We start from the raw sequence: 55,989 nt of genomic DNA, 5'->3' as shown, positions 1-55,989 counted from the left end.
ATTCTTCAGGCTTGTGTCTTGGTAATTGAGCATAAGGAGTCATGGCTATCCGTGTTTTCAGAGGTAGATCACTATTTTAACCTTATAAAGGCCAAATTCTATGTCGATTATTTAGGAAAGATGTCTATTGAGTCAATTACTCCAAATAGTACCGACTTGCATCACAGGCCAAACCGAAACCCACGCTGGATAAACGATTGCCATCAGAAATTTCGGCAACTGGAAATAATCGACGGGTGATTTGTTGAATGATCGGAATGGCAGTACCGCCGCCGGTAAGGATAACGAGAGCAACGTCATCTGTTTTCACACCCGCCATCACAACACATTCAATAATGGTTTCCTGAAGATTCTCGATACTCGCATAGAGACTATCCTCAAATTGTGACCGATTACTATGCACTTGCAAACCTGCCTCAATAAAATCAAGATCAGCAGTTGCTTGCTCGTTTAAGCTAAGTTGAATTTTGGTTTCTTCAATAAGAGACATCAATGCGTGTCCCTGTTCTCCCTCAACAATTGATAACAGCCTGTTGGTAAGGGCTTTGTCGGTTGACTGGCTGATTAACGCGCTTAGATCCCTTTTATATTTTCGCGTATACATGTACTGAATTTTACTCAACTCTGACAAATCAAAAAAAGGTGTTATCGGAAAAGTCAGGCCTTTTGAACCCCACAAAGAACCCATCCCCAATAGTGGCATAAAAGATTTCAGACTCAAGGCCCGATCAAAATCATTACCACCAATCCTGACTCCCGCATTAGCCAAAATATCCTCTTGGCGCTCAGGCTTTTTAATATAACGCCCGGATAAGCGCATTATCGTAAAGTCTGAGGTACCGCCACCAATATCCATGACGATAGCTAAGCGCTCTTTATCGCCCATCGTTAATTCATGGGCGAATGCAGCGGCAATTGGTTCATATTGAAAGCGAATATTTTTAAAACCGGCCGATGTAAATATGGCTTCAAGTTGACCTTCTGCCTCTTTATCGGCTTTATCATTGCCATTGACAAAATGAACCGGTCTTCCTGCAACAACGTTGCTGATTTCTTTGCCTGCAAATAACTCGGCTTTATTTTTTATATCTTCAATAAAATGGCCAATAATAGACTCAAATTTTGTTTTTCTTCCGCCGATGATTGTCCCTTCTTTCATCAAAGAAGTTCCAAGCACCCGCTTAAAGCTTCTCATAAATCGGCCATCTTCTCTTGCCACATAAGCATTAATGGCTTTACGGCCGAAAAGAACGCCGTGAGTTTCTGTCGGAAAAAAAATTGTCGACGGTATCGTTAAGTGTTCTTCCTCTACTGGAACCAATGTTATTGGATGATCACTACCACTAGCAATGGCAATTGTTGTATTCGACGTTCCAAAATCGATTCCGCAGGCAATTTCATCGTTGCCATGCATTTTTCGTGTATTCATACCAAGTTTTATCGTAAATAGAACCACTGATATTAATGATCAGTAATCCGGGGTGGGGCTAAACCGGGAAATTACCACGGCGCTATATTTGTGCCGTATGAAAACGGCCGGGATAATCCAAAACTCAAAATGAGCGGAACGCTAAGAAATTGTTACAACGCCAGTTTACTCGCCAATAAATCAAAATCAGCGCTTTCCAACCAGGGCAACATACCCAGTAAAGGAACGTCCAAAGCAGTTGTTATGGTGTCTATATTTTCGTCAAGCTTTATCATATCAGGATCTACACATACGGCAATCCAACCAGCACAGGGCACGCCCGAGTATTGTATTGCCAAATAAGTTAATTTTGCGTGATTGATGCAACCCAATTTGATGGCAACTACCAATATAATGGGCAATGCCAGTGCTTTTGCCAAATCGCTAATATCTTCATGGTCATTCAACGGCGCATACCAACCTCCGGCACCTTCGACCACTACGATTTCAGCTAATTCTTTCAGGACAGTAAAATGCTCGGCAATATTAGCCAGTTTGACAGGATTAGTTGTACCTGCGATATGCGGCGAAACAGGTAATTCGTATGCGTAGGGATTGATCAAGTCATAGTCAATCTTGAATGATGCATTTTCCTGTATCATTAAGGCATCTTCATTTTTCAGTTGGCCGTCCTGATTAGAGCAACCCGCTGCAACTGGTTTCATGCCAACAACGGTTTTTCCTTGCTGCTTAAAATAACGCATCAGCGCAATGGTCGCCCAAGTTTTTCCGGCATTGGTATCGGTACCGGTTATAAAATAGCCTTGTTCCATAATGTTATACCTTGGCGATAACGTTAATAACTTCAAAAGTCGCTGAAATCTGATCGCTAACTTTATGTTTTTCGTAAGCGGAAATCATCTGCTGCATCACTGTTTTTGTAGTCATTTTTTTATTACGGCCAGCAATCACCTGCTGTGCGCCCAAATATTTTAACTCTTGCATTAACATCCAAACTGAATCATAAGGCGATATAAAAAGCTTACTTTTCAGCTGGCTATTTTTAAATCCCGCTTGCTGAAGAAACAGCTTTAACTGTGCTGCACTGTAAAAGGCATTAACGTGATTGTAGCTATCAACAGTAGCCCAGGCACTTTTCAATTCATGTAGTGTTTGTGGGCCAAATGTCGAAAAAATAAGCTGACCTTCCGGTTTTAACACCCGTTTAATATCGGTAAAAACAACATCCAGATTACGACACCATTGCAAGGCAAGATTGGAAAAAACGCCATCAATACTTTGCCCGGCAAGAGGCAAGTGCTCTGCATCTGCGCAGATATAGTTAACACTGCATTTATCAGGCATCTTGCCTTGCGTTGTTTGTAACATCGATAAAGCAATATCCAGAGCAATAATGGCTTCATGGTTTGAATGAGCCAACAACTCTCCCGTTAAAAAACCGGTACCGCACCCCAAATCCAACAATGTGCCGTTCAGCCTGGTTGCATCAATGGCATGGAGTAATTCTCTACCCACGGCACGCTGCAATCCAGCGACACTGTCATAAGTTAATGAAGCGGCTGAAAATGATTGTTTAATTCTGACTTTATCCAGGATCATTGTGCCTATCCAAAAAACAGGAAATAATGGTTAATACCTCTTCGGAATGTGACAAAAACGGCACATGCCCTGCTCTATCAATGATATTAATTGCTATTTTAGGCGCTAACGCTTGCATATTTTGACCTACACTGATGGGTACTAACGTATCCCTGCCACCTAATATCACAGAAACCGGCACCGTTATGTCAGATAAAGCTTGCCGTAAATCGGCATGTTTTAATATCTGCAAACCACCTTGCAAAGTTTCTTTATCAGGTGCATTGCACTCCATGACTGCTGATTTAAGCGCTTTCAACAAGATTTTGTAATCCGGTAAGTTACTCACTTGCAGGGATAAAAAGCGTAGCAAAGTCGCTTGACAACTTTCATTCAACTGCCCGGCAAAGGCCTCTAACAAACTAACATTCATGCCCGACCACTGCCCTGTTTGGGTAAACAAAGGATTTCCTGCCAATAAAACCAGAGAATTAACACGCTCGGGAAAACGGTTGGCTATATCCAGCACTACCGTCGTACCCAACGACCAACCCAACCAACAACTACTTTCATCAGATACGGCATTAACCAGCGCTTCACTGATCTGCTCCAGTGCAAATGAATCAATATTTTCACTGTATCCATGCCCCGGCAAATCAACGCAGGTCACTTGATAATTTTTTGCTAACTGTTGGGCAAAATGTCGCCAAATGCCACTATGCATAGCCCAGCCATGAACCAGCACCACGGGTTTGCCTTTACCAAAAGTTTGTTGATGAATTTTAGTCATTCGTTTTTGCACAAAAATAGTGAACCATTTGGCTCATAAAACGATGTCCGCTGAAGATTACAAACCTCGACCAGCAAGTTTAAAAACGCCAATGACTTTCAAAATGTGGATGATGGAGTGCAAGCTTCGCCACGCTTTAGCTTTAAACTATCAACTTGGTAATGAAAAACCCCTGTTCTTCTTCGTACCCTTCGTGTCTCGGCAACTGCTCCTGCGTCTCTTAAGGAGCCTACTGTTGGTGCTCTAGTTCCTGCATCCATGCAGTCATTCATGGTGAAAATTTTTTGGCTTATTTTCACTTTCTCATTGCCTTAACCAACGCATCCAGCAACTGATCAACCTGATATTCTTCATGCAATGCCGAAAACGTTACGCGTAAACGCGCACTGCCTTTAGGGACGGTGGGCGGCCTGATTGCACTGACTAAAAAACCGGCATTCAACAAGTCATTACTGATATCTACAGCGCGTTGGCTCGCGCCAATGATGATCGGCTGGATTGCAGAAGTAATATGGTCTTCGCTTGTAGGGTCAAGAGGATTTACCAAAAACAAACCTGCCTGCCCTGCTCCCAACCTAAAACGATCCGCCAGCTTTTTAAGCTTGTCTCTGCGCCAATTTTCTGCAATAACGATTTTTAAACTGGCCCGGGTAGCTTCTGCGACTGCTGCAGGTAATGCCGTGGTATAAATATAGGTACGGGCTTTCTGGATCAAGGTTTCAATTAATGTGTCAGAACCCGCTATGAAGGCACCAAAAGTGCCAAAGCCTTTACCCAGCGTCCCCATTAACACAGGGACATCTTTCTGGTTAAGCCCATAATATTCCAAAAGCCCACCACCATGTTCACCGATTACGCCCAGTCCATGTGCATCATCAACCATCAACCAAGCAGAACTGGCTTTTGCAGTGACAGATAATGCTGTCAAAGGTGCAAAATCTCCGTCCATACTGAATACACCATCAGTAACGATCAATTTATTACCGATTGCTTTTTTCAAATGGATATTAAGATTTTCAACATCAGCATGGGCATAGCGCTTAAACTTTGCACCCGAACTCAAACCACCATCGAGCAAAGAGGCGTGATTTAATCGATCCTCAAACACTGCATCACTTCGACTTAACAACGCCGACATTACGCCCATATTGGCCATGTAACCGGTAGAAAACAATAAAGCCCGATCACGACCGGTGAAGGCCGCCAACTCTTCTTCCAGTGCGTGATGAGCAGCACTATGTCCACAAATCAAATGTGCGGAACCACTGCCAACACCATACTGATCAACGGCGTTTTTAAAAGCGCTAACTACCTCTGGATGATTTGCCAGACCCAGATAATCATTACTACAAAAATTGACGACATTGCGGCCGTTAATTTGCAGATTAACACCTTGAGGCGAAGCGATAACACGTCGGGAACGATATAAACCGGCATCAGCAATAGCTTCCAGATTACCCGATAACTGTGAAAATGGAGCGGTCATCAGGCGTAACTTGAACCGCCTGAATAAATACCCAAGCGATCAAATAATGCCAAATCGTGATTTGTCATCGGATTATCGGTGGTCAATAACTTATCACCATAAAAAATAGAATTTGCACCCGCAAAAAAACATAAAGCCTGCATTTCATCGCTCATCTTGCTGCGACCGGCTGACAAACGCACCCGTGATTTAGGCATCATAATTCTGGCAACCGCCAATGTTCTGATAAAGACAAGCGGATCCAACGCCTCGGTACCCATTAACGGCGTACCTTCAACCTGAACCAACATATTAACAGGCACACTTTCAGGATGCTTGGGCATGTTGGCCAACTGGATTAATAAGTTAGAGCGATCCACATCACTTTCCCCCATACCAACAATACCACCACAACACACGTTAATACCGGCATCTCTAACGCGTTCCAAAGTATCCAGACGATCCTGATAGGTTCGTGTCGTAATGACTTCGGAATAATACTCTTCAGAAGTATCCAGATTATGATTGTAATAATCCAGACCACCTTCCTTTAATCGCAGTGTTTGGGCATCGGTCAACATTCCCAAAGTAACGCAGGTTTCCATGCCCAGTGCTTTGACACCCTGGACCATCTCTATCACCCGCTCAACATCTTTGTCTTTTGGTTTACGCCAGGCCGCCCCCATACAAAAACGTGAAGCACCCTGATCCTTGGCTTGCTTGGCGGCCTTTAAAACGGCATCAACCGGCATTAGTGCCTCGGGCGTCAAACCTGAATCATAACGCGCACTTTGAGGACAATAGCCACAATCTTCCGAACACGAACCAGTTTTGATACTCAATAAACTGCTAATTTGAACTTCATTAGGATCAAAATGCTCTCTATGAACGATTTGAGCCTGAAACAGCAAATCATTAAAAGGCAAAGCATAAAGTGCTTGCACTTCATCCAGTTGCCAATCATGACGGATGGCCAGTGAATCGTGACGGTTAATGGCAGGGTTTGCAGGCATTCGGTAATCTCCGGCTACAGTAATAAATTATGAGTAACAAGCAATGACATCACTCGTCAACCTGTTGAAATGAAAAGTGTACACAACTGGATCAATATTATACAGGATTACCTGCTTCCGCCTACCTGCATCTTGTGTGGTAACACCGGAGAAAATGGCCTCGATTTATGTAAGTCGTGTTACCAGCGCTTACTTAGAAATAATCAGTGCTGTTATCGATGTGCAGAAATTTTTGAAATAGCAACAATCTCACCCGTACTTTGTGGTCGCTGCCTGAGCTCAAACCCGGCCTTTGATGAAACTTACGCACCCTTTATCTATCAAGGCGAAATGCGTCATCTGATTACTTCATTAAAGTTTGGTGCACACTACAAAAATGCACGTTTACTGGGCCTGCTACTGGCTGAACACCTGAAAAAAACAGCAGAAAAACCTGATCTGATACTACCTGTTCCGCTACATAAAACCCGTTACCAACAACGGGGCTTTAACCAGGCTATCGAAATTGCGAAAACAGTTGCCAAAGAATTAAAAATTCCTTTAGACCTGAATAGCTGTATCAGACATCGTGACACACCACATCAAACCGCCTTAACTGCAAAACAACGCCGTAAAAACATCCAGAATTCTTTTTCCATTATCAAACCCCTTCATGCCCAACATATCGCCATCCTTGATGACGTAATGACCACCGGATCAACTGCCCATGAGTTGGCTTATCTATTAAAAAAAGCAGGAGTGGATCAGGTGGATGTTTGGGTGTGTGCCAGAGCTTGATTTAGGGTAGAGACTAATAACTAATCCTTACTTTTTGGGCTAAAATACTGACAAAATAAGCACTATTATTGTTAGTCAAAATACTTGATTGCCTGACTTTCAAGATATATCTAAATAACCTGATTAAGCATTGCGTAAATTCTGGCAATCGCTCCCTGATTCTGGCGCACAAATAGCATGCCTTTTTCGGCCAATTCTGCTCTGTAGGCAGGCTGTTCATACAGTGCCAGCATGGCATTGACAATATCCTCTTCGTTTTGGCATTGAATGGCAGCCTTACTACTTAATACTCCGCAGGCTATTTCCTTAAAGTTGGCCATATAAGGGCCAAACATTACGGGAATACCTACCGCAGAGGCCTCCAAAATATTATGGCCACCGGTAGGGACCATGCTGCCACCGACAAAAGCAACATCCGAAGCCGCATACAGCATTTTTAATTCACCCATGGTATCAGCCAGATAAATATCAGTTTCTGTATTTACCACGTTACCTGACGTACGCATGACCACCGCTAGTTTTAATTGTTCACACAGCTTTTTAACATCAGCAAAACGTTCGGGATGCCTTGGCGCTATAACCAATAATAATTCAGGAATTTTTTGTTTGATTTTTTTATAGATTTCCAGAAACAGGGGTTCTTCGTCTTTATGGGTACTGGCAATCAACCAAACAAATCGACCACCAAATAAATCGTTTTTTATCTGTAAACCCTGAGCAATAATTAACTGTGGAATTTCAACATCAAATTTTATATTGCCTAATGTTTTAACTTTGTCACTATCCGCACCAATAGCAATAAACCGGCTTGCATCATCTAGTGTTTGTGTTGCAATACCTTTGACCTGGGCTAAAGCCGGATGAACCAACGAGGGGATTTTTTGATAACCACGAGATGACTTTTCTGATAACCGGGCATTAATAATATATAAGGGGATATTATTTTTTCCGCAAGACATAAATAGATTCGGCCAGATTTCCGTTTCCATAATAACCGCCAGCTTAGGCTTAAAACAGCCTATAAACCGATTGACTGCGTCAGGGATGTCATAAGGAAGGTAAACATGTGCCACTGTTTCCTGCATTACTGCAGTAACTCGGGCAGATCCAGTCGGTGTAGTAGTGGTAATTAACAACTTGGCTTCTGGATGTTGTTTTTGTATTTGTCGAACCAGGGGGAATAAAGCCTCAGCTTCGCCTACGGAGACAGCGTGAAACCAGATAACATCTTGAGGGAATTTTTTATTATATAAAGCAAAGCGTTCACGCCATCGACATCGATAGGCAGGTGCTTTTATACCACGCCAGAGCAAGCGTAAAAGTATGAAAGGAATTAACAGGTAAAAAAGACAAGAATAAATAATCCGCATAGTGAAAAGGTGTAGACGTCAGATTAAAAACCAACATCTACACTTTTCGCTTTACATTTTTAAAAACTATGCTTCAGCAACAACTTTTATAGTCAGCGTTACTATTACATCAGAATGTAAATTAATGTCGATGTCATAATCGCCAATAAGGCGAATCGCTCCATGTGGCAAACGAATTTGATGTTTTTCGACAGCAATACCTGCTGCAGTAATAGCATCAGCAATATTATTAGTCCCTATGGAACCAAATAATCTGCCTTCATCACCTGCTTTGTGGGCAATTACAATTTGTAGCTTACCTAATTCATTACCTATTTTTTGAGCAGCACTTAGCTTTTCAGCAGCGGCTTTTTCAAGATCGGCACGACGTGCTTCAAATTCGGCAATTTTCTTGGCTGTTGCAGGAACAGCTTTACCTTGTGGAACAAGATAGTTTCTTCCGTAACCTGATTTAATAGTGACTTTGTCACCCAAGCTACCCAAGTTTGCTATCTTTTCAAGAAGAATGACTTCCATCTTTAAATCCTCACCTTTCGGTTTTTAACCAATTATTTATACGCCGTCAGGCGTGTGTGTATTCGATTTTCTTTTTCGTAAGTTCAACCACGGGTCACTCAAACCAATCAGGGCAACAAGCAGCATCGCATGGGGTATCAGAAACAGGGTTATATAGAGCATCGGCACTATATATCGTCCTAGCTTCATCTTTGAAAACATGGTGTGTAATACAGCGGTTCCACTGACTGTGTATAACACAAAAAGCAGGATACTGACATTCCATGCTATTTCAGAGATCGCTCCAGAACTGGCCAAGGCAATGACTATAACTGTAACGCTGCCTATTGACAGCCTTGGTTTCGTTTCCAAAGACAAAAACTCTGCCCTGAAACCACCTGGATTATAGAGATTTGCCTGCCACCATCGACCTAAGAATAAGCCAAACAGCAAGCCAAATACTGAACCTGCAGCAACCACTCCAGTCATGTAATGCACAAGCACATCAATTGTGCGCTGAATATCTGCAACGGGTGCATCAGCCGGAATCATTTGCGAAAGAACGGCTTTCCACATCAAGGCGGGATCTGCGGCAGTAAGGTAAAAACCTATAACACCGACTATGCCAATCAATATCGCAATTTCAACCGCCAGAGATAAATACTGCCCTTCTCTTAAGACGATTGAGATCAACCAAACCGGCAACCATAGAACCATTACATAAAGCAAAGCAAACTGATAGTTACCTAGTACCAGAAACCCTAATAATCCGGCTGCCACACTGGAGCATGCCAAAACATAAAAGCCTTCGAATGCACCTCGTCTTAAAGTAACGAGAGCAACAGTGGCTGAACTTACAACACTTACAGGAGGCATCATTAGTGACAATAATGCGAGAGAAGAGGCTACTAACATAGCCTGCATTCTGCCACGCATAATGTATGTCGCTAAAAAATTCACAACCCCTCCGGTATGATGTTATTTGTGCGCGTCGCAGAACGGCAGCAAAGCAATAAAACGAGCACGTTTAATTGCAACACATAGCTGTCTTTGATACTTGGCGCTGGTTCCTGTGATTCGACTAGGAACAATTTTGCCGGTTTCAGTAATATAATCACTTAATAAATCCAGATCTTTATAATCAATCTGTGTTCCGCCTTCTGAACTAAATCGGCAGAATTTTTTGCGTCTAATGTTACGTGCCATGATAATTTCCGTAATCCAATAAGTTAAAAGTGTTATTCAGGAGCTGTTTCGTCAGCATCAGCCTCATCAGAATCTTCATCTTCTGGGGCTTCGTCTTCAATATCACCAGCTACAGGTACTGCAACTGCTTCTCTGGCAGCGGCATCTTTAGCTCTGGATTCAGCTGCTTTGTTTTCTTCCGCTGTTGAGGTAGCAATAGTAGAAGTTTCAGTGATGGCTGCTTTTTGCAATAAAGTCATGCTACGCAAAATAGCATCATTGAAACGAAAGCCACTTTCTAATTCTTCCAGCGTAGCCTGATCACACTCAACATTCATCAGCACATAATGGGCTTTATGAATTTTTTTAATTGGATAAGCAAGATGTCTACGACCCCAGTCTTCCAAACGGTGAATAGTACCGGATGTAGCTTCAATGGTTGACTTATAACGTTCAATCATTGCTGGAACCTGAGCGCTTTGGTCAGGATGGACTAAAAAGACAATTTCATAATGTCGCATTATTTTTCCTTTCGGTTAAGCCTTCCCTCTCTGTCTTAAAAAGAAGGTAAAGCAAGGAGGAGCGGAATGCTCCGTACAGCCCCGCATTATAAAGCTTTTTTCTGTCATTGGAAAATACTATTAATCGATAAGTTAACTTAATGAGTAAATCCTGCCAGTCCAAAAACCTAAAAAACTAATTTTTACCACCTATTTTACAATACTAGCCAGAATAATAATTGGCAGGGAGTCACTAAAACCCTTAAATATAAAGTACAGCCATGCGCCGCCAATAATAACCACTATGAGCCCTGTCATCCCAAACCACTAACTGATGATTGATACTTTTTTGCCATAATATTGAACTTAACTGTTCATTATTCTGTAAAAACGGATCTTCTTTGCCAATAACCAGAGTAATATCCATTTCCCTTAATTTCCCCAAGCGCCAGGAGCATTCCAGATTAGGCAAAAAATGACTGGGCGTATGAAAATAAATATCTTCATTATAAAAACCATCAAAAAGATCGTTAAAAAACTCTACATTCAGCGTAAGGTCATACCTGCCAGAGAAAGCAACCAACTTTTGAAAAAACTGAGGATACCGAAAAACGATATTGGCAGCATGAAAGGCCCCCAGACTTAAGCCATGAGAAATAACACACTCATGCGGATTCTTGCTATGCATGAAAGGCAATACTTCGTTCAAAATGTATTCTTCAAAGTCTATATGCCGTTGAATACGACCGGAAGGGTGCGCCCATTCACAGTAGAAACTTTCTGCATCAACACTATCAATACAATAAAGCTGTATCCAGCCTTGTTCTATCTTGTGCTTTAAGGACGCTACCATCCCCAGGTTTTCATACTCATAAAATCGTCCAATGCGCGAAGGAAAAACCAATACTTTTGCACCGGCATGACCAAATACCAACAGCTCCATATCACGCTGCAATCCATCACTCCACCACTTGTGATATTCGCGGTTCATCCTGTCTCTCCAATGCTTATGTCAATTTAGTCTTTGCCAAGCGGTGCAAAAAAAGCATCGAGTTGATTAATGAGTTCATCTTCTTGCTGTACCTGATTGGAGTAGTTATGATGCCCTGCCTCCAAAATAAACAATTGTTTTTCCTCCGGCAATGCATTGTATATTGCAAACTGTCCGGGCGGAGCAACACAAGGATCAAATTTTGCGCAGGCACAATGCATAGGCATAGTGATTCGTTTTGCTGTCAAAGCGGCATCGTAATAGCGTAAAACCTTAAGTGTCTGTTTTTTATGTGTACAATAATATTGCTGAACGCTATGTGCACTGCCATTGGTAGCAAGCCTTAAACGTAAAGGATGATGTCCAAACGAGGGTACATTGAGATGGCCTCTGCCAATACGTGACTCCCACGGTAACGCCAAAGCGCCAATACCGCCGCCAAAACTAATACCCAGATAACCCAAATGCCCTGCCAAATCGGGAAACAGGCACAGCATGGTAGTAACTGCCAGCCATATGTCTTCAACGCAACCGCCCAGAATATAACCATCCTTTTGATTAATGTTATGCAGTACATGCCAACAGGGTTCGGAAGAAATGGATGGTTGGGCGCTGAGCGCCAAGCCACGAGAACAGGGAAACAACAAGGCTGCATCTTTAAAGGGCAAATGATAATCAGGCCCATCGCGTCCGCCATAGCCATGCCCGATAATAAATCCACGCCTAATAACGCCGGAAGTTGGTACCATCAACCAACCTCGAATAGGGAAATTATCGGTAGAAATATAACTAATCTCAAAAACACGCCAGCCTTGCCTGTCTTCACTAATAATCTTTGTCTGTGGCTGCGGATTAATAGTTAATGCTTTTTGATAGCGCTGTTGCCAGAAACTATCAAAGTCTTTCGGTTCTTTCGGCGGATTTACCTTTAGTAATTGCTCAAGCGAATATCCATAAGTCGGGTCAAAATTGTATTCAGTTGTATTCATAACGCATTTATTGTTGCCTGATATTAATGCAGCCCTCAAAAATTCTGCTATTTATAACACGGTAATTATTACAGGATTATTTACACAAACCATACTAGCGAATCAACTATTAAACACAATTAACAAACCGTATCTTTGAGTCTGAAATCACCCTATCAGTAATAAACCCTGAACGACCGTTGTATTTGCTCAAACTCATAGAGGTAAGGTTGTGCTACCTGGTGGTTATTAACTACGACCAACAAGTCATGTGAAAAAACAGAAGTGTTATACCAGTTAAAACTGCCTTCTATAACAATTGCATCGTCGATAACACAATATTTGGAATGAATCGGCGAATAAGGGACGGGGTGATCGTCTTGCCCGTACACTAATCCAACTAAAATACCGGCATTTTTTAAGCGTTGTACTGCCGGTAATAACGGGCGATTAAGTTCATCTACCATAGGTCGTGCAACACCAATCTGTCCTTGCCTGGCCAAATGTCCATTAAAAAGAACATGTACATAAACGCCTCTATTTTTGGCATGTATCAAGGCATCAACCACACTGTCATGATAATCACCCAGCAAATCGCCCATTAAAAACAAACACAGCTTAATCGAATGCCGGGCACGATGAATTTCTGCCAGGATGGCGTGATGGGGCCGATAAGGTTTCCCGTTAAGCATCATCTGCCTGCCAAAGGTATAGAGTAGATTAAAATGACTTAAAGGATTAATGCCGTATTTTTGATTAACACCACCACGCTGACTTTGAAATATATTATCAAGCAGTCGACAGACCCCCTTGGAATGAAAAGTCATGCCGGATTCCCAATTAGCCCACCAGCGATCGAAGGTGATATTGAATGAACCCAGTATGCAATCCTCATCGTTAAAAATAACAAATTTGGTGTGCATATCCGGCTCAACTTCAATGAGGTGATGCTGGGGTGTGCAAAAGACGCCTATCAACTCAAGCCGTGCACGTTTCAATCTTGCATAGTTGTGACTATTGGTAAGAGTCATCTTGCGCCAGTCCACAATACACTGCACCAAAACTCCCTGCTGACTGGCGTGAATTAAATGGGAAACAAAATCCGAGTCATCAATACAGTCAACACTCACTTTAATGGTACAAAGTCGACCAGGGTTTTCCCACTTGCTGCGAATCACCTTATCGATATGATCATGAATAAAACGTTTGGGATGATAAGGGTGATATTGCTGGCCTTTGGTAAATTTTGGCGTCAGATTTAAGGATTCAAAATGGTAATTATACCAATCGACGTCGCTTTGTAATTCGGCAGCATTTAATTCGTAGGTTCGATAATTATTAGTCGTTGTCCATTCGCCGGTAATCTTTCTATACTGGGGAAGTGCATCATGCGCTTGATGATTATCCATAAAAATATAATCATTTTGAGACGGGATAGAGTGCTCGTCCCGGTGCACAACAAACGAAAACTTGATGCAATTAATCGGGCCATGATTATTGGAAAACGGTAATATATAAAAATCACGTGTACAGCGCTTATGCCGATCCCATTGGATATCAAAAGCATCCGTATCAACAATGTAAGTTTCGCATAATCCATGGTCACGATACACTTTGAGAATAACTTTTAGATTAGCCTGAACGCCGAAGAACATATCAAATTCTATTTTCCCCCAGCGCACAGCAAATTTATCATTATAATCATTGACTCTCTGAAAATAGCCGCCCAAATACCCATGAACGGGAGTGGCATAGTGCTCTGCTATTTGCATGTAATTACCTGGTAGAAAAGCAAATTTTTTATATTATTTTTATTCATCAGATTAATAATAGAGTTGATAACTTCACTTCGGCTCAAAAGTCATAAAATAACCACAATGATCCGAAACGCGGCCATAATCTTCTTCAGTAAATAACACCTTTCCTGAAATAATATGTAATTGACTGGCCTTATTCATAAAAATATAGTCAATACGGTAATCATCGGCAAGGTAATGTTGCCAATGGACGTCATTTACTTTAAATATTTTTTCAAATGCACCTTGATCGTTAACAGCCAGGAACTGATCATCATACACATTGGTGTCAACCACCAGACAGTAGCCCTCTGATCCTGCCGTGATATTAAAGTCACCACACAGCAGGGTAGCGCTCACCGCTTCTGTTTGGTTATCTCCAGCCCACTCACTTAGTTTGTTAAACTGCTCCGAAAAGCCGTCATCCCACCAACTAAGATGCGCCGAAAAAAAATTAATCAAGCCCATGTAAGGCACATTAACTTGCGCCATAACGACTTTTCTGGAATGGATACTGTAAGCACTATGACTGCCCGAAACATATTTTGATGCCTGTTTCAAGAGCGGATATCGGCTTAAGATAGCAACGCCTTCGCGGTATTTATCAAAACCCAAATGCGACCAATCCGTGTAAAGATGATAAGGGGGATTAAGTCGATCGTTTATTATTTTAGCTGAATTGCTGTTCCAGTCACCCTGTCCATCGTTCCAAAGCTCGGCGACTTCCTGAAGACAGACAACATCAACATCCAGATCGTTAATCGCTGTCGCTATTTGTGAAAATTTAAAATCCTGATTATCTTCCTGATAGCAGTGTAAATTAAGAATCATAACTTTTAACGGTTCATGACTAACCGAATAATTTTTATCCTGATTATTGTCCCAAAAAACCTTATCGTCGCATTCACAGGAAATGGTGTATTGCAATCGAAAAGCATTATCTATTTTGAGCAATCCTTGCCAAATCTGAGAACCATATTGATTTGGATTTCTGGCATTACTGCCCGATTTTTTATCCCAATAATTTCTTTTAAAGTGACAGGGAGTTTTATAACTATGCCGCCAATTATCGATTGTCCAGTGAATAGTCACTGTTTTGGCATTAACCGCATGATTTACTGATACGCTGACAGGAACGTATTTTTGCCCATTCTTCAATTTATTTTCAAAACCGATATTGAGTACCGGATGATTGCTAACAACTTTAATTCCGGAATCGGCCTGACTGGAATAATTTACGCCATATTTATTATCCCAATATTCTCTATATTGTGCCTGATAACGCAAGGCAAAATTAATATTACCAGGCAGTGATTTATCTGCTGTACTGATAGCTGTTATTTGTGCTTGCCAGTACTCTTTGTGGTGACCTACTTGACTATGCCAGATTGCCGGTAGCGTATGCCAAACGCCATCTTCGCCAGCCCAAAGAACATCAATTTTCTTGTCATGACTCTGATTTTCTACTAGCATAAAAAAAAACAATTCCTGGTGCAAACCTCTTTTTTTTCTGGTTATAATATTTTCAACATATAGCAGTTGAATCATTTTCATCGGTTATCTCCGTCACCATAAACGTGCACATCACAGATAATACTGTCAGAACGAGATCTACACCTATTCACCCAGGTGACATCCAAGAATAAATAGCCCCAAGTGATGCAGGATTTTTGTTTATTTTCAACGGCTGCAAGGATGCAGGAGGTAGGGCACCAAAAATAGACTCCTTAATAGATGCAGAAGTAGTTGCCAACGCGGAAAAATAAGCGCGTAGTCGGCTACTTAACTATTTTAACAACACAGAAAATGAATAAAAAAACCAGTAAGCCAAGTATATTTTTCTGGCAAATCGCCTTAGGGGATATTCATTCTTGAGTATAGCCTAAAAGATTTTCATATAACGCCAGATACTGCTCAGCACTACGTTGCCAGGAAAAATCTTTTTTCATGGCATTAATCTGCATTTTCTTCCAAGTATCAGGAATACTATATAAAACCAGAGTGCGTTTGATGGCTTCAAGCAATGCGCCTGAACTCGCTTCATTAAAGACAATACCGCTGGCTGTGTGATTGCTTAATGAACCAGGCAAAGTATCAGTCACTGTATCAGCCAAGCCTCCGGTTTTTCTGACAACAGGTATAGTGCCGTAACGTTGACTGTACATTTGATTCAAGCCACACGGCTCAAATCGCGAAGGCATTAAGAAAATATCAGCACCGGCCTCGATAAGATGTGCCAGCGATTCATCGTAGCCGATGGTTATCGATATTTTATCAGGATACAAATCAGCCATTTTTTGTAGCTGTTTTTCAAACTTTTTATCGCCATTGCCCAGTAATACAAATTGCATATCCATGGCAATCATCTCTGGAAGACATTCCAAAATCAGATCTATGCCTTTTTGCTCTACCAGACGACTGATTAACCCAAAGAGAGGCACACAGTCGTTAACCGGAAGCGCAAATCGAGTTTGTAATTCAGCTTTGTTAAGCCGCTTTTTATTAAGCGTTGTAACCGTGTAATTCTGTGCTATAAACGGATCTGTTTCAGGATTCCATTGATCAAGATCAATGCCATTAATGATGCCGCCTAAAAACTCTTTACGATGATCCAATAACCCTTCAAGACCATAACCAAACTCTGGCGTTTGTATTTCCAAAGCATAAGTCGGGCTAACGGTAGTAATATGATCGGCATAAACCAGGCCACCTTTAATAAAAGACAACATCTCATGAAACTCCAGTCCGGCCGGATTCCATAATTGCCCCGACAAATTTAACAGGGCTGCTGTACTTGCAGGAAATAAGCCCTGATAAGCCATATTATGTATGGTAAATACGGTCGATGGCCGATTGCTTTCGAGCGATAGCAAAGCTGGAACCAAACCACTTTGCCAATCGTTGCAATGAACGATATCGGGCTTCCAGTCCAAATTAGCTCTATCCATAGCCATTTCAACAACAATACGACAAAACAAGCCAAAGCGTTCAGCGTTGTTGGACCAAGGCTCACCCAACTCATCGACATAGGGATTGCCCGGATAGTTGAAGTATGCAGGATAATCAACCAACCAGACAATCACATGACTATCCGGCATACGGGTTTCAAGTATATTAATATTTCGGTTATCAACCCGTATGGAACAAAGAAAACGGACATTTTCACTAGTTTTTAATGCTTGATAATTAGGAATAATCAGCTTTATATCTTGGGATAATTCGGCTAGTGCCTTAGGCAAACTACCGCAAACATCAGCAAGCCCACCCGTTTTAATCAAAGGATGTGCTTCACTGGTAACAAAGAGAATTTTTTTCATGAGATCCTATGATCACTTAAATTTAAGAGCAGGTACAAGATACAAGGCACAATACAATCACTATTAACCTTGCACCTTGTACCTAATTTTATATCTTTAAGATCAAAGCTCCCAAAGGTGGCAAGTTAAGACTGATAGAATGAGGACAATTCATCCAGGGCGTAGACTCTGACACCACAGCACCATTACCCATATTACTGCCATCATAATATTCGGAATCAGAATTAAAAATCTCAGTGTAAGTACCGGCTTCAGGTACACCAAGCCGATAATTCTCTCTTGGAACCGGCGTAAAGTTAAGCACAATGACCAACTCTTCAAATTTGTTTTTGCGACGATAACTAATAATGGACTGCTCAACATCATGACAATCAATCCATTCAAAACCATGATGATCAAAATCATGCGCAAATAAAGCCGGATGTGTTTTATAGAGATGATTAAGATCTTTAACTAAAGTTTGCACACCCTTGTGATGTGGGTAATCCAAAACGTACCAGTCTAATTCTTTATTGGCGTTCCACTCCGTACCTTGACCGAACTCACAACCCATAAACAACAGTTTTTTACCTGGATAGGTATACATAAAAGTATATAACAGTCGTAAATTAGCGAATTTTTGCCACGCATCGCCCGGCATTTTACTAATTAACGAACCTTTCCCATGAACGACCTCATCATGCGAGAAAGGTAGCGCGAAGTTTTCAGTAAAAGCATAGAGCATTCCGAAAGTCAGCTGGTCATGATGGTACTTGCGATGTATCGGTTCCTCGCTCATATAGGAAAGAACATCATGCATCCATCCCATATTCCACTTCATCGAAAAGCCTAAACCACCAGTCCATGTTGGCCGGGTTACTTGAGGCCAAGAGGTGGATTCTTCAGCCATCATGACTGTTCCAGGATGCAGATCATGAGTGACGGTATTGAGTTCTTTAAAAAATTCAATGGCCTCCAAATTCTCGTTGCCGCCATACATGTTGGGAATCCAGTCATTTTCTTCGCGTGAGTAATCGAGATAAAGCATGGAAGCCACCGCATCAACTCTTAAGCCGTCCAGATGAAACTCTTTCAACCAAAAAACTGCACTGGCGAGTAAAAAGTTTTTAACCTCGTTACGGCCGTAGTTATAGATTAACGTACCCCAGTCACGGTGCTCGCCTTTACGCGGATCTTCATGCTCATAGAGAGCACTGCCATCAAAACGGGCCAGTGCAAAAGCATCTTTGGGGAAATGGGCAGGAACCCAATCCAGAATAATACCTATGTCATTTTGGTGACAGGTATCGACAAAATGGCGAAAATCATCAGGGGTGCCATGACGACTGGTCGGCGCAAAATAGCCAGTGGTTTGATAACCCCATGAACCATCAAAAGGGTGCTCGGTAACAGGCAACAGTTCAATATGGGTAAAGCCCATCTGTTTGACATAACTGACCAGCTCAACTGCCAACTCCCGATAAGAAAGAAAATTGCCCTGATTATCCCGTCGCCATGAACCCAGATGAACTTCATAGATAGCCATAGGTTCGTGTAGCCAATCGTGTTTTGCACGCCGCGATACCCATTCCTTGTCCTGCCAAGTATAGCTGTTTTCTTCGACAACAATAGACGAGGTATTTGGGCGAAACTCAAACTGCTGTCCATAAGGATCTGTTTTTAATAGGATTTCATTAGTATTACGATTTAAAATTTCAAACTTATACAAGCAACCAGTCTTTAGACCAGGAATAAATAACTCCCATAATCCGCTACCACCAAGACTACGCATAGGATTGCAACGACCATCCCAGCGATTAAAGTCGCCAACCGCACTGACCCGACCCGCATTGGGAGCCCACAGCGTAAACAACACACCATCGACACCATCGACACTGTGCAGGTGTCCACCCATTTTTTTGTAAATATGCCAATGTTTACCTTCGCCATACAAATGTATGTCAAATTCCGGTAATTGGGGACCAAAATCGTATGGATCGTAATTCTCGTGGGTGTAACCGTTTTTATCTATCCAGGTTAACTGATAGTGTTTCGGCAGCTCATCTTCTTTAGCGTAATATTCAAAAAAATCAGTACCTGCTATCCTGTTAAGTGCCGGACCATTATTACTGAAGCAAACTGTTTCTGCGTAGGGCAGATATACTTTAATCTGGACTTGATTATTCTTTGGATGGCGGCCTAAAACTGAAAAAGGATCATGATGCCTTGCTTCGCTAATTTTTAGTGAATCAGGATCAAGAATATTCTCTTCTTCTTTTGCTACTATGGCATTTACAGGTTCAGAAATTGAAACAGGAACTTTCACTTTTTCCTTTGTTTTTACACTTTTTGTGGAAGTAGAATCAGGTATTTTCAATATTGGTTTTTTTTCAATAATAGTTGCGGATTCAGAGTCATACTTGTTCGCTTTCAGTTTTTCTGAGATTGCTTTTTTAGCATCAGAGTCTAGAGTGTTATTAGAACGCTTTTTCACTTTGAATGGCCTCGGTGTAGTAGTAGAATGAATGCTAGTAGTAAAATTAATGTTAGGCGAATCTTACCAAAATAACAAACAGTTGTAATATCTATATCAACATGGAGATAAAAATGTCAGCGTCCAGCAATAAAAAGCATGATCATAATGTCGGTCATTTAACCCGTAATACAATTGCATTAATATTAGCTGGTGGCCGAGGCTCGCGGTTGATGAACATGACAGATTGGCGTGCCAAGCCCGCTGTTCCATTTGGTGGTAAGTTTCGCATTATTGATTTTCCGTTATCTAATTGCGTTAACTCCGGCATACGTAAAATCGGTATTTTAACGCAATACAAATCAGATTCTCTTATTCGCCATATTCAACAAGGATGGGGATTTTTACGCGGTGAATTTGGCGAATATGTTGATTTAATGCCTGCACAACAAAGACACAATGAAAATTCCTGGTATCAAGGAACTGCTGATGCTGTTTTTCAAAATATCGATATTCTCCGTAGTCGTAATCCGGAACATATTCTTGTATTAGCCGGCGATCACATTTACAAAATGGATTATGGCGCAATGCTGGCGGATCATATTGAGAAAAATGCCGACTTAACCATAGGTTGTTTTGAAGTGTCGTTAGAAGAAGCATCCGCCTTTGGCGTGATGGATGTTGATAGTAATCGACGCGTCAAAGCTTTCGTAGAAAAACCTGAAAATCCACCCGTTATGCCAGGCAGAACCGATACTGCTTTAGCCTCTATGGGTATCTATATTTTTAATGCTAGTTTTCTTTTTGAACAATTGCTTAAAGATGCCGATACTAAAGACTCTACACATGATTTCGGCAAAGATATTATTCCTGCCGTTATTGATAAATACCTGGTCAATGCCTATCCTTTTTTAGATTTACAAAGCGGCGAGCAAAGTTACTGGCGTGATGTAGGTACTATAGATGCTTACTGGGCTGCGAACATGGAATTAATTGGTGTCAATCCCGGCTTGAATTTATATGACACCACTTGGCCAATATGGACTAACCAAGAACAAACGCCGCCAGCAAAATTTGTTTTTGATGATGATGAACGACGCGGACAAGCTGTTGATTCTATGGTTTCAGGAGGCTGTGTAATTTCTGGCGCTAAAATAAGACATTCATTATTATTCTCCAATGTCCGTGTTAATTCATTTACGTCGGTACAAGACTCTATCGTCCTGCCTCAAGTCAATATAGCCCGCCATTGCCGCATCACCAAAGCGATTATAGAAAAAGGTTGTGAAGTTCCCGAAGGCACTATCATTGGTGAAAACCGGGCGGACGACGAAAAAAGATTTTTTGTCAGTCCTGGTGGCGTCGTATTGGTAACTCCTGATATGCTGGGACAAAAATTGCACTATGTTCGATAAATAGTCTTTACAGGATGGATGCAGGAAGAACGTAGCCATGGATGGCAAAAGCAAAGAAGCACATCTGAAAAAGTGCTTCAGCGTCACTTAAAAGCAGACACGTTAAGTGATGCATGGAGCAATTACCGGGTGCCAAACTCATCAAGAAAAAAACATAAACCACGAAAATCTATCTGTACTTAAAGCATAAATTTAATTACCCTCTTCCGTATGACTGTCATTGGCGAGAATAGAAAAATATGCCCAACAAAAAAAAATTGAAACTGGTCTTGTGCTGGCACATGCACCAACCGGAGTATAGGGATTTACAATCAGGGGAATTCAAGTTGCCGTGGACGTACCTTCATGTAATTAAAGATTATGTTGATATGGTTGCTCACTTGGAAGCCGTTCCTGAAGCTAAAGCAGTCGTTAATTTTGCACCTATTTTACTGGAACAAATTGAAGAATATACCAATCAGGTCAATGGTTATCTACATCATGGCCATGCAATTACAGATCCTTTACTGGCCGCTTTAATTGCTCCCACTGTTCCTGAAAGTTCTGAAGATCGCTGGAAACTGATTAAAAACTGTCTCCGTGCCAACCGGGACAGGCAAATCAACCGTTATCCAGCCTTCAAAAAATTGGTCGAAATGACTGAGTGGCTTGAACAACATGATGACTCATTGCGCTATATCAATAGCCAGTTTATTAATGATCTACTGGTTTGGTATCATCTGGCATGGATAGGGGAAACCGTAAAATTAACCGATGACAGGGTAAAACGCTTAATAGAAAAATGTTCGGATTATAACCTGGATGACCGGGTTGAAATGATCCGAATTATAGGTGGGCTTCTGGAAAATGTACTTAAAAGATATAAGGTATTAGCTGAACAAGGACAAATCGAGCTTTCAGTAACGCCTTATGCGCATCCCATTATGCCACTGTTACTGGACTTGCAGACAACACATGAAGCAATGCCTGATGCACTTTTACCTGAACGGGATGGTTATCCAGGCGGAGAAGAACGTGTTAAATGGCATCTTGAAAAAGGCGTACAGACCTTTACGCGTTTTTTTGGCACTAAACCAAAAGGCTGTTGGCCATCAGAAGGTAGTATCAGTAAACAAACACTGAAAGTACTGAGTGATTTTGGCTTTGGTTGGGCAGCAAGTGGCGGTACGGTTCTACAAAATAGTTTGCATCTATCTGACCATAAGGAACTAACCGGAATACACCATCCATTTAAACTAAAAGATACCAAAATAACCTGCTTTTTCCGGGATGACGGGCTATCGGATCTAATAGGTTTTGAATATTCAACATGGCACGCCGACGATGCTGTTGGTGATTTCATTCAACATCTAGAAAATATCGCAACTCATGAACCGGGGGATAAAGTCGTTTCAATCATCATGGATGGCGAAAATGCCTGGGAATATTTCCCTGATAACGGTTATCACTTCCTGAGTGCCTTATATAATCGGTTAGCCAGTCATCCAACCATTGAATTAAGTACTTTTTCTGATTGCTTAAAAAATAAAACCACCGTCAAACCCTTAACTGGATTAGTTGCAGGTAGCTGGGTTTACGGGACTTTTTCAACCTGGATAGGCTCTCCAGACAAAAATCGCGGCTGGGAAATGCTGACTGACGTAAAAGTTGCCTTTGATAATGCCATGTCTGTCAACCACTTAAGCAATCAACAAATTCAGCAGGCTCAAATTCAGCTTGCTGTTTGTGAAGGTTCAGACTGGTTTTGGTGGTTTGGTGACGATAATCCTGGCGAAGCAGTTAGCAGTTTCGAGAAACAATTTCGGCTTAATTTAACCAATCTGTATCGATTATTAGGCGAAAACCCTCCCACTTATCTGGCACTGCCATTCACGCACGGCGCTGGCAATCCCGCGATGGGCGGAGCAATGCGGCCAAGCTCTGAACATTAACTAGAGATACCTAATCGTGAATAACCTTCTAAATAAACGTCGGGCAGGTGTTCTGCTGCATATTACCTCGCTGCCAGGCACTGATAGACAAGGTAATATGGGTCAAGAAGCCTATAATTTTGTCAATTTCCTGCATGATTCAGGTGTTAGTGTATGGCAAACTTTGCCCTTGGGTATGACCCATGCAGATGGCTCGCCTTATCAATGCCTCTCTGCTCACGCAGGTAATCCAATATTAATTGATATTCTTGGGTTGGTTAAACTGGGTTGGTTACCCTTGTCAGAGCAGTGTGACGAATGCCAGGGAACCTCCGCGTTTAATAAAAGCTGTTTAGTCGCAAAAGCTTTTAAAGGTTTTTTAGAAAGCGCAAATCAAAAAGACAAGGATGATTTTGCCGATTTTTGCCAGAAAAAAGCCTATTGGCTTGATGATTTTGCTTTATTTATAGCACTTAGAATTGTCTTTAATCAACAATGCTGGAATCAATGGCCTGAACCTTTCAAGGAAAGAGAGCTGGTTGCCCTTAATGAAGCACGCCAACGGCTAGCGGACAGTATTGAAAATATTAAATTTGAACAATATGTCTTTTTCCGGCAATGGATGGAATTAAAAACCTATGCCAACGAGAAAGATGTATTGTTGTTTGGCGACATTCCTATTTTTGTATCTTATGACAGCTCTGATGTCTGGTCTCACCGTGAGGTTTTCAAACTTGACGAGTCAGGTGAAATGATGGTTGTTGCCGGTGTTCCACCCGATTATTTTTCCGAAACAGGCCAGCGCTGGGGTAATCCGCATTACGATTGGGATTATCTGAACAAAACCGGTTTTGCATGGTGGGTTGAACGAATGCAAACTCAGCTTGAACAATTTGACATTCTTCGTATTGATCATTTTCGTGGTCTCGAAGCGGCTTGGGAAATACCTGCCGATGAACCCACAGCACAAAATGGTCAGTGGGTTAAGGCGCCTGGAAAAGATTTGTTAAATGCGCTGCAAACCTATCTTGGCACCATTCCCTTAGTAGCTGAAGACTTGGGGATTATTACCGATGAAGTCGATGAATTAAGAGACGGCTTTGGGCTACCCGGCATGAAAATCTTACAATTTGCTTTTGGTAGCGGTCCTGACAACCCCTATTTACCCGGTAATCATGAAAGAAACTGTGTTGTTTATACAGGTACTCATGACAACGATACCTCGGTAGGTTGGTCGCAAAGTATCAGTGAACATGAAAGAAATTACGTTTACGAATATCTGGGCAACCCGTCAATGCCAGTGCATTGCGCGATTATACAAGCGGCATTGGGATCAGTTGCTAACCTTGCTGTTATCCCCATGCAGGATATTCTTGAACTGGGTTCCGAGGCTCGAATGAACACTCCCGGCACTACCGTAGGTAACTGGAAATGGCGTTTTCAATGGGATCAATTATCCCATGACCAGGCTACGCGATTTGGTCATCTGGTAGCACTATTTAATCGAAATTAATCTTAAAAGCAGGTTCAAGGTGAAAAAAACCCCTTTCACCTCGAACTTTTTACCTGGTTTATTTAATCATCATCACGAACGACTTCTTTTGTTATCGGCAACAAAGGAATATTGTAATTCGCTATAATTGCTTTGATCTTATCTGCTTTAGCGGCAATCAGCTTATCAAGAACGGCCTTTCTTGCCTTATCACCATTACGAACGCCCATCGCCATGGCAAAATCAAACTTTATTGCCGGCGTTGATTTCATCGGAATCATTGCATAACTATTTTTGGGGCTTTGTGCCGTAACGTATCCTGCCATTGGTCCCCACAAAATAACCATATCAATTTTTTTGGCTTTAAGATCCTTTTCTATCTGCATAGCGGTATTGTTTTCGCTATCCCCGGACATTGACTGATAAGAGATACCTTGATCAAGCAGCCCATTTTTTTGTAACCAGGCCGTACCCGGACCGCGATCAAACATCGCAATTTTCAAAGCTTCCTGTCTTTGCAAAGGCAATTGTGTTAATTGAGCAGCGTCTTTAATATCATCCCAGCCACGTCCTTTCGCAATCAACAGCACATAAGTTGATTTGTAGTAAGGCACGGTCGTTAAGGTCAAATCATAACCGGCTGGCACACCCATAACAACGTCACATTTAAACTCATCACTATCTACCGCCAACTCACTTACCGATGCTGTTAACGTATTACGAATAAAACCAAGGCGTTGTGCAAACCAGGTGTACTCAACTTTTTGCCCCAATTCTTTGGCAAATAGTTCGGCAATTTTATTTTCAAAACCGTCTTTGTTTTTAGTTGAATAAGGAGGATTTAGTGGATCAGCACAGACTTTAAATGCTTCATCTGCCGAAGCCGGCAATATAATTGCCGCTAAAAACAGACCGGCGAATATTTTTGTAAAACTCATTTTGTTTCCTTTTGGAAGGGTAAAGACTTGATATATCGTATCTACATTAATTATGTCAGTTTATTCAAAAAATACACTTTCCATACATTTTTTGTACCTAATATTTTCAGCTAATCAAAATATTCAGGGATGACCCGCCAGTATGCTGTCTTTAAATAAAAGCAGCTTACTCTCGTATAATCATAAACTCATTAATCACTGGTTTCCAGTCACGTAATGGCATGGATTGTTTTTGGCAGCCTCTACGTTACTTTTAGGTTATGCCGTATAAACAAAAAGCCTTACGATATTTAAGTATCAAAGCTAATAACGCTTTTGTAATAGCTAGTGTATTATATAGACTTTTTAACGTATTTTTTAAAGACGTCAGATTGGTCAGCGGTGCTTTTTTTGCCTTGATTTAGGCTCAATTTTAACTTGGGCAGTGCCGTCCTTTTTCATATCGAGCTTTTTAGCAGCAGCACTGGACAGGTCAATGACACGATCTTGGGCAAATGGTCCACGATCATTAATCCTGACCTCGACTTTTTTACCATTTTCAAGATTGGTTACTTTAGCCTTGGTTCCCATCGGTAAACTTGGATGAGCGGCCGTCATGTCTTTCTGGTCAAAGATCTCACCATTGGCAGTCTCCTGACCTTGTAATCCAGGTCCGTACCAAGATGCCTCTCCGACCTCCTTGTGAACTGGTTTGCTAATAACGCTACCTGACTCTTGTGATATTTTTTTACCTTGTCCACGCAACTGCTCACCTGAGTCTTTTGATGTACAACCAGAAATAACCAGGATGCCAAGCACCGTTATTCGAGTGGTGGATAAAAGCCGTTTTTTAAAGGACGACCAGAAAACAGTCATCATTCTTGCTGATTCCAACCAGTAAAAAACGGCTACTATTAATGCACTTTTAAAGCTTGGTGTCATCTGTTTCATAAATATCATGGAACTCCGATTACCGGGGATCGTAAGATACACTGAACATAAATAACTTAATGTCACGTGTTTCTTGCCGGTTATGCTTTCCTCCTTTACTCTTACATAATAAGCAAAATTAAAATAACTGTCTGTTCTCCGTCGTACACATAACCATGCACCAACAAGTTTACCCCCTTAGCGACTGGTGAATATTTACATAAAGAACAACATCAAAATTTGTACTATTCCAGTAATTGGTAGTTATTCTCATTGAATGCCAAGCCACTATCGTAATGTGCATCGTGAACTAATTTCCAATCTGTTCGTTACCGCACCGACCAAGTTCGGTCTTGTGTGTAAAATCTTTAGCCAGTGGTCGGAAACAGGTTCCGCACCTCACTCATGACCAAATGGGCCATGACTAACTTATCAGGAGATTCTCATGAACAAAGATCAAATAAAAGGCCGTATCGAAGAAGCCAAAGGTAAAGTCAAAGAAGCTACCGGCGTTATTCTGGATGACGAGGATATGGAAGCAGAAGGAAATATCCAAAAAAATATCGGCAAGGTTCAGTCAGGACTTAGTGATCTGAAAGAAGACACTAAAGAGTCGATTAAAAAAGCCATCGATAAAATTTAAAATCAGCGGCTAAGTCCAGATGAGCGCAAGTTAATTTGCGGCATCGCAACAAGAAAATAATTGCAATCCATTTTTTTACAGGAAGAAAATATGAAAATCAATAATATAAAACTTACCCATTTGGCAGCAACTATCATTCTAACATTTTCCTCATTTGGCGCTTATGCCACAGAAAGTCAAGACCAGACACTTGTCAATAAAGATCAAGTCAATGGCAGGGTTGAGGAAGCAAAAGGCACTGTTAAAGAAATCACTGGCCAGATGCTGAACGACAAAAGTATGGAAGTAGAAGGCAATATTCAAAAAAATATTGGTAAGGTTCAGTCAGAATATGGTGATATCAAGCAAGATATCAAGAACGAAACCAAGAAAAACAAATAAAAAAGTAACGTTGATTGTGCAGTAAACAACTCTACAATCCAGCGCAGAATCAAAATGAAAAATTCTTGAATAACTATTAAGGGACATATAATGAAAAATATTAATTTATTCGCTGGCAGTATCCTGGCCTTGGCTTCATTTGGTGCTTATGCCGAAGAGAGCCACATCACCGAAGCACTAAAACATGCGGAAGCGGCGGTTAGCGCCGCCGATGGCAAGACCATCGCCGAACATGCAGAAGTTGCAAAAACTCATGCCAAGGTCGCTGATGAACATCTTGATGCCGGTATCAAGAGCCTAAATGACGCTATTAATCACGGTAAAATGAAACATCATGACTTAGCCAAGAAATCGGCTGAAGAGGCGGTAACGCACCTGAAAGCTGCGAAATAAAAAATCGACGACTTTGGTAACGAAAGGAACAGCAAGTAAGTAATCCACCGTTTTTTTCGTTACTGACCACTAATTTATTATAACTACCTCATAGTGTCGTCAATTGACGGCCTCTTACGGAGAAAAAAAATGCTTGAATCTCTAGCTATTGTCCTAATCATCCTTTGGGTATTGGGTTTAGTGTCCGCCTACACATTGGGCGGATTCATTCATATTCTATTGGTTATCGCCGTCATCGTAATATTATTACGTATTATTAATGGGCGAAGAGTTTTATAACAGTACTGAAATATATTTATACAAACCGTATTAGAATATTCATTAAAGTGCAAAAACGTTTTTAGGAGTCTTAATTAAATCACCTAGAACCTTTGTGAAAACAGATCAATCCAACCGAAAATATCATTAATGATAGGGGAAACGATATGAACGTAGTCAAGATTTTGGCAGTTTTGCTAATCATAGCCGGCCTGTCTGGATTGGTATATGGTCGTTTTAGCTATACCAAAGAAACCCAGGAAGCCAAGATAGGCCCATTGGAACTATCGGTTAATGAAACACAGACCGTTTATATTCCTGTCTGGGCTGGTGTAGGAGCAATAGTTGCAGGTGCAGGGATATTGCTTTTTGCAAGTAAGAAGCGTTAGAACTCTATCAGTGCTTCTCCCATCCAGATTAAAATAGCCAGGGATTTTTTTATTGGAAAAATTACCTCCTCATCAACAAACATAATAAAGTGAGCGCCATTGTTCAGACAATAGCTTATCAATATTAAAAATGGATTGATTCCGTTACAGCAAACAGGTGTTTTCCCGTTTGGCTTGTAAGTGCTTTTTATTACTACTCAAGCTGCGAAATTTCTGGTATAAAACCTGACGGGTTTCAAGATCAAGCTTCATTTATTACCGGATTATTTTTGCCATGGCATGCACCCTGCTGGTTGTTGACAATCTTTCAGATTGGAACCCTTATTATCCTAGTGACCAGGTTATGACCTTTGAAACCTATCTCGCTACCGAGCAAGGTGAATCGGAACAACGGGTTCGCGTGATTAATCTTTGCAGTAGCTATAGTTATCTCTCCGATGGTTATTACTGCTCATTGCTCGCAGAAGCGCGCGGTCATCACGTAATTCCTTCTGTTAAAGTAATTAACGACCTAGGTAAACAAGCACTCTATCAACTTCAGCTTGAAGATCTGTCATCAACTTTAGCGCGTGCCTTTAAAAGCCGTGAAACCCTGAATAATGAAATTACCTTGTTAAGTTATTTTGGCACGACTGCTGATCCGGCTTTTCAAGAACTGACCAGACTACTGTTTGAACGTTTTTCCTGTCCGGTTTTGGAGATAACACTACGATTTAGTCAGCAGTGGGAAATAATTGGCTTAAAGCCAATTTCCCACCGTACTCTGGATGATCCACAGCAAACTGTTTTTGCTGAAGCACTGGATAAATTCAGTAAAAAAGTCTGGCGCAAAAGCCGGGCGCGTAAGACTACACGTTATGACCTTGCCATGCTCATTGACTCGGAAGAACAGTTACCACCGAGTAATCGGGGGGCACTTAAAAAGTTTATCAAGATTGGTCGGGAACTAGGTATTGAAGTTGAATTAATATCCCAGCAAGATTATGCCCGCTTACCTGAATTTGACGGCTTGTTTATCCGCGAAACTACCGGTATTGATCATCATACTTACCGCTTCTCAAAAAAAGCCGAGGCCGAAGGTTTGATCGTCATTGACGACCCGACATCAATGCTGCGGTGCGCCAATAAAGTGTATCTTGCTGATTTATTCAGGACTCATCATGTGCCCAGCCCAAAAACCTGGCTACTACACAAGGGCAATGCCGTGCATCTGGATAGAGTGGAAAGTGAAGCAGGCTTTCCAATGGTGATCAAAATTCCGGATGGTTCATTTTCCAGAGGCATTGTTAAGGTCAATAACCGGCAGGAACTTAATAGTAAAGTTGACGAGTTATTTCAAAAGTCTGCCCTGCTGTTGGCTCAAGAATTTCTTTATACTGAATTTGACTGGCGCATCGGTATTTTTAATAATCGTGCTTTGTATGCCTGCCGTTACTATATGGTTAAAAACCACTGGCAGATCTACCGCCACCACGAAAGCCGGACCGATAGCGGCAGCTTTGAAACCTTGCCGACCTTTGAGGTACCCAAAGCCGTACTTGAAGCGGCTTTAAAAGCGACTCTACCAATAGGGAACGGTTTATACGGCGTTGATGTCAAGGAAAAAAACGGCAAAGGCTATGTCATAGAGGTTAATGATAACCCGAATATAGACAGCGGCATTGAAGACAAGTATCTGGGTGACGAACTTTATCGGCTGATCATGGCCGAATTTTTACGGCGCATGGAAAACCGTAGCAAAGGCGTATGAATAAAATCATAATCCGCAAAAAATACGAACCTTAAAAGCGGACGCTTTCAGATAATAACTAATAAATAGTCCGATAACCCTAACCTTGGCCGACAAAACTACTTTAATATTTCCGGTAAAAAAAACTCGCTGACCAGCATTTGCTGATGGGCAATGGCATAAACCGTTCGCCTGCCCCATATCGGTTGCTTGATATCGACTTCAGTAAGTGCTGACTGCGTCCATGTAGACGGGTTAATCAAGGTAATATCCATCGCAATACGCTCCAGTTTGGGGTAAGAAAAAATGATCTCACCTAACGGGCGACTGCCCAGTTTGGATAAATTACTTTTAGCCGTTTTGACGGTGCTTGCCGGAATGATGGTTCTTGCCAAAATCAGCGGCTTGCCGTTGACATGAAGTAACACCTCGCGGATCAGGCTGTACTGATGTTCAGGCAATTTGAGTAAACGGCGCTCACTCAAAAAAGGCGTTTGCCAACGTTGAAGCAATACTTTGACGGCAACCCCGGCACCATAATAATTACGTAACCGTTGGGTTAAGGAGCCTGACTCATAGGTCCATGATTGAATATTTTCAGGGATTTTATGGCGTAAACCCTGGCAATTTTCCTGCCATGACGGTTCGCGGTTAAATAACAAGCTTTTAGTAGTCAAACTGAACTAAACCTCGGCATAATCTGTGGATGTACCCAGCCAACGATCACACAAAGGTTGTATGGCTTGGGGCGCTTCGGTAAAAATTTGCTCACCGGTCTGTTGAATAGCATCCAGCAAATCGGCGTCTCTGGCCAAATCGGCAATTTTAAAATTTATGGCACCGGTTTGCCGTGTACCCATCACCTCGCCAGGCCCTCGTAATTGCAGGTCTTTTTCGGCAATAACAAACCCGTCATTACTGTCTCTTAAAATACTCAAGCGCTGACGGGCAGTATCTGACAATGGAGCTTGATACATCAATAAACAGTAACTATCGTCCTCCCCTCGCCCGACCCGTCCGCGTAATTGATGCAGTTGTGAAAGCCCCAGGCGTTCAGGATTTTCAATAATCATCAAACCCGCATTGGGTACATCGACACCCACTTCAATAACTGTGGTGGCAACCAGCAAGTCAATTTCATGTTTCTTAAAGGCCTGCATAATGGCATCTTTATCGGCGCTTTTCATACGTCCGTGAATCAAGGCAACACGCACATCGGGTAAAGCCAGGGTTAACAGTTCGGTGGTTTTTTCAGCGGCTTCGCACTCCAACACTTCTGATTCTTCTATTAATGTACACACCCAATATACCTGCCGTTTTTTACTGACCCAACTGTTAATCCGTTCAATTACTTCGACGCGGCGTTCAGCAGGAATTACACTGGTAACAATGGGTTTTCTACCGGGGGGCAGCTCATCAATAATGGATATATCCAAATCAGAATATTGCAACATGGTCAGAGTACGAGGAATCGGGGTAGCAGTCATTACTAATTGATGTGGCCTGATATTGCCCTGCTGGCCTTTTTCTCTCAGCGCCAACCGTTGATGAACCCCGAAACGGTGTTGTTCATCAATAATAACCAAACCCAGCCGATGAAAATTAACAGTTTCCTGAAATAACGCATGCGTACCAATAATAATGCCGGCAGAACCATCCTCCAAGGCTTGTAAAAGCTCTTTACGGGCATTGCCTTTAACTTGACCGGTCAAAAATACGACTTTGGTCTGAAAATTTTCAAACCAGATACTAAAATTGCGTTTATGCTGTTCTGCCAATAATTCTGTCGGTGCCATGATCGCCACTTGATAACCCGCCATTAAGGCCAGCAACGCCGCATAAGCAGAAACAATAGTTTTACCTGAGCCGACATCGCCCTGAACCAGTCGCATCATGGGATGTTGCAGTCGGAAATCGGCTTCAATTTCTGCGATAACACGTTGCTGTGCACCGGTTAATTTAAAAGGCAGCGAGTTTAAGAACTGTTCGGTGATAGTTTTATCAGTAGAATCTTCAAATATCGGCGCTTGCCAGGCTTTGGTTTTATTTCGGGTGACTCGTAAACTCAGATGATGCGCCAGCAATTCTTCAAAGGCCAAACGTTTAAGCGCAGGAACACTGCCATTTTGTAATGCCTCAATAGAAACTGATTCATCAGGGGCGTGTAAAATTTGTATTGCTTCTGCCAAAGACGGATAGTGGTAATTTTTTAAAATCGCTGCAGGAATCCAGTCAATTAACAATTGCGGTTCATTAACGCAAAGACTTAAGGCATTTTTTACCGCTTTTCTTAAGGTATTTTGGCCAAGTCCCTCTGTTAATGGATACACAGGGGTTAAACAGGCTTCCCTAACCTCAGTATCCGGATTTAAAATAATATGATAATCAGGATGCACCATTTCCAGTCCGCCAAAGCCGTGGCGTACTTCAGCAAAACAACTGATTAATGTCCCCGGTTTTAAGCTATTGTGCTGGTTGGCACTGAAATGAAAAAATTTTAAAGAGATAAAACCGGTGTCATCACTAATTCGACAAATCAGACTTTTGCGACCTCTGGGTAAAATATCAATAAATTCAACCCGACCACAAATAAGTGCGGTCATGCCCGCCCGCAAAGAGCCGATAGGATAAATCCGGGTTCGATCTTCATAGCGCAGCGGTAGATGAAAAATAAGATCCTGAATAACACGGATACCGAGTTTTTCCAGACGACTTACCGTTTGAGAGCCTATCCCTGTTAACTTACCGACCGACTGGTAAAGAACATTCACGTGGTAATCACAGGAAAAGTTGAATCAGCATTCTTGTAACGCAAAATGGAACGGATTGTCACGCATAAATCTGAGTAAACTTGCCTCATTGGAAAGTTAATTTGCAAAAGCTAAGATGCAGGATATTCCTGGGGCTTTAAAAACATAATGGCATCCATTTCCACGGCGGCATTTTTAGGTAAAGCGGCAACGCCAATAACTGCTCGTGCAGGGTAAGGCTCATCGAAATAATGCCCCATAATTTCATTAACTAACGGGAAGTGCGACAAATCTGTTAAAAATACATTTAATTTAACAATATCAGAAAAATCTCCACCAGCGGCTTCTGCAACCGCTTTTAAATTGTCGAATACCTGGGTGATTTGAGCGGTAATATCGCCATCAATAATCGTCATGGTTTCAGGCACTAAAGGAATTTGTCCGGAAAGATAAACAATGTGATCGACTTTAACTGCCTGTGAATAAGTGCCGATTGCTTTAGGCGCTTTATTAGTATGAATTATTTCTTTGGTCATTTTTTATCCTGATAAGTTATTTTGCCAGAGGGCGAAGTCTTAACTACGGTTATCTATAAGACATTATATCGATTATTGCTACGGGATAGAAATACAAGAAGAAAGATTCAAGACGAAAGGTACAGGACGCAGGATTTTAGAAAATCTGAATACTACTTTTACCCTTCAATAATAGCGTTACAAGACACCCTGTTCAAGCGATAAGCCATGAAAATCAACCAAAAGACAATATATCCATAGTCCATTACCAAGCTTTCATTTTTTTAACTTTATCATACAGATCTACTTAATATCAGCTATTAGGTTAAAATTGTTAATTATCAACATAATTTATAATCTAAAAAGCTCAGGGATACGAATTACAGCAATGGTAAAAAAATGAACTTATGCTCATGATAATCTTGATCAAAACGATACAATCCAAATTAATGGTATCTTTGCTGGTATTTTTATTTTCCGGCTTCAATTGTTTTGCAGAAGAAGCAATGATGCCAATACCTATAGACACCAGCATTAGCCTGGATCAGGCAACAGCAAAAATCATGAAGAATGATGACAACATCAGGATACTCGGTGCTGAAACAGAAATAATTGATGATAAAGAGGTACATATTATTAAATTTTTAACACTGGATGGCCGTATCCAACATTACAAAATAGACGCTAAAACCGGCGAAATAATTAATTAAAGCGTAAACACTATTGGAGCAACCATGCGTATTCTTATCGTTGAAGATGAAGTGACACTCTGTGACCAAATTCATCAGTATCTGGCTGATAAAGGTTTTGCTGTTGACACGGCAAATACCGGTAGCGATGGCTACTACATGGGTAAGGAGTACCCCATAGATGCGGCTATTATTGATATTGGTCTTCCCGACTTTTCAGGTATCGAACTCATTAAACGCTTACGTAAAGATAAAGTCAGTGTGCCTATTTTAATTTTGACGGCCAGAAGTCGTTGGCAGGAAAAAGTAGAAGGTCTTGAAGCCGGAGCAGATGATTATTTGGTTAAACCATTTCAATACGAAGAGTTACTTGCGCGAATTAACGCCTTAATTAGACGTTCAGCCGGACAGGCACATCCGGTATTAACCCATGATAATATTGAACTGGATACCATAGCCCAGGAAGTTTCAGTGTCCGGGATAAAACTGGATTTAACCGCTTACGAATACAAAGTACTGGAATATTTAATGCTTCGTCAGGGCGAATTAATTTCAAAATCGGTATTAACAGCGCATATCTACGATGAAGACTTTGATCGTGACAGCAATGTTATCGAAGTTTTTATCGGTCGTTTGAGAAAGAAACTCGATCCTGACGGTACTCGTAAACCTATTGAAACCTTGAGGGGACGTGGTTACCGGATTTCTTCCGAGCTCTCGTAATGAAAGTATCACCATCCTTCCCTTTAACTTATATTAAAAGGCTTTAAATGCAGGCTAATTCGTTAAGTTTTCGCTTACTCATCGCTGAAGGTTTGGTACTTGCCGCTTTCTTTGCTCTGGTTGCGGTTGTTCTTGAGGAGGGCTTTCGTGAAAGTGCCGAACAGGCGCTACAAGAACGCTTACAGGTGCAAGTATACTCACTTTTATCAGCCGCCAAACTGAATAATGCGGGTGAATTAATCATGCCTGCCAGCTTGCACGAACCACGTTTTACAAACCCGGGTTCAGGCCTTTACGGATTTATTCAGCAAGCTAAAAAACTGGTTTGGCGGTCACCTTCAGCAATCGGACTGGAGGTAATTGATCCACCTGAGCTAAGTGCAGGCAACTCGGCATTTGTGCTTGATAAGCGAGGTCGTTATGTCCTGCATTATGATGTACTTTGGCAAAATGTAACGGGAATAGAACGGGAATATATCTTTACTGTGGCAGAGGATGCCCGCTTTGTCAGTGGTCAGGTAAAACAGCTTCAACAAACCTTAAGATTCTGGTTACTGATTATCGGGCTGGTTTTGGTTTTTATTCAATTTGCGGTATTACGCTGGAGTTTAAAACCCTTACGTAGCATCGTAAAAGATCTTGAAGCCATAGAGCAGGGAGAAAAAACTCTTTTAGACGGTCACTATCCAACTGAACTGCAAGGCCTGGCCGGTAACCTTAATGCTTTTATAACCCATGAGCGTGCACATTTGGAACGTTATCGTCATAACCTGGCCGATTTGGCGCATAGCTTAAAAACACCACTTGCCATTTTACGCGGCTGTGTCGAATCTTTTAATGACAATAAGGAAACGGTACAGGAACAAATTTCCAGAATGAACCAAATTGTTGAATATCAATTACAGAAGGCGGCCGCCAAAGGTGGCCATAAAGCGATCAAGACTATTGATGCCATTATTATTATTAATAAAATTAAAGCCTCACTCAACAAGGTTTACATCGATAAAGCTATTAATTTTGAGTTACTTATTCCTGAACGATGCCCGATTTATTGTGAAGAAGGTGATATGTATGAAATAGTCGGAAATTTGCTGGATAACGCCTGTAAATGGTGTAACCACTCCGTCAAGGTCAGTATCTCCTTAAATCAACGTAAAAGTAGACGTAATTTTTCATTACTGCTGCAAATTGAGGATGATGGTCCGGGAATTCCTGTAGGGAAGTTTAATGAAATTTTAAAAAGAGGTATTCGTGCCGATGAAAATATTCATGGGCATGGCATTGGTATGACCGTCGTTTATGAATTAATAGGTTTGCTGGGCGGCAAATTAGAAGGCGGTAAAAGCGAGTTACTGGGCGGCATGAGATGGAGTGTTTATTTACCGTGATGCCTTACGTTTTAATGTCTGGAAGCACTAAAATGAATCATCTTGCCTTCCCTGTCGCCTACTTCCCATTATCATATAATGCGTATTAAACTTAGTTATATCAGTGTCATTTTACTTTGGGCGACAACACCACTGGCTATCAAATGGAGCGGCGAAGGCCCCGGCTTTCTGTTTGGCGTCACCGCACGCATGGCAATTGGCACAGTGTGCGTATTAATTGTCTTGGCACTCATGCGCCAACGCATGGCCTGGCATCGTAAAGCATGGCTAACATATATTGCTGTAGCTTTGCAAATTTACGGATCAATGCTACCGGTTTACTGGGCTGCACAATTTATTCCTTCCGGCTGGATTTCGGTGATATTTGGCATTACACCACTCATGACGGCTTTATTGGCGGCGATATTTTTAGGCGAACGTAGTCTTACCTTGGGCAAGTTATTGGCTTATGGCTTGGGTATCAGTGGCTTGGTTATTATGTTTGGTTCGGCACTGCAACTGGGGGATGAAGCCGTACTAGGTATAGGTGCCGTAATGATCTCGGTATTTTTACAATCGGCCAGTTCAGTTTGGATAAAACGTATTGCGGCAAAATTACCGGCTTTATCGCAAGTCACCGGTGGCTTGTTATTAGCACTGCCGGCTTACTTGCTTACTTGGGCTATAGTTGATGGCCATTGGCCTGCATTATTAACGACTACCAGTCTGGCGGCCATTATTTATCTGGGGGTCATCGCTACGACATTAGGCTTCGTCCTTTATTACTATTTACTGACGCATCTAGCTGCTACGCGAGTTGCCTTAATCTCGCTGGTTTCGCCTCTACTTGCGCTGCTGTTGGGACATAATATTAACAATGAACCACTGACCATGAAAGTGATAACCGGTACGTTATTAATACTCTCTGCATTGATTATGCATATATTTTTTGATCGTTTGACCGCTGTAAAGCCAAGAGTTAAATGATCAGTCGATACTTAAAAAGGCATAGAAAAACTGTTAGATAAAAAATAATCGAAATTTAATTAAAATGTTTTTGCCCTACTTACATTTTTAGTGCTACTATTTGGCCGTAGTTAAAGTTTGAGTCGGCTTCTTCCTGAAGCTGGAATTTGTAAAGCCAATATTGTGGCGTTTTTTAAGTTAAGAGTGTGATATGTCAGAGCAAGTTGTAGGTACCGTTAAGTGGTTCAATGATGAAAAAGGTTTTGGATTTATTGAACAAGAAGGTGGCAAAGATGTTTTTGTTCATCACAGTGCAATTAACGGCGCCGGCCGCAAAACCTTGCGCGAAGGCCAGAAAGTTACTATGGAAGTGACTCAAGGTCAAAAAGGACCGCAAGCTGAGAATGTAACGCCCGCGTAACAAACTCAAAACCGGGCCCAAAAGTCGCTTGATTTTTGGGTTCGGCTCCTTAAAGAAAATAGTTAGCTTTAGTTTGTTATTCAATGCAGTAATTGCTTTGCAAAAAAGCACCCACTATTATTGATAGGAATAATCAAAGCGTTATCTTATAACGAAAATTTGCTTTCACCGTTTTCAATAAATATCTATTGATCTTGGTAACTCTCAAAAACACGTCATTAATTTTGGCAAAAATTCGCACCTCATTGCCATAAATATAACTTCAAAATACTTACGTCAGAATTTTTTGCGTTGCCTTGAGAATAATAAATTTGGCATTGGCAGCAACCACTGTATGACCGCCAAATAATCGATTAAGATTAACCTGATAATTCAGATGGCGATTGCCGATTATCCATAGCTGCCCACCATTTCTTAATACTTTTTTTGACTGATTAAACATGCTGTTGGCAAGCTGATCACCTATTGTGTTGTGCTGATGAAAAGGTGGATTACAAAGAATAATATCTGCTGAAGCCAATTCGAAATCTTTTAGCCCATCACTGACACGAAATGTCGCATTACGCGTTTGCCCAAAAGCACGATAAAAATTTTCTTTAGCCGATGCCACAGCCATAAAAGATTCATCAACAAAATGCACTGTCGCCGCCGGATTTAGCTCGGCCGCCATTAATCCCAGCAAGCCATTGCCACACCCTAAGTCAATAATATCAACGCTATCCTGTCTTGAAGGCAAATGCTGGAGAAAAAATCGCGTACCGATGTCAAGACTGTCACGCGAAAAGACATTGGCATGATTACTAATTAAATAATCAGATTCTTCAAGTTGATAACAAACCGGATAAGGACTGACAGGAATAATCAAATCAGGATCCGACGCTGCAAAAATAAGTCGTGCCTTCTTTCTTGCCAGTGCCGTTGTGGTAGGCCCCACTAACCGCTCCAGTAACTTCCAAACGGATGATGGCAGTGTTTTTATCATGCCTGCGACAATAATCTGTGTTGAAGGCAGTAAATGCGGATGTAACCGTATCAACTGATCTTCCAGCAAAGCCAGTGTCTTGGGCACTTTAATCAGAACCAAGTCAAACTGTCCTTCTAACGGCTCAAGACTATTGATAAATTTAACACTATGCTCAGGTAAATTATTGGCAAGCAGATTAAGCCGCGTCGCTTCTTGTGACAGATAGGAATCGGATACTGCCTGAGGCTGAAAAGTGCTTAGCGCAACAGCTAATGCTCCAAAGCTATCATTAACTATCAAAATACGGGCGTCGGCTGAAGGTTGTAAATCTTCTGCCAGTATTTTGAGTAAATACTCATCTGCAGCATCCCAGGCACGTAATAGCTCTAAGGGACGTTTTGGAAGTCGATTCAACTCAAACTCGCCCTGAGCAACCGTTAACCGGTTCTCGGTATTAATAGACATTAAAAATATAACTCAGGATTAATTTAAGCGCGTGACATATATTTTCCGCTGTCGGTATTGATTTTAATCAATTCGTCAGTTTCAAGATATTCAGGCACCTGCACTTCAAAGCCGGTAACCAATCGAGCTGTTTTGGTACGTCCTGAAGCTGTCGCACCTTTAATAGCGGGGGCTGTCTCTACAATACCCAATACTACCGAACTGGGTAATTCAATCCCCAGCACGGCATCATCAATTAATAAAGCAACAATCCCTTCCAGTCCTTCAGTCAAATAGTTAATTTGCTCATCCAGTTCCTCGCGGCTCAAGCTATATTGGGTATAATCTTCCATATTCATAAAAATATAATTATCCCCATCTATATAAGAAAACTGCACTTTAGCTCTTATCAGATCACTATCTTTAAAGAAATCATCGCCTTTCAAGGACTCATCCAGTTTTTGTCCGGTTTTGAGATTGGTAAAGCGAATTTTATACAACGTTGACGCCCCTCGCGATGAAGGACTTTTTGCATCAACTTGCTTAACCACGTGCGGTATGCCATTAATTTCTATGATCATCCCCCGCTTTAAATCACTCGCTTTTGCCACAAATCTCTCCAAAAAATCACATAGTTAGCTGTCGATACTGACAGCAATGGTTACTTTAAAACGACAATACTAATCAAGGGTTACAAATAAACCAGACAGCTTATAGAGTCATTATAACGTAGAATGACCCTTTCAAGCGGCTGAAGAAAAGAAACTTATTTGTTCAAACAACGGTTGTAACTATTGCAAAATAAAATCAGAACGATTAAATTTTTTATTAATCTGACACCCGTTAGGGCTTATAATTAGCCCATAATACTTAACTATCTAAAATGAGAAAGTAATGAACGCCAGCTTAAAATTTTTAACTACTATCGCTTTTATTACCTTGGCGGCATGCTCAACTAAAGAGATTAAACAAGATACAGCAACAGCCGATAAAACAGCCCCCATTAAGTCACCAGCAGTATCCAATAAAACTGATCCCATGTCTGGTCAAAATCCACCGATGACTATTATGAAAGGCGACAAGGAATTAAGCCTGGTCAGAATAATGGATGGTGGAATCTGTAAAAATGAGCTGCAAGGTGTAAAAGGTGCATTTCTACTTTATGCTGATCAAAATGACATAACTCGGATTAAACGTGAAAAAGGATCAGCAATATTTACGACTTTCGAAACCAAAATTCAGGATATTGCCGCCGATGTGTTACAGGAAACCATTGAAAAAATGAATCTTTCGGAAGACCCTTTTGCCTTGGGTGCTGATGAAGCACAAGAAAAGCTGACCACCAAATTAACTGCTGATTTTCGTAACGCCGCTGCTACTGCTACTGACAAATTTAAAAAAGAAACAACCCTGACCATTGATATCACTGCATTTCCATCATCTTTTGTTTTTTTTCAGAAAGGTTGCGAAATAACGTCTTCTGATTCAGAAAAAACAGAGCCAGACAGCTCACCCAACATCAAACATTAAGCTATTTAATTTTTTAACCGAATCGCCATCACATCACATTTTGCATAATGCAGGATGCTATTTGCCGTTGATCCCAATAATAAAGCCAAGCCATGACGGCCATGTGAACCGACAACAATTAAATCAACCTGCTCCTGCTCGGCAATGTGAATTATTTCTTGCTTGGGAACTCCCCAAAGTAACCAGCGACTGGCCAAATCAATAGCCAAATAATCACCCAAGTTTGTAAATTTGGCTTTTTCCGCTTCAAGCAAAACATCTGATGATGTTTGCGTTAACGAAATCACCGCGCCATAGTTGGTATCCGGCATGGGAATATTATCCAATACATGAATAATACTCAATTTTGCCTGATACAAAGAGGCCAGAGACTTGGCTTTGTCTGCAACATACCTACCTTGTTCAGAATAATCGACTGCCAGTAAAATATGTTGATAATCACTCATTAACGTGTGCCTTATTTTGATCATTAATTTTTGGGGTGCCGATGCTTAAGTCGACCCGTTTGGGACAATAGAATGCCATAGCTGGAATAATATATTATCCGGATGATAAAATGTAAACTTTAGTTGAATTTGCCTTATTTATTCTGGCCCGTCTTTATAGCAACCTTCACTGCCTTCTTCTTACGTCAATTCAATACCCCTTATGCAACCAGCATTTATTCATTTAAGACTTCATACCGAATTTTCACTGGTAGATGGCATCGTAAAAATAAAACCCCTCATTAAGCGCTTGGCTGAATTAAATATGCCTGCGGTTGGTATTACTGATCACGCCAATTTGTTCTCGCTGGTCAAGTTTTATAAAACGGCTTTGGGTAATGGAATTAAGCCAATAGCGGGCGCTGATGTACTGATTTTTAATACTGAAGAACCTGCCACCCCTTATCGATTAACCTTGCTCGTTAATAATCACACAGGTTATATCACTCTGACCGAATTAATTTCAAAAGCTTATCAGGAAGGTCAGCATCAGGGTGTGCCTATGCTTAGGCAAGAATGGCTGGAAGAAAACCATCAGGGTTTAATTGCCTTATCTGGCGCAATGAGCGGCGATATCGGCAAAGCTCTACTGGCAGAAAACCATGAAGAAGCCAAACGTTTGGCAGAGCAATGGGGTACGTTGTTTAAGCAAAGCTTTTATCTGGAATTAATACGCGTTGGCAAGCCCGATGAAGAGCGTTATATTGCCGCCGCCGTTGAACTGGCATTAGCAACCGATTTACCGGTGGTTGCCACTAATGATGTGCGCTTTATTCATCAAAAAGATTTTGCTGCCCATGAAGTACGGGTTTGTATTAATCAGGGCCGCGTATTGGATGATTCGCGGCGCCCCAAAGATTATACCGACCAACAGTATTTACGTAGCACCGAAGAAATGCAGGTATTATTTGCCGACATCCCTGAAGCTCTGGCAAACACGGTAGAAATTGCCAAACGTTGCAACTTGAAGCTAACTTTGGGCGAAAATTTCCTGCCTGACTTTCCTGTGCCTGAAGGCATGAATCTGGGTGAGTTTATGGCCGAAGAATCGATGAAAGGCCTGGAAGAACGTTTACAGCATTATCCGGCAGTAGGAAAAGGGTCGGATGAAGAAAACCGGCGGGTTTACTATGAGCGTCTGGATTTTGAGTTAAAAATGATTACCCAGATGGGTTTTCCCGGTTATTTTATGATTGTTGCCGACTTTATTCAGTGGGCAAAAAACAATCTTATTCCTGTCGGCCCCGGACGTGGTTCCGGTGCCGGTTCGTTGGTTGCTTATGCTTTGAAGATTACCGACCTTGATCCGATTGAATTCGATCTGCTGTTTGAACGATTTTTAAATCCCGAGCGGGTTTCCATGCCTGACTTTGACGTGGATTTTTGCATGGATCGCCGCGATGAAGTGATTGATTATGTTGCTCGTCATTATGGTAGAGATCATGTCGCACAGATCATTACCTATGGTTCAATGGCAGCCAAAGCGGTCATTCGTGATGTAGGACGGGTATTGGGTTTTGCTTACGGCTTTGTTGATCGCCTGGCCAAACTGATTCCGTTTGAAATCGGCATGACACTAACCAAAGCCTTAAAAGACAGCCCCGAGCTTAAACAGCTTTATGACACCACAGAAGAAGTCAGAACCCTGATTGATATGGCGCTGTCTTTGGAAGGTACAGTAAGAAATGCCGGTAAACATGCTGGTGGTGTAGTCATATCGCCCACCAAGCTGACCAATTTTACGCCACTGTATTGCGATCAGGATGGTAATAATCTCGTTACCCAGTTTGACAAGGATGATGTGGAGGCAGTCGGCCTGGTCAAATTTGACTTTTTAGGCCTGCGCACACTAACCATTATTGATTGGGCATTACAGGATATTAATGCCAAACATAAGTTACTCGGTAAACCGCTGGTTGATATCACCACTATCCCTAGAGATGACCCAGCTTCCTATAAATTATTGACTAACGCCCAAACTACCGCCGTATTCCAGCTGGAATCGCGTGGTATGAAGGAGTTAATTAAAAAACTAAAGCCCGATTGCTTTGACGATATTATCGCACTGGTGGCGCTGTTTCGTCCGGGGCCTTTAGAATCAGGTATGGTCGATGATTACATTAATGTTAAACATGGGGCAAAAGCCGAGTATGCTCACCCCTTGCTGGTACCTATTTTAAAGCCTACCAACGGCGTTATTTTGTATCAGGAACAAGTAATGCAAATCGCCCGTGAATTGGCCCTTTATACACTGGGCGGCGCGGATATGTTGCGTCGGGCCATGGGTAAAAAGAAAGCCGAAGAAATGGCCAAAGAGCGCGAAAAATTTACGACCGGCGCGGTAGAAAATCAAGTCGATGAACCGATAGCCACATATGTTTTCGATTTAATGGAAAAATTTGCCGGCTATGGTTTTAACAAATCCCATTCGGCCGCATACGCACTGGTTGCCTATCAAACCGCCTGGTTAAAAGCGCATTTTCCTGCCGAATTTATGGCCGCAGTATTGTCTGCCGATATGGATAACACCGATAAGGTCGTGGTATTGATAGAAGAATGTCGGCAAATGAAACTGGCTATTCTCCCCCCTACCCTCAACGTATCGACTTATCGCTTTGCCGTGAATGACGACAATCATATTGTTTATGGTTTGGGCGCAATCAAGGGTGTCGGGCAAGCAGCTATTGAAGACATGCTTATAGAGCGCAATACTAATGGCCCGTTTTCAGGCTTGTATGATTTATGTAAACGGGTCGATTTACGAAAATTTAATCGACGGGTATTGGATGCCTTAATACGCGCCGGTGCTTTTGATGAATTTGATGACAATAGAGCCCGGCACTTGGCAGAATTGCCTACTGCCTTAAGAGCTGCCGAGCAACACGGAAAAATGGCACAAACCGGACAAAATGACCTGTTCTCACTGCCCGGCTCTGACTCCGAAACGGAAGATAATGACAATGCTGCCGAGAATACCGACGCTTATGCTGCCATCATTCAACCTTGGTCGGATAAGGAACGCTTGGCAGCAGAAAAACAAACCTTGGGGCTATTTTTAACGGGACATCCCATAGACCAATATGAATCCGAATTAAAAAACTTTACCCATGGAAAAATAGGCACTCTGCAAGTGTCACGCGGCAATGTGGAAGCACGGATTGCCGGTCTGGTGGTAGAAGTACGTAGCCGTCAAACCAAACAAGGAAAAACCATGGGCTTTGCTACCCTGGATGATAAAACGGGGCGACTTGAATGTGCTGTTTTTGGTGAAGTTTATGAAAAATATCGGGGGATTTTTACGCGCGATAACTTGCTGATTGCCGAAGGATCTTTAGGGATTGATAATTTTTCCGGTGGCCTGCGCTTAATGGTGGAAAAGCTATACGATATGGATCAGGCAAGAGAGAATTTTTCCCGAGGCATTAAACTAATCTGGAATGCCGCCGAAAATAAACCGGAAGAGGATCGTTATATAGAAAAACTGAGTGAAGCACTTGCGCCTTTTAAGGGCGGCAGTTGCCCTATCAGTATCAACTATACGTCACAGCATGCACAAGCCGCTGTTCAACTCGGGGATGAATGGCGAATCCATCCAACGGATGAACTGATTTCGCGCTTGAAATCCTTATTCGGCTCAACAGCGGTAGAAGTGAGATATCGATAAAGCCAGATGCCATTTAAAAAGCTTTCCTGGTTACCTGCCACCAATCTCCCGCTTGCAAATATAGCTAAGCAAACCGGAATAAAACCACCTGAACATAGGATGCGGATACTTTTCCGGCTTACATGGATTTACTACAGCCTATATGGATGTATTACACAGGATAAAACCTTAATAAAGATGTAACTAAATTTTCTTGTTACGCAGGTATTGTATTTTGAGTAAATAAACTGATGTTATTTGCTCATCATCCAATCCATTTCAGTACTAAGGAATTAAATATCTATGAAAGCTTTAAAATTAACTCTAATCGCTGCGGCAGTGGCATCTTTAGTGTCGCCACTAGCGGCACAAGCGGCAAGCGAATTTGACAACTTTACGCCTATGACCGGCAATACTACTCCTGTCAATCCGGGATCGGCCACGCCTTATAAATTATCTTCACCCAACTTCAGCCAAGAGACAATTTCTGATCGCGGCACACAGAACACTTTGGTACCCGGCTCTTATTCCGGCAACCCGGATATGATCACAGCCAATGAAACAGGTGTAGATGCCGGTCGTTACTTGTTCATGCCTTTCGAGACTGGCTCAGCCGGCGTGATACGTATCGACCTTCAAGATACCAACTACAATACCCGCACCACAACCATCGTTGCTCCAGGCACCCAAGGCTTTGTAGCTGGTGATGCTTCTTGGTGGGCTCCTTGGGGCAGCTATCTGACTGGCGAAGAAAGCTGGGGAGCAGGTAGCACAAAAGGCCGTTTGTTTGAAGTTACCAATCCAACCACAGCAACTGCTAACACTGGAAACTTTGTGCAACAAAGCATCATTCCACGTGTATCCCATGAAGGTCTGGCTTTCGATAATAACAATAATCTCTATTTCGTCGACGAGTTAAACGGCGGCAGTATTTACAAATATACTTCAGCCAATCCTTTAGCGCTTAACGGTAGTGATTTCTTCAGTGCCGGTCAGACTTTCGCGATGAAAGTACAAGCAGGCGGTCAGTTCGAAGGAACCAGTGGCGCAGCAATTACAGGTCTTGCAACTTGGGAAGCTATCACCAACACAACTGGCGGCGCTTTGGCCGGTATTTCTACAGTACTGGCTGATGGCACCATAGACGGTCGCGTATCTGCTGACAATGCCGCTGTTAAAGGTACCGGCTTCAACCGTCCGGAAGATCTGGAAATTCAAGATCTGGGTGACGGCAACCAGTTCCTGTACTTTGCTACTACTGACTCCGACAACGACGCCAACAGCGCCAATGGCCGTGGCCGTGTTTATTCGTTCAATCTGGCCAGCAGTGAAGTCAAGTTATTTGCGGACAGCAATACTATTGATGCAGCAACCGGTCTGAAAGTTGGCGGTGAATTCAAAAACCCCGACAACCTGGCGATTGATGCCGAAGGCAATATGTATATTGTCGAAGATCAGAATGGTGGTGTTGAGGATGTCTGGTTTGCAATGGATGCCAACCGTGATGGCGTGGCTGAATCAGTCTCTAAGTGGGTTAGCTTGACAACGCAAGGCGCTGAAAGCACAGGCTTATACTTTGACAAGTTTGACACAACCAAAGCTTATATCAACGTACAGCATCCAGATGACGGCATAGATCGTACCATCATGCTGACTGCACCGGCAGCAGTTCCTGTACCTGGCGCTGTTTGGTTGTTCAGTTCTGTGCTGATGGGCTTTCTGGGATTTTCACGTCGCAATAAAAAAGCCTAAGTTCATAATGGCTTAAAATCCTGCAATTGCGATAATATTAAAAAGCGGCGGCAAGATTACCTTGCCACCGCTTTTTTTTCATTTTTTAGCTTATGCTCCAAGTGCGAATACGGGTAAAGGCGATTAACAAGCTTTCATTTACCATGAAGAAATCTTCGTATATTCATGGTAAACCCCAAAATCCGGACAGTCGATTAAGTAGGTGTCTTCCATAAAAAGGCTGGCAGAAATAAGTGGCAAGCAACACAAAATTTTGACGGTAGCACAAAAATATAACGTACATTAGAAGCCATGAAAAAGTAGAAAATGATAACTGAGACTTCTCAAGAGTCTGGTGTTCATACTACCCTTGTAGATTGTGGAAGAAGGCCTTATTAGAAAATGCCAGCAACTGTTTGAGGTAAAACAAGGAGCCAAGCCTGTTAAGTGTAACGGAGTCGAATCAGGGTTAATCAAAGCCTAAATGGAATGATTATATCGAGGGGATTTTTTGCTATTTAATTTATGCTTTTGCCGGGAAGTAAATAAGACGCCAGTCTTGGGACGCATACTGCGTGTCCCAAGACTGGTGTTTATTATTCTGTTGGAGTGTCTTGCTTTGGTTCTACTGCTTTTGGTGCGGATTCAGTCACAGCTTGTTTCGGCTCCGAAGTATCCACAGCAGGTGCCTTAGGTTCAGGGCGCTCTGCTTTTTCTTGTCTTTCAGCAAAATCACTGTTGTAAGAACGAGGTTTTGTCGGACGCACGTCATCTTGTGCTATCGTTGTAGCTTCGCCGTTATTACCACCGTTTGACTCGCCGTCTTCATCCGTTTTTTTGTAATTTGGATTGCGTGGTCTTCTGCGATTTGGACCTCTTCTACTGGTACTTTTTTTGGCAGCTTGCCGGGTTTGCTCGTCAGTCGATACAGAGATTTCCGCTGATGATGTTGCCTCGGTAACTGACACTTCATTAGCCACTACAGGCTCGCTTTTAATCAACGCAACAGATTCATCACCAGTATTGGTAACCGGCGCAAGATTACGCCTTACATTACGACCAGGCCCCCTAATATTACGATTAGGCTTGGGTTCCCTGTTTTCTTTGTTTTCCCGAGTGTCTTTACCGGGTTCAGGCTTCGCCTCTTGCTCTTGTGAGGGGCGATTAGGCCTTGGTTCCGTAGATTTTTGCCCCTGACTTCTACCGCGCCTGTTATTTCGGCCTCTGCTTGGCTGACTTTCATCAGCTGATCTGGCTCTTTCAACAACCGGAGCAGGCGCTGGAGCGGCTATTATTTCAGGTTCTGCACCCAAACTAACCAACTTATCCCAGAAGCGTTTAATCAGACTGGCCGCCTCATTTTTCACTTGCACAGGTGCCGGTGAATCATGCATAAATTCCTTGATTGCCGCTTTTTCAGCTCTTGGCTTAATTTGCTGGGCAAAATCCGGAATAGTGATGTCTTCGGCTTTTATTTGTAAATAACTGGGCTTGTCATCAACTGATTCTTTTTCCTTGATACGCTCAATGTCATAAGCAGGCGTTTCAAGATGTTTACTCGGCAAAATAATAATGCCAACTTTCAGCCGGGTTTCAATTTGTTCAATGGCATGACGCTTTTCGTTTAACAAAAATGTTGCACATTCAATAGGCAAATGGGCAATCACTTTTTCTGTACCTTTCTTCATGGCTTCTTCTTCAAGAATCCTTAATACCGAAAGTGCAACCGATTCAACATTACGAATAGTGCCTTGGCCCTTACAACGTGGACAGGGTAATTGCGTAGAATCGCCCAGTGATGGACGCATTCTTTGTCTGGACATTTCCAACAAACCAAAACGTGAAATACGACTGGTTTGAATACGTGCCCTATCAATTTTAAGCGCATCACGAAGATGATTTTCGACAGATCGTTGGTTTTTGTTGGAAAGCATATCGATAAAGTCGATAACAAACAAACCACCCAAATCGCGCAACCTCAGTTGACGGGCAATTTCATCGCACGCTTCCAGGTTGGTATTCAGCGCAGTTTCTTCAATGTCACTGCCTTTAGTGGCGCGGGCAGAGTTGATATCAACAGACGTTAAGGCTTCGGTATGATCGATAACCAGTGAACCACCGGAAGGCAATGACACTTCGCGGCAATAAGCCACTTCAATTTGAGATTCAATCTGATAACGGCTAAATAAAGGTACCGCATCTTGATACAATTTCGCTTTCGGTAAAAAATGCGGCATAACTTCTTTAAGGAAGTCTTGTACCAATTTAAACGACTCTTCATTATCAATCAGAATTTCATCAATATTGCCACGTAAATGGTCACGCAGGGCTCTGATGATAACGTTGCTTTCCTGAAATACCAGAAAAGGCGCTTTTTGTTCACCGGAGGAACGCTCAATGGCTTCCCACAGTTGCAGCAGATAATTTAAATCCCATTGCAGCTCTTCAGCATTCTTTCCACAGCCGGCTGTTCTTACGATCAGCCCCATGGTATCAGGAATCTCCAGCGTCGCCATCACTTCACGCAAATCACTGCGTGTCTCGCCTTCTATGCGCCTTGATATTCCACCAGCTTTGGGATTATTCGGCATTAATACCAAATAAGTACCGGCCAGACTGATATAGGTCGTTAAAGCAGCGCCTTTATTACCCCGTTCTTCTTTTTCAATTTGAACGATAATTTCCTGACCTTCTTTGATCAGATCTTTTATCGCCGGACGGCGACCTTCTTCGGCACCTTCCTGAGCATGTCGGTAGAGTGGTGAAATTTCCTTAAAAGGTAAAAAACCATGTTTTTCAGCGCCATAATTAATAAAGGCGGCTTCCAGACTCGGTTCTACGCGGGTAATAATGCCTTTGTATATGTTGGATTTTTTTTGTTCTTTTGAAGGGATTTCTATGTCAAAATCGTAAAGTTTTTGACCGTCTACCAAAGCGACTCGCAGTTCTTCAGCTTGCGTAGCGTTGATAAGCATTCTTTTCATTCATTTATCCTTGTAGTGTCCTGCTCCATTGTCAGAGTTTACTCAATTAGACTGGTTTTGGTCATCGCATCATTGTGTGTCGATACAAACATAAAGCTCTATGTCAAAAAAACCATCAGCTTCGTTTTTACGATCTTATGTTCCGTCATCTGCGCAATTTTGTCATTATTTTAGACTTAACAACCAGGTGAAGTCTTATAGGGCGCGGAGAGATGCCAAGTTAATATTTAGTTCAGTCTTTGGTGGTAAATTCTGTTTTAAACAGGTATTAAAAAAATCGTGCGTCTAGGGTCGAACGATGAACCCGAAAATCGTATAATAGAAAGCTAATTACATAAATTTGTTGTATTAGCCTTTATTAAGTTGCTCCAGAGTGGATTCTTTAATTGAAATCCGCAGAGCATTTAAGTATGTTTTTTTATGAAAACCCGCCTAATATAACAACCTTATTGTCCCACATCAATTTTAAAGAATCAATTTACCCCAGATACTGGTATTATTTGCCTAATGAGTATAGAAGAAAACACCTTACCCCATGTTGTATATGTCGAAATTACTGAAGATAACTGTGATCAGCGCCTCGACAACTTTTTAATTGCCCGCTTGAAAGGCGTACCTAAAAGCCGCATTTACCGCATTGTCAGAAAAGGTGAAGTCAGAGTCAACAAAGGCCGTGTTGATGTCAAATACCGCCTGGCTGCCGGTGATATTGTCAGAATTCCGCCCATCAGGGTTGCTGAACGTAGCGAAGAACTTTATGTTCCTCAGGGCTTGCAAGCGGCGCTGCAAGAAGGTATTTTATTTGAAGATGACGGCTTCATCGTCATCAATAAACCGGCTGGTTTTGCCGTGCATGGCGGTACCGGCGTCAGCTCCGGCATTATCGAAGGGCTCCGTCTCATCAGACCCGAAGCACGCTTTTTGGAACTGGTGCACCGTCTTGATAAAGATACCTCCGGTTGTCTGTTAATCGCCAAAAAACGCAGCGCCTTACGTAAACTACAAGAGTTTTTTCGCAACAGCGAAGTTAAAAAGACTTATCAGGCCTTATTATCCGGTCAATGGGGCAGAAAAAAACTGATAGTCACTGCGCCCTTGTTAAAAAATGTCAGTAAAGGCGGTGAGCGCATAGTCGTCATCAGTCCTTCCGGAAAATCCGCTGAAACATTATTTACCCGCTTAAAGACCTTTCGTCATGCAACACTGGTAGAAGCCTCGCCAAAAACCGGACGCACCCATCAGATACGGGTTCATGCTGCCAGTCTAGGTCATCCGATTGTTGGCGATGATCGTTATGGTGTCGATGAAGTTAACAAAACTTTTAAAAACAAAGGTTATAAACGCATGTTCCTTCATGCAGAAACATTAAAATTTCCGCACCCGGTTACCGGAATCTCCATGAGTATTTCAGCCCCCTTACCTGCTCATCTGGCAAATTTATTACAACATGAAGAACAAGTTTGATTTAATTATCTTTGATTGGGATGGTACGCTGGTCAATTCGATAGACTGGATTACGATCTGTCTGCAACAGGCCGCCGAACAATGCGGCATTGCCAGACCTGAAGATCAGGCGGCAAAAAATGTTATTGGCTTAAGTCTTAACCAAGCCATGCAGAATCTGTTTCCCGGCATTAAACCTGATACCCAGGCACAACTGGTTGCCAATTATAGCCGGCACTATAATTCCAAACCAATCAGCCCGGATGATTTATTTCCGGGCGTTTATGATATGTTGGTGCAACTCAAACAATCCGGCTATCAACTGGCGGTTGCTACCGGTAAAAGCCGCGCCGGTCTCCAAAAAGCATTACAAGGGACAGGCACGGAAGCGCTGTTTTGTGTGACCCGCTGCGCGGATGAAACCGCCTCCAAACCCGACCCAAGAATGCTCCACGAAATTCTTCAGCATACCAATACCGCCAAAGAACGCTCATTAATGGTGGGCGACTCCGTACATGACTTGCAAATGGCGCTCAATGCCCCTATGTCTGCAATTGGTGTGTCCTGTGGTGCAAACTCGGCAGAACTTTTGCAACAATATAATCCGTTACTGTGTTTGCAACAGTCAACTGAATTACTGAACATTATTTAAGGTTACAAGTGTATGGAAAATCAACAAGACAATTCAAATAAAACAGACGCTACCGAAATAGCCGGCTGGGAGCGCGACATCTTAAGCAAACTGGCTTTAGCTGCCGTTACAGAACAAACCAGAGCCAGACGATGGAGTGTATTTTTTAAATCATTAATATTTATTTACTTGTTTGCCGTCTTTGGCATGGCGATTTATCCAAAGCTAAAAATGGATATCGGCGTTGACAGTAAATATCATACTGCGTTAATTGATGTGGTGGGCGTTATAGCCGATGGTAAAGAGGCCAATGCCACCGATATTATTGAAAGCTTAAGAGATGCCGTAAAGGATAAAGGTACTAAGGGGATTATCCTGCATTCCAATTCACCGGGTGGCAGCCCTGTGCAATCAGCTTATGTTTATGAAGAAATCAGAAACATAAAAAAAGCCCATCCCGAATTACCTATTTATGCGGTCGTTAGCGATATGTGCGCCTCCGGTTGTTATTATATTGCCTCTGCCAGCGACAAGATTTTTGTCAATCCATCCAGTCTTATTGGTTCAATAGGTGTCTTGATGGATGGCTTTGGTTTTGTCGATATTATGCAAAAAATGGGCGTAGAACGCAGACTATTAACTGCCGGTGCCCATAAAGCCATGCTGGACCCTTTTTCGGCCGCTAAAGCCGATGAAACCAAATATATGCAGGGCTTGTTGGATCAAGTCCACCAACAGTTTATTAGTGCGGTTAAAGCCGGACGTGGTGACCGCTTGCAAGAAACACCGGATATGTTTTCAGGCCTGGTTTGGACCGGTGAAGCCGGCGTTAAACTGGGTATTGCTGACGGCTTTGGTAATGATGATTACGTCGCCAAAGATATTATTGGCGCCGAGAAACTGGTTGATTTTACCCAGCAAGGCAGTTTTCTGGATAAAATGACCGGCAAACTGGGAACCTCTTTCGGTCAGGCTATTGGTAGCCTGCTGCAAGGCCCGTCAATACGCTAAATAAAAGCTGACCTGCCAGTTAAAGCACGATGATATTACAGATACCATCCCTTCAAGGGATGGTATCTGTATCAACTTACCGCGACATGGATTGGAAGTTTACTTTCTGAAAGTCTACAGGTATTTACTGCGAGTGACCTTATTACTCGCTTGCTCTGTAAAAAAAGCGTAAGGTAATTGTTTCTGTAACTTAAGCGAAACTTTATTTATGAGTAATACATCACCATACGATGCCATGTTTTCCAGCATCATCGGACAAGATTATGACATGCTCCAGTTGCTATCCCCGGCAGCAACTGAAATGAGCCGTTTAGTAGGCAGTACCGTCAATGCTTGTCCCACAACTACGGAACCGTTACAGATAGTTGAATTGGGCGGCGGCACCGGCGTTACCACACTGGCCTTATTAACCGCCAATGAAACCCTGCAAGTATTCAGCATTGATAATGAACCAGTCATGCAACAGCAGGCAAAACAGCGCTTACAACACTGGGTAGATCAGGAACGTTTAACTTTTTGCGCTGATGATGCCTTGACCGCATTACAACAATTAGCCAGCGACAGCGTCGATATCATCGCTTCGGCTTATACCCTGCACAACTTTCTTAACAATTATCGCGAGCAAGTCCTTAAAGAAGTTTTTCGCGTACTAAAACCCAACGGGAAATTCATCAACGCTGACCGTTATGGTTTGAATGATATCAGTCAACATACCCTTATTGTTCAGGAAGAGGTGAAGCACTATTTTAAAGTGCTTGCCCCACTCAACCGCCCGGATTTACTGGAGCAGTGGATCGTGCATTTATTCAGTGATGAATCAGAAAATCATGTCATGCGTGAAGCCGTTGCCCTTCAGCAATTGCAGGACTGTGGTTTTGCCTCAATCACTGTCAGTGATCGCAATGCCATCAATGCCTTGGTGACCGCTAAAAAGCCCCCCAGCGAAAACAGTCCGGCATAACCGTTTAAAAAACAGCTCCAGCCAATAAACATCGCTCCCCGTTACCCGCTTCCCCCCTTTAAAACCATAGGTATCTACACAAGTCCTACGGCTCCTTCTCCAAAGGGAGAAGGTTGGGATGAGGGAAATGTAACTGCTTGATTTTACTCTCCTCGGCAATTGCTCCTGCATTGCTCTACCTCCTGCATCCGTGCAGTCGTCACCCCAGCCCTCTCCAACAAGAGAGGGAGCTTGGCGCTTCTGCAAGTCATTGTTTTTATTATGAGGAAAAGTTGTGTAGATAGCTATGCTTTAAAACCCGATGATTTTACAGATACCATACCTTGAAGGGATGTTATCTGTGCCGTTTTTATATGGGTAAGTGTTTATTTTTGTCCATGAAAAACACGAAATAAAAGTCATGTAGCCATGTCGGGTTACGGCTAGCGCCTAACCCGACCTACGGTACTACCCTACAATTTATACGCAATACGGCCGTATAAAATTATGTTCACAAGAATTAACCTGATAAATTCAATGGAATAATGCGCCTAATTTAATTACTTAAATTTACTAAATTCCTTGTAAGTCAAGAATAATCCTACAAGTAATAGCACGAAAGCGATAATGCCTACAAAAAAGATAAGGCCCATAACTATCTCCTCCCCATTAACGCACAAAGCTTAAAATAGATTCCAAAGCAGAAAATCGATGGAATCCAAATTGCTGTAAATATTGCCTGCTCGGCATCTTTCACGATAAACCACAAATACGCGGAAACAAAAAACGATATCATCACAGCTAAAAGTATAAAATAATCTGATTTATTGAACATGCTAATTCTCCTAATTTTCTAATAATCAAAATAGTCCAAAATGCCATAACCAATGGCGCTCACTAAACAACCGCCAATGGCTACCATCGCAATGATCCGTATGCCCGATGAGAGCCCCAATGCAAATGTCTCTAATGGAAATAATCCAATGGCCCCACAAATTAAGGCTATACATCCTATTATTGCCAGTGAATTGCCGACGTTTATCAGTAACCGGCAGTAAAATTGTTTTGAAGTATTCACTCGAAATCCTGTGATTCAGTTATCGACTATTCCAATCGAAGCTTTTAAAAAAATACCAATAAAATCGTTTATCTGTTCCATTAGTCATCAAAATTTCAGAAATTAATACATTATTTACAGCACAATATAAAAACTGACTTTTAAGTTACTCTTTCGAGTTTATAATATTTCTACCAAAGCAAATTTTAAATTGGCTTAACTCTGGCGCTGTCACTACAATTATTTACAACCCTTAAGAAATAGCACTAAGGATGTCAACTTCAATGTTTCATCATTCGTTAACGATAAGCTTTTTTATTGTGGATCCTTGTTATTCAATACACCTCTGTTTGATTAAATTAAAATTTGCAGCATGCTACTTCTCACCGTCTCTATTTCCTCCTTCGAAACAGACAGCACTTACTATATTTTCCAAATCATTTCTAATTAAAACTATTTTTCCAAACACAACATAACTCTGAATGGGGCTTTGTCAACGAAATTAATGATTTTCAAAATCAAACCGGAAATTTCTCCCCATTTGATTAAAAAGCCATGTAAGTCAGGTTAGGCGATAGCGATGCCGGACCGACACATTAACGCAAAATGTCGGATTACACCCTCTAGGGCACAAACGCTATCGCTAACCCGCGACTCAAAACCAAATAGCCGAGTTAGTACAGCAAAGTTTCGCGCTCAAAGCTGAAAGTGAACGCTTATTAGCTACTGCCAAACGCGCGGTAGAAATCGCCATTGAAACCGATGAACAAACAGCGATGGCCTACATTCTCCTGAGCATTTGTTTGTTGATAACGCAGCTTATTTTATAACCAGCTTAATTTACCAAAAACGGCTTTTATTAAAACCGGAACCAATAAAGCATCATTTACTGGCTACGATTAAAGTTTGTTTTCATGAAAAAAACTGGCAGTTGGATCATTGGGTTATTTTACACAACCATTACCATCTATTAGCAACCAGCCATGTAGATACTCTGTTCAAAGTCAAAGGTATTTCGTTCATTTTTAACTATTCGACTGATTCTGAAATTTTATAAAAACGTGTATTATCGAAAGGTTCGTCATTTTTCAACATACCATGGATAGCATGAA

General features: G+C 41.9%; 49 protein-coding genes. 23 read left to right on the top strand and 26 right to left on the bottom strand.

Annotated features, from left to right (window positions below; translation table 11 throughout):
• Nucleotides 1-136 precede the first annotated feature (136 nt).
• From N7974_RS13410 to bioB, 6 genes are all read right to left on the bottom strand, one after another.
• On the bottom strand, nucleotides 137-1,429 hold the full coding sequence (locus N7974_RS13410) for an Hsp70 family protein (protein ID WP_262966105.1): 1,293 nt from the start codon (nucleotides 1,427-1,429) through the stop codon (nucleotides 137-139).
• A gap of 152 nt (nucleotides 1,430-1,581) precedes the next feature.
• Nucleotides 1,582-2,241: a dethiobiotin synthase gene (gene bioD, locus N7974_RS13405; protein ID WP_262966104.1), complete on the bottom strand. Its 660-nt coding sequence runs from the start codon at nucleotides 2,239-2,241 to the stop codon at nucleotides 1,582-1,584.
• Between the two features lie 4 nt (nucleotides 2,242-2,245).
• A complete protein-coding gene (gene bioC, locus N7974_RS13400; RefSeq protein ID WP_262966103.1) occupies nucleotides 2,246-3,028 on the bottom strand; it encodes a malonyl-ACP O-methyltransferase BioC in 783 nt (260 codons plus the stop codon).
• Nucleotides 3,015-3,797 carry a pimeloyl-ACP methyl ester esterase BioH gene (gene bioH / locus N7974_RS13395; protein WP_262966102.1) on the bottom strand — a complete coding sequence of 261 codons (783 nt, stop codon included), beginning with the start codon at nucleotides 3,795-3,797 and terminating at the stop codon, nucleotides 3,015-3,017. The genes bioC and bioH overlap by 14 nt, the downstream gene beginning before the upstream one ends.
• A gap of 295 nt (nucleotides 3,798-4,092) precedes the next feature.
• Nucleotides 4,093-5,283, bottom strand: a complete 1,191-nt coding sequence (gene bioF, locus N7974_RS13390) for an 8-amino-7-oxononanoate synthase (protein ID WP_262966101.1) — start codon at nucleotides 5,281-5,283, stop codon at nucleotides 4,093-4,095.
• Nucleotides 5,283-6,275 (bottom strand): biotin synthase BioB, encoded by a 993-nt coding sequence (gene bioB, locus N7974_RS13385; RefSeq protein ID WP_262966100.1) that lies wholly within the window; start codon nucleotides 6,273-6,275, stop codon nucleotides 5,283-5,285. Before bioB ends, bioF begins: the two co-directional genes overlap by 1 nt.
• 69 nt (nucleotides 6,276-6,344) lie before the next feature.
• Here bioB and N7974_RS13380 point away from each other — a divergent pair, with 69 nt between their 5' ends.
• Nucleotides 6,345-7,052, top strand: a complete 708-nt coding sequence (locus N7974_RS13380; RefSeq protein ID WP_262966099.1) for a ComF family protein — start codon at nucleotides 6,345-6,347, stop codon at nucleotides 7,050-7,052.
• Nucleotides 7,053-7,162: 110 nt separating this feature from the next.
• On the opposite strand, the gene waaA is transcribed toward N7974_RS13380, so the two are convergent.
• The 11 genes from waaA to glgB form a co-directional block, all read right to left on the bottom strand.
• A complete protein-coding gene (gene waaA / locus N7974_RS13375) occupies nucleotides 7,163-8,422 on the bottom strand; it encodes a lipid IV(A) 3-deoxy-D-manno-octulosonic acid transferase (protein ID WP_262966098.1) in 1,260 nt (419 codons plus the stop codon).
• Nucleotides 8,423-8,488: 66 nt separating this feature from the next.
• Entirely contained in the window at nucleotides 8,489-8,938 is a 450-nt protein-coding gene (rplI, locus tag N7974_RS13370) for a 50S ribosomal protein L9 (RefSeq protein ID WP_262966097.1), read from the bottom strand.
• Between the two features lie 36 nt (nucleotides 8,939-8,974).
• A complete protein-coding gene (locus N7974_RS13365; RefSeq protein ID WP_262966096.1) occupies nucleotides 8,975-9,877 on the bottom strand; it encodes a DUF2232 domain-containing protein in 903 nt (300 codons plus the stop codon).
• An 18-nt stretch (nucleotides 9,878-9,895) separates the two neighbouring features.
• Complete coding sequence (gene rpsR / locus N7974_RS13360; RefSeq protein WP_243217997.1) at nucleotides 9,896-10,123, bottom strand: 30S ribosomal protein S18; 228 nt, start codon at nucleotides 10,121-10,123, stop codon at nucleotides 9,896-9,898.
• Between the two features lie 32 nt (nucleotides 10,124-10,155).
• The gene (rpsF, locus tag N7974_RS13355; RefSeq protein ID WP_262966095.1) at nucleotides 10,156-10,623 is read right to left on the bottom strand and encodes a 30S ribosomal protein S6; all 468 of its coding nucleotides are present in this window, start codon (nucleotides 10,621-10,623) and stop codon (nucleotides 10,156-10,158) included.
• 241 nt (nucleotides 10,624-10,864) lie between these two features.
• Nucleotides 10,865-11,593, bottom strand: a complete 729-nt coding sequence (locus tag N7974_RS13350; protein ID WP_262966094.1) for an esterase family protein — start codon at nucleotides 11,591-11,593, stop codon at nucleotides 10,865-10,867.
• Nucleotides 11,594-11,619: 26 nt separating this feature from the next.
• Nucleotides 11,620-12,582 carry an acetylxylan esterase gene (locus N7974_RS13345; protein WP_262966093.1) on the bottom strand — a complete coding sequence of 321 codons (963 nt, stop codon included), beginning with the start codon at nucleotides 12,580-12,582 and terminating at the stop codon, nucleotides 11,620-11,622.
• 155 nt (nucleotides 12,583-12,737) lie between these two features.
• Complete coding sequence (locus N7974_RS13340) at nucleotides 12,738-14,333, bottom strand: phospholipase D-like domain-containing protein (RefSeq protein WP_262966092.1); 1,596 nt, start codon at nucleotides 14,331-14,333, stop codon at nucleotides 12,738-12,740.
• A gap of 72 nt (nucleotides 14,334-14,405) precedes the next feature.
• Nucleotides 14,406-15,830: an endonuclease/exonuclease/phosphatase family protein gene (locus N7974_RS13335; RefSeq protein WP_262966091.1), complete on the bottom strand. Its 1,425-nt coding sequence runs from the start codon at nucleotides 15,828-15,830 to the stop codon at nucleotides 14,406-14,408.
• A 392-nt stretch (nucleotides 15,831-16,222) separates the two neighbouring features.
• On the bottom strand, nucleotides 16,223-17,674 hold the full coding sequence (gene glgA / locus N7974_RS13330) for a glycogen synthase GlgA (RefSeq protein ID WP_262966090.1): 1,452 nt from the start codon (nucleotides 17,672-17,674) through the stop codon (nucleotides 16,223-16,225).
• An 88-nt stretch (nucleotides 17,675-17,762) separates the two neighbouring features.
• Nucleotides 17,763-19,940, bottom strand: a complete 2,178-nt coding sequence (gene glgB, locus N7974_RS13325; protein WP_262966106.1) for a 1,4-alpha-glucan branching protein GlgB — start codon at nucleotides 19,938-19,940, stop codon at nucleotides 17,763-17,765.
• Between the two features lie 320 nt (nucleotides 19,941-20,260).
• Between glgB and glgC the strand changes: the two genes are divergently transcribed.
• The 3 genes from glgC to malQ all read left to right on the top strand — a co-directional run bounded on the left by glgC (nucleotide 20,261) and on the right by malQ (nucleotide 24,964).
• Nucleotides 20,261-21,541: a glucose-1-phosphate adenylyltransferase gene (gene glgC, locus N7974_RS13320; protein WP_262966089.1), complete on the top strand. Its 1,281-nt coding sequence runs from the start codon at nucleotides 20,261-20,263 to the stop codon at nucleotides 21,539-21,541.
• Between the two features lie 239 nt (nucleotides 21,542-21,780).
• Nucleotides 21,781-23,472 (top strand): glycoside hydrolase family 57 protein, encoded by a 1,692-nt coding sequence (locus N7974_RS13315; RefSeq protein WP_262966088.1) that lies wholly within the window; start codon nucleotides 21,781-21,783, stop codon nucleotides 23,470-23,472.
• Between the two features lie 16 nt (nucleotides 23,473-23,488).
• A complete protein-coding gene (gene malQ, locus N7974_RS13310; RefSeq protein ID WP_262966087.1) occupies nucleotides 23,489-24,964 on the top strand; it encodes a 4-alpha-glucanotransferase in 1,476 nt (491 codons plus the stop codon).
• A 62-nt stretch (nucleotides 24,965-25,026) separates the two neighbouring features.
• Here the strand turns inward: malQ and N7974_RS13305 are convergent, their stop codons facing one another.
• The gene (locus N7974_RS13305) at nucleotides 25,027-25,881 is read right to left on the bottom strand and encodes a quinoprotein dehydrogenase-associated putative ABC transporter substrate-binding protein (protein ID WP_262966086.1); all 855 of its coding nucleotides are present in this window, start codon (nucleotides 25,879-25,881) and stop codon (nucleotides 25,027-25,029) included.
• A 375-nt stretch (nucleotides 25,882-26,256) separates the two neighbouring features.
• On the bottom strand, nucleotides 26,257-26,811 hold the full coding sequence (locus N7974_RS20685; RefSeq protein ID WP_317451609.1) for a septal ring lytic transglycosylase RlpA family protein: 555 nt from the start codon (nucleotides 26,809-26,811) through the stop codon (nucleotides 26,257-26,259).
• 424 nt (nucleotides 26,812-27,235) lie between these two features.
• Between N7974_RS20685 and N7974_RS13295 the strand changes: the two genes are divergently transcribed.
• From N7974_RS13295 to N7974_RS13270, 6 genes are all read left to right on the top strand, one after another.
• Nucleotides 27,236-27,433, top strand: coding sequence for a CsbD family protein (locus N7974_RS13295; RefSeq protein WP_243218009.1), 198 nt, complete (start codon nucleotides 27,236-27,238; stop codon nucleotides 27,431-27,433).
• Between the two features lie 90 nt (nucleotides 27,434-27,523).
• Nucleotides 27,524-27,814, top strand: coding sequence for a CsbD family protein (locus N7974_RS13290; RefSeq protein ID WP_262966085.1), 291 nt, complete (start codon nucleotides 27,524-27,526; stop codon nucleotides 27,812-27,814).
• 90 nt (nucleotides 27,815-27,904) lie between these two features.
• Nucleotides 27,905-28,207 carry a small metal-binding protein SmbP gene (gene smbP, locus N7974_RS13285; protein WP_262966084.1) on the top strand — a complete coding sequence of 101 codons (303 nt, stop codon included), beginning with the start codon at nucleotides 27,905-27,907 and terminating at the stop codon, nucleotides 28,205-28,207.
• Nucleotides 28,208-28,336: 129 nt separating this feature from the next.
• The gene (locus N7974_RS13280; RefSeq protein ID WP_243218012.1) at nucleotides 28,337-28,486 is read left to right on the top strand and encodes a lmo0937 family membrane protein; all 150 of its coding nucleotides are present in this window, start codon (nucleotides 28,337-28,339) and stop codon (nucleotides 28,484-28,486) included.
• 146 nt (nucleotides 28,487-28,632) lie between these two features.
• The gene (locus N7974_RS13275) at nucleotides 28,633-28,854 is read left to right on the top strand and encodes a hypothetical protein (RefSeq protein ID WP_243218013.1); all 222 of its coding nucleotides are present in this window, start codon (nucleotides 28,633-28,635) and stop codon (nucleotides 28,852-28,854) included.
• Between the two features lie 274 nt (nucleotides 28,855-29,128).
• Complete coding sequence (locus tag N7974_RS13270) at nucleotides 29,129-30,604, top strand: RimK family protein (RefSeq protein ID WP_262966083.1); 1,476 nt, start codon at nucleotides 29,129-29,131, stop codon at nucleotides 30,602-30,604.
• A gap of 98 nt (nucleotides 30,605-30,702) precedes the next feature.
• On the opposite strand, the gene N7974_RS13265 is transcribed toward N7974_RS13270, so the two are convergent.
• The 3 genes from N7974_RS13265 to N7974_RS13255 all read right to left on the bottom strand — a co-directional run bounded on the left by N7974_RS13265 (nucleotide 30,703) and on the right by N7974_RS13255 (nucleotide 33,869).
• Nucleotides 30,703-31,260 (bottom strand): chorismate--pyruvate lyase family protein, encoded by a 558-nt coding sequence (locus N7974_RS13265; protein ID WP_262966082.1) that lies wholly within the window; start codon nucleotides 31,258-31,260, stop codon nucleotides 30,703-30,705.
• A gap of 6 nt (nucleotides 31,261-31,266) precedes the next feature.
• A complete protein-coding gene (recG, locus tag N7974_RS13260) occupies nucleotides 31,267-33,354 on the bottom strand; it encodes an ATP-dependent DNA helicase RecG (RefSeq protein WP_262966081.1) in 2,088 nt (695 codons plus the stop codon).
• A 110-nt stretch (nucleotides 33,355-33,464) separates the two neighbouring features.
• Nucleotides 33,465-33,869, bottom strand: a complete 405-nt coding sequence (locus tag N7974_RS13255; RefSeq protein WP_262966080.1) for a RidA family protein — start codon at nucleotides 33,867-33,869, stop codon at nucleotides 33,465-33,467.
• A 392-nt stretch (nucleotides 33,870-34,261) separates the two neighbouring features.
• On the opposite strand from N7974_RS13255, the gene N7974_RS13250 reads away from it, so the two are divergent.
• From N7974_RS13250 to N7974_RS13230, 5 genes are all read left to right on the top strand, one after another.
• A complete protein-coding gene (locus N7974_RS13250) occupies nucleotides 34,262-34,558 on the top strand; it encodes a PepSY domain-containing protein (RefSeq protein WP_262966079.1) in 297 nt (98 codons plus the stop codon).
• A gap of 24 nt (nucleotides 34,559-34,582) precedes the next feature.
• A complete protein-coding gene (locus N7974_RS13245) occupies nucleotides 34,583-35,260 on the top strand; it encodes a response regulator transcription factor (RefSeq protein ID WP_262966078.1) in 678 nt (225 codons plus the stop codon).
• Between the two features lie 47 nt (nucleotides 35,261-35,307).
• Nucleotides 35,308-36,648 (top strand): ATP-binding protein, encoded by a 1,341-nt coding sequence (locus tag N7974_RS13240; protein WP_262966077.1) that lies wholly within the window; start codon nucleotides 35,308-35,310, stop codon nucleotides 36,646-36,648.
• 78 nt (nucleotides 36,649-36,726) lie between these two features.
• On the top strand, nucleotides 36,727-37,614 hold the full coding sequence (locus N7974_RS13235) for a DMT family transporter (RefSeq protein ID WP_262966076.1): 888 nt from the start codon (nucleotides 36,727-36,729) through the stop codon (nucleotides 37,612-37,614).
• A gap of 190 nt (nucleotides 37,615-37,804) precedes the next feature.
• Entirely contained in the window at nucleotides 37,805-38,014 is a 210-nt protein-coding gene (locus tag N7974_RS13230; protein ID WP_006893693.1) for a cold-shock protein, read from the top strand.
• 271 nt (nucleotides 38,015-38,285) lie between these two features.
• Here N7974_RS13230 and N7974_RS13225 read toward each other — a convergent pair whose 3' ends face one another.
• The gene (locus tag N7974_RS13225; protein WP_262966075.1) at nucleotides 38,286-39,443 is read right to left on the bottom strand and encodes a methyltransferase; all 1,158 of its coding nucleotides are present in this window, start codon (nucleotides 39,441-39,443) and stop codon (nucleotides 38,286-38,288) included.
• 23 nt (nucleotides 39,444-39,466) lie between these two features.
• Nucleotides 39,467-40,033: an elongation factor P-like protein EfpL gene (efpL, locus tag N7974_RS13220; protein ID WP_262966074.1), complete on the bottom strand. Its 567-nt coding sequence runs from the start codon at nucleotides 40,031-40,033 to the stop codon at nucleotides 39,467-39,469.
• 283 nt (nucleotides 40,034-40,316) lie between these two features.
• On the opposite strand from efpL, the gene N7974_RS13215 reads away from it, so the two are divergent.
• Nucleotides 40,317-40,952 carry a hypothetical protein gene (locus N7974_RS13215; RefSeq protein ID WP_262966073.1) on the top strand — a complete coding sequence of 212 codons (636 nt, stop codon included), beginning with the start codon at nucleotides 40,317-40,319 and terminating at the stop codon, nucleotides 40,950-40,952.
• Between the two features lie 5 nt (nucleotides 40,953-40,957).
• On the opposite strand, the gene N7974_RS13210 is transcribed toward N7974_RS13215, so the two are convergent.
• Nucleotides 40,958-41,398, bottom strand: coding sequence for a universal stress protein (locus N7974_RS13210; protein WP_262966072.1), 441 nt, complete (start codon nucleotides 41,396-41,398; stop codon nucleotides 40,958-40,960).
• Nucleotides 41,399-41,600: 202 nt separating this feature from the next.
• Here N7974_RS13210 and dnaE point away from each other — a divergent pair, with 202 nt between their 5' ends.
• Both dnaE and N7974_RS13200 read left to right on the top strand, forming a co-directional pair.
• Nucleotides 41,601-45,101: a DNA polymerase III subunit alpha gene (gene dnaE / locus N7974_RS13205; RefSeq protein WP_262966071.1), complete on the top strand. Its 3,501-nt coding sequence runs from the start codon at nucleotides 41,601-41,603 to the stop codon at nucleotides 45,099-45,101.
• A gap of 282 nt (nucleotides 45,102-45,383) precedes the next feature.
• Nucleotides 45,384-46,832, top strand: a complete 1,449-nt coding sequence (locus N7974_RS13200; protein WP_262966070.1) for an alkaline phosphatase PhoX — start codon at nucleotides 45,384-45,386, stop codon at nucleotides 46,830-46,832.
• Between the two features lie 575 nt (nucleotides 46,833-47,407).
• Here the strand turns inward: N7974_RS13200 and N7974_RS13195 are convergent.
• Nucleotides 47,408-49,795: an Rne/Rng family ribonuclease gene (locus N7974_RS13195; protein WP_262966069.1), complete on the bottom strand. Its 2,388-nt coding sequence runs from the start codon at nucleotides 49,793-49,795 to the stop codon at nucleotides 47,408-47,410.
• Nucleotides 49,796-50,302: 507 nt separating this feature from the next.
• Here N7974_RS13195 and rluC point away from each other — a divergent pair.
• The 5 genes from rluC (at nucleotide 50,303) to N7974_RS13170 (ending at nucleotide 54,878) form a co-directional block, all read left to right on the top strand.
• Nucleotides 50,303-51,259: a 23S rRNA pseudouridine(955/2504/2580) synthase RluC gene (gene rluC / locus N7974_RS13190; protein ID WP_262966068.1), complete on the top strand. Its 957-nt coding sequence runs from the start codon at nucleotides 50,303-50,305 to the stop codon at nucleotides 51,257-51,259.
• Nucleotides 51,243-51,890: an HAD family hydrolase gene (locus N7974_RS13185; protein ID WP_262966067.1), complete on the top strand. Its 648-nt coding sequence runs from the start codon at nucleotides 51,243-51,245 to the stop codon at nucleotides 51,888-51,890. The genes rluC and N7974_RS13185 overlap by 17 nt, the downstream gene beginning before the upstream one ends.
• Before the next feature lie 12 nt (nucleotides 51,891-51,902).
• The gene (locus tag N7974_RS13180; RefSeq protein WP_262966066.1) at nucleotides 51,903-52,880 is read left to right on the top strand and encodes a S49 family peptidase; all 978 of its coding nucleotides are present in this window, start codon (nucleotides 51,903-51,905) and stop codon (nucleotides 52,878-52,880) included.
• Between the two features lie 208 nt (nucleotides 52,881-53,088).
• Nucleotides 53,089-53,841, top strand: coding sequence for a class I SAM-dependent methyltransferase (locus N7974_RS13175; protein ID WP_262966065.1), 753 nt, complete (start codon nucleotides 53,089-53,091; stop codon nucleotides 53,839-53,841).
• Nucleotides 53,842-54,707: 866 nt separating this feature from the next.
• Nucleotides 54,708-54,878 (top strand): hypothetical protein, encoded by a 171-nt coding sequence (locus N7974_RS13170; protein WP_262966064.1) that lies wholly within the window; start codon nucleotides 54,708-54,710, stop codon nucleotides 54,876-54,878.
• Nucleotides 54,879-55,989: the final 1,111 nt, after the last annotated feature.

This window comes from Methylobacter psychrophilus, from assembly GCF_025583945.1.
GTDB classification, from domain to species: Bacteria; Pseudomonadota; Gammaproteobacteria; order Methylococcales; family Methylomonadaceae; genus Methylobacter_C; species Methylobacter_C psychrophilus.
Note: the sequence above shows the minus strand (reverse complement) of the source record. Positions and strands in the feature narration are given on the sequence as shown.

Coding starts and splice junctions, on each gene's coding strand:
- N7974_RS13185 (WP_262966067.1), top strand. CDS start 51,243: ATGAAGAACAAGTTTGATTTAATTATCTTTGATTGGGATGGTACGCTG.
- glgA (WP_262966090.1), bottom strand. CDS start 17,674: ATGAAAAAAATTCTCTTTGTTACCAGTGAAGCACATCCTTTGATTAAA.
- N7974_RS13200 (WP_262966070.1), top strand. CDS start 45,384: ATGAAAGCTTTAAAATTAACTCTAATCGCTGCGGCAGTGGCATCTTTA.
- N7974_RS13170 (WP_262966064.1), top strand. CDS start 54,708: ATGGCGCTCACTAAACAACCGCCAATGGCTACCATCGCAATGATCCGT.
- N7974_RS13210 (WP_262966072.1), bottom strand. CDS start 41,398: ATGAGTGATTATCAACATATTTTACTGGCAGTCGATTATTCTGAACAA.
- bioD (WP_262966104.1), bottom strand. CDS start 2,241: ATGGAACAAGGCTATTTTATAACCGGTACCGATACCAATGCCGGAAAA.
- N7974_RS13410 (WP_262966105.1), bottom strand. CDS start 1,429: ATGAATACACGAAAAATGCATGGCAACGATGAAATTGCCTGCGGAATC.
- N7974_RS13275 (WP_243218013.1), top strand. CDS start 28,633: ATGAACGTAGTCAAGATTTTGGCAGTTTTGCTAATCATAGCCGGCCTG.
- rplI (WP_262966097.1), bottom strand. CDS start 8,938: ATGGAAGTCATTCTTCTTGAAAAGATAGCAAACTTGGGTAGCTTGGGT.
- N7974_RS13195 (WP_262966069.1), bottom strand. CDS start 49,795: ATGAAAAGAATGCTTATCAACGCTACGCAAGCTGAAGAACTGCGAGTC.
- rluC (WP_262966068.1), top strand. CDS start 50,303: ATGAGTATAGAAGAAAACACCTTACCCCATGTTGTATATGTCGAAATT.
- rpsR (WP_243217997.1), bottom strand. CDS start 10,123: ATGGCACGTAACATTAGACGCAAAAAATTCTGCCGATTTAGTTCAGAA.
- rpsF (WP_262966095.1), bottom strand. CDS start 10,623: ATGCGACATTATGAAATTGTCTTTTTAGTCCATCCTGACCAAAGCGCT.
- N7974_RS13225 (WP_262966075.1), bottom strand. CDS start 39,443: ATGTCTATTAATACCGAGAACCGGTTAACGGTTGCTCAGGGCGAGTTT.
- N7974_RS13305 (WP_262966086.1), bottom strand. CDS start 25,881: ATGAGTTTTACAAAAATATTCGCCGGTCTGTTTTTAGCGGCAATTATA.
- N7974_RS13340 (WP_262966092.1), bottom strand. CDS start 14,333: ATGCAAATAGCAGAGCACTATGCCACTCCCGTTCATGGGTATTTGGGC.
- glgC (WP_262966089.1), top strand. CDS start 20,261: ATGTCAGCGTCCAGCAATAAAAAGCATGATCATAATGTCGGTCATTTA.
- N7974_RS13235 (WP_262966076.1), top strand. CDS start 36,727: ATGCGTATTAAACTTAGTTATATCAGTGTCATTTTACTTTGGGCGACA.
- N7974_RS13215 (WP_262966073.1), top strand. CDS start 40,317: ATGAACGCCAGCTTAAAATTTTTAACTACTATCGCTTTTATTACCTTG.
- bioF (WP_262966101.1), bottom strand. CDS start 5,283: ATGACCGCTCCATTTTCACAGTTATCGGGTAATCTGGAAGCTATTGCT.
- N7974_RS13245 (WP_262966078.1), top strand. CDS start 34,583: ATGCGTATTCTTATCGTTGAAGATGAAGTGACACTCTGTGACCAAATT.
- N7974_RS20685 (WP_317451609.1), bottom strand. CDS start 26,811: ATGAAACAGATGACACCAAGCTTTAAAAGTGCATTAATAGTAGCCGTT.
- N7974_RS13295 (WP_243218009.1), top strand. CDS start 27,236: ATGAACAAAGATCAAATAAAAGGCCGTATCGAAGAAGCCAAAGGTAAA.
- bioH (WP_262966102.1), bottom strand. CDS start 3,797: ATGACTAAAATTCATCAACAAACTTTTGGTAAAGGCAAACCCGTGGTG.
- N7974_RS13350 (WP_262966094.1), bottom strand. CDS start 11,593: ATGAACCGCGAATATCACAAGTGGTGGAGTGATGGATTGCAGCGTGAT.
- N7974_RS13230 (WP_006893693.1), top strand. CDS start 37,805: ATGTCAGAGCAAGTTGTAGGTACCGTTAAGTGGTTCAATGATGAAAAA.
- N7974_RS13335 (WP_262966091.1), bottom strand. CDS start 15,830: ATGCTAGTAGAAAATCAGAGTCATGACAAGAAAATTGATGTTCTTTGG.
- bioC (WP_262966103.1), bottom strand. CDS start 3,028: ATGATCCTGGATAAAGTCAGAATTAAACAATCATTTTCAGCCGCTTCA.
- dnaE (WP_262966071.1), top strand. CDS start 41,601: ATGCAACCAGCATTTATTCATTTAAGACTTCATACCGAATTTTCACTG.
- N7974_RS13380 (WP_262966099.1), top strand. CDS start 6,345: ATGAAAAGTGTACACAACTGGATCAATATTATACAGGATTACCTGCTT.
- N7974_RS13315 (WP_262966088.1), top strand. CDS start 21,781: ATGCCCAACAAAAAAAAATTGAAACTGGTCTTGTGCTGGCACATGCAC.
- N7974_RS13255 (WP_262966080.1), bottom strand. CDS start 33,869: ATGACCAAAGAAATAATTCATACTAATAAAGCGCCTAAAGCAATCGGC.
- N7974_RS13180 (WP_262966066.1), top strand. CDS start 51,903: ATGGAAAATCAACAAGACAATTCAAATAAAACAGACGCTACCGAAATA.
- N7974_RS13270 (WP_262966083.1), top strand. CDS start 29,129: ATGGCATGCACCCTGCTGGTTGTTGACAATCTTTCAGATTGGAACCCT.
- N7974_RS13280 (WP_243218012.1), top strand. CDS start 28,337: ATGCTTGAATCTCTAGCTATTGTCCTAATCATCCTTTGGGTATTGGGT.
- N7974_RS13175 (WP_262966065.1), top strand. CDS start 53,089: ATGAGTAATACATCACCATACGATGCCATGTTTTCCAGCATCATCGGA.
- bioB (WP_262966100.1), bottom strand. CDS start 6,275: ATGCCTGCAAACCCTGCCATTAACCGTCACGATTCACTGGCCATCCGT.
- smbP (WP_262966084.1), top strand. CDS start 27,905: ATGAAAAATATTAATTTATTCGCTGGCAGTATCCTGGCCTTGGCTTCA.
- N7974_RS13240 (WP_262966077.1), top strand. CDS start 35,308: ATGCAGGCTAATTCGTTAAGTTTTCGCTTACTCATCGCTGAAGGTTTG.
- N7974_RS13250 (WP_262966079.1), top strand. CDS start 34,262: ATGATAATCTTGATCAAAACGATACAATCCAAATTAATGGTATCTTTG.
- N7974_RS13345 (WP_262966093.1), bottom strand. CDS start 12,582: ATGAATACAACTGAATACAATTTTGACCCGACTTATGGATATTCGCTT.
- waaA (WP_262966098.1), bottom strand. CDS start 8,422: ATGCGGATTATTTATTCTTGTCTTTTTTACCTGTTAATTCCTTTCATA.
- N7974_RS13290 (WP_262966085.1), top strand. CDS start 27,524: ATGAAAATCAATAATATAAAACTTACCCATTTGGCAGCAACTATCATT.